The following is a 41,575-nucleotide window of genomic DNA, read 5'->3' as shown; positions in this document are numbered from 1 at the left end:
GCGGACGTAGCTCAATTGGTAGAGCGTCGCCTTGCCAAGGCGAAGGTCGCGGGTTCGAGACCCGTCGTCCGCTCCATTACAGTTCGTAAACACCACTTGCTCTGCGCCAGTGGTGTTTTCCTGCTTTTGCCTGCGACATACACTTTAAAAGACGAGTCAGCTTGTAGGCTGCCACCGCTTCTGGTACGATACTTGAAGTGCTGCTCCTATGATGTTGGAGGGTTTATGAAACATAACAAAAGTATTTTGAAGAAAACAACTGTTGTCGACTTCAAGCAAGATGCCGCTTTTTTTGTTGACCGTGGAATGCGCTTTTTGCATCGGTACGACTATGAAAAAGCGCTGCGGTCGTTTCGTCGTGCTGTTGAGATGGAGCCAGCCAATGCGGAATGCCATTGCCATCTGGCCAGTGCCCTCGCCGAAATCGGACAGTTTGAAGCATCGAATGAAGTCCTCTACGAGGTTATAGAAAAATGGGACCCGTCCATGGTGGAAGTATACTTCTACATGGCGAACAACTACGCCAATCTGGAAGATTATCAGATGGCAGAGGAAATGGCTGTCCGCTATCTGCAAGAGGCGGGCAACGGGCATTACCGGGAGGAAGCGGAGGAACTGCTGGATTACATTTATTTCGAGCTGGACTTGCCGCCGCGCCACTTTCTTCCGAGTGAAAACGAGGATGTGTACAGCAAGCACGAACGTGCCCGCCGCAGTTTGGAGGAAGGCCGCTTCCTGGAGGCTTTGGAGATTTTGAAAGAAATCGTGGAAGCCGATCCCGACTTTTTGCCGGCATGGAATAACTTGTCTCTTGCCTATTATTATGTGGGCGATTTTCAAAAAGCGATGGAGACGATCGAGAAGACGCTGGAGAAGGAGCACGGCAATTTGCATGCGCTGTGCAACCTGGCCGTTTTGCTCTCTCATCACAACCATACGACAGAACTGCTGGCTCTGATGGACATGCTAAAGAAGGTCGTTCCGTTTCACCCGGAAAATACGTACAAGCTGGCGACGACGATGGGCGTCCTGGGACAGCATGACGACGCGTACTTTCATTACCAACGCATGTTGCGTACGGGCCGTCCGTACGAAGCCTGCACCTACCACTATGCGGCGATCTCTGCGTACTTGAGCGGACGAAAAGAGCAGGCCTTGCGCTGGTGGCAAAAAGCCAAGCAGATGGACCCGGAATCCGGGATAGCCGACCAGTACATTCAGATGGTAAAAAACGAGCAAGAAGGGGACGCTATAAAGCAGATCCCTTACCAGTACAACCCGCCGCAGCGCGAGGTGTCTTGGGAAAAGGCGCCGTTTACCGGAGTGGAGGACTTCAAAAACGATCCGATGATTCGCGCATCGCTCTTGTGGGCCTTGCAGCATGGTCGCGACGAAGTCAAATTTGCCGTTTTGCAAACTCTTTCGTTAATCGGCGATGACGAGGCGGAGCACGCTGTGCGTCAATTTTACTACCAGACCGACAATCCCCAGCTGCAAAAGCTGGCATTGCTGGCACTGGCAGATATGGGAGCGACGATGCCCGAGGATGCGTCCGCATCGGCTGGCAAACGACACACCGACAGGGCCGCCCAGGGTGAGATGAGTGTCGAAGAAGGGATTCGCCGCTACTTGCTCGCGGAAGGACAGCAGGAAGCCGGAGAATGGTGCTTGCGCGTCTGGGAAAAGCATCAGAAATACGCGCAAAGTCAAGTACAAGTGCGGAAAGCAGTTGCATGGATCGCTGCATTAGAATATGTATACGGAACTATAGGAAACAATAAAAAATCGCAAGCTTATCTGGCCAAAAAATACGGGGTCTCGACGTCAACCGTAGCCAAATGCGTCAAAGTATTGTCGACACTTGATTTTAAATAGATTATTACATTATAATAACTTTAAATAAGGAAACGTGTCAGACGAGGAGGCAACAGATATGAGCGAGCAAAAAATTTATGATGTCATCATCGCCGGAGCCGGCCCTGCCGGTATGACGGCTGCCGTATACACTTCCCGCGCCAACATGAGCACTTTGATGCTGGAGAGAGGCATTCCTGGCGGCCAGATGGCCAACACGGAGGAGATCGAGAACTACCCAGGCTTCACCTCTATTCTCGGTCCTGATCTCTCGACCAAAATGTTCGAGCATGCACAGCAGTTTGGAGCAGAATACGCTTACGGCGAGATCAAGGAAATCCGCGATGAACAGCCGTACAAACGCGTGATTGCAGGCGACAAGGAATACTTGGCCAAATCGGTGATCGTCGCGACAGGTGCCGAGCATCGCTTGCTGGGAGTGCCGGGGGAAAAAGAGCTGTCCGGTCGAGGCGTTTCCTACTGCGCTGTGTGCGACGGCGCTTTCTTCCGCAACAAAGAGCTGGTTGTCGTGGGCGGCGGCGACTCCGCGGTCGAGGAAGCTGTTTTCCTTACCCGCTTTGCTTCCAAAGTGACGATTGTACACCGTCGCGATCAGTTCCGCGCACAAAAAATCTTGCAAAAACGCGCTTTTGAAAACGAAAAGATCGAAGTGATCTGGGATACCACTGTAAAAGAAATTCGCGGAGAAGGAAAAGTGCAGTCTGTCCTTCTGGAAAACCTCAAGACCGGCGAGCAAAGAGAATTTGCGACGGACGGGGTGTTCATCTACGTCGGCATGGACCCGTTGACGGAAAGCGTACGTTCGCTGGGGATTACCAATGAGGCAGGCTATATCCTCACGGACGAAAAAATGCAAACCACAGTAAAAGGCGTGTTTGCAGCCGGAGATGTGCGGGAAAAAATGCTGCGTCAGGTCGTGACAGCAACCGGAGACGGTTCCATTGCGGCACAATCGGCCCAGCACTATGTGGAAGAACTGAATGAAAAGCTAAAGGAACAAAATGTCACAATCTCTTAACGCGCTTGTAACATGAGTGAAATAATTCAAGGGTAAGCTAAAGACAATGAATTGACCCCCTTATCTATAGAACCATGATTGCGTGGCTGGCTTTTCAGTCGCGCATCTTTTTTTGCCCAAAAATAGATGGGCGAAGGGGAAGCGCCCAAAAAGGTGCGAACCGGGCCGTGAGTATGGTATGCTATTGTCAGAATCGTAGGAGGCGAGTTGCGTGACGGAATTGGGAAACGACAAGGCCATTAATCTCCTGATTATTACCGGAATGTCAGGTGCGGGAAAAACAGTTGCGGTACAAAGCTTGGAGGACCTGGGTTATTTTTGCGTAGACAACCTGCCCCCAGTGCTGATTCCCAAATTTGCCGAGTTGGTCAAACAGTCTGGCGGGAGTATTGAGCGTGTCGCTTTGGTGATCGACTTGCGTGGACGGGAGTTTTTCGAAAATCTATCCGTGACGATCGAGAGCCTGGAGCAGATGGAGGGATTGTCGTATCACATCCTCTACCTCGATGCGAACGACCAAACGCTGGTTTCCCGTTACAAGGAAACCCGTCGCAGACATCCGCTTTCGCCGAACGGTTCCCCTCTGGAAGGAATTCATGCTGAGCGCCGTCTGTTGCAGGAAATGAAGGGCTGGGCGCATCAGATTATCGATACGAGTCAAATGAAGCCAGCGCAGCTTCGGGAAAAAATTATCAACCAATACGCCCAACAAGGATCACCCCTCACGATCAATGTATTGTCGTTTGGCTTTAAATACGGTACGCCGATTGACGCGGACTTGATGTTCGATGTCCGGTTTTTGCCGAATCCGCATTATGTAGACGAATTGCGGCCCAAGACCGGATGCGATCCGGAGGTGGCCGATTATGTGATGAAGCACAAGGAAACCAAGGAGTTCATCGAGAAGCTGACGGACTTTTTGGCGTATACCTTGCCTCATTATCAACGCGAAGGAAAAAGCCAGCTCGTCATCGGGATCGGCTGTACGGGCGGAAAACACCGTTCTGTCGCGATTGCCGAGCATCTGGGCAAGACCTTCGGAAAAGATTTTACCATACGCGTCAGTCATCGAGACATGGAAAAGAACAAGTGAGCATAGGATGGCAGGAAGAAAAACGCAAGAAAATCCGCATGAAAAAGCCACCTGTTTATTTGTATCAGAAATAATGAGGTGACATATGCCTACGAAGGGAATGGGGAGGCTGCAGGCAAGGCCATTACGAATTGTCGTCATTGGCGGAGGAACGGGTCTGTCCGTCCTTTTGCGCGGCTTGAAGCATGAGCCGGTGCATATCACAGCGATTGTAACCGTAGCAGACGATGGGGGAAGCTCGGGACGTCTGCGCGAGGAAATGGATATGCTGCCGCCCGGAGACATTCGCAATGTGCTGACTGCTTTGGCCGATACGGAGCCGTTGATGGAAAAAGTCATGCAGTACCGTTTTTCCTCAGGCACGGGATTAGCAGGGCATAATTTGGGAAATCTATTGCTTGCAGCCATGAACGAAATCACGGGAGATTTTGTCACCGCGGTCAAAACATTGAGCGGCGTTTTGGCGGTGCGTGGAGATGTGCTGCCGGCTTCCACGCAATCCATTCGGTTGAAAGCTGAAATGGCGGATGGCTCTATCGTGATCGGAGAGTCCCAAATACCGCTAACAGGCAAGGAAATCAAACGGGTTTTCCTTGATCCGGCAGACGCTGTGCCGCTGAGCGAAGCACTTTTGGCCATAGCTGAGGCGGATGCCATTTTGATTGGCCCGGGCAGCTTGTATACGAGCATCCTGCCCAATTTGCTTGTCCGGGGGTTGTTCGCTGCGATCAAGCGTTCGACAGCTCCGAAGATTTATATTTGCAACGTGATGACGCAGCCGGGAGAGACGGATGGGTTCACCGCCTCGAAGCACGTGCAGGTCATGTACGATCATGTAAAAGAAGCATTTCTGGATACGATCATTGTCAATTCAGCGGAGCTGCCAAGCCACGTATTGGAAAAATACGCGGAGAAGGGAGCAGCTCCTGTCGCCTGTGACCTGAAAAAGCTGCGTCAGCTGGGCTTGCATATTGTGGCAAAGCCGTTGGTCACATTTGAAGATGGATACCTGCGTCACGACGCGCACGCAGTGAGCAAGCAAGTGGTCTCACTCGTCAAGCGCCGACGGAGGGTGCTGAAGATAGAGAAGGAGTAGTGAGGTTCGATGTCATTCGCCGCGCATACCAAAAAAGAACTGACCATGATGGAGAGCGCCGACTGCTGTAGCAAGGCCGAATTATCTGCCTTGATCCGCATGAACGGAAGCTTGCAGTTCGGGGCAGGACGCCTGGTGCTGGATGTGACGACAGAAAATGCGGCGATTGCCAGAAGGATTTACACCTTGATTAAAAAGCTGTTTCAGACGCATTGCGAGCTGCTCGTTCGCAAAAAAATGCGGCTGAAAAAGAACAACGTCTACATCGTGCGCATCCCCAACCAAGCCAACGAAATTTTGCAAGACCTGGCGATCATGGACGGCAGCTTGTCGTTTATCCCCGGGATCGCGCCCGAGATTGTGAAAAAGTCGTGCTGCCGGGCTGCCTACTTGCGTGGGGCTTTTCTGGCGGGCGGCTCGGTCAATCATCCGGAGGCATCCAGCTATCACCTGGAGATATTTACTTCCTACCAGGATTTTTGCGAAGCATTGACCAAGATCGCCAATCGGTATAAACTAAATGCCAAGTGCATCGAACGGAAAAAAGGGTATGTCCTCTACATTAAAGAAGGCGAGAAAATCACGGAGTTTTTAAGCCTGATCGGCGCACACCAGGCTCTGTTGTATTTTGAGGACGTCCGGATCGTAAAGGACATGCGCAACTCTGTGAACCGTTTGCATAATTGTGAGATTGCCAACATCAACAAAACGGTAAACGCTGCCACCAGGCAAATGGAAAACATTCAGCTCATCGATCAGGAAATCGGGCTGGAGAATTTGCCCAGACGTCTGCGCGAGGTAGCGGAACTTCGCGTCGCTCACCCCGATATCAACTTGAAGGAATTGGGGGAAATGGTCCCAAGCGGAGTCGTCAGCAAATCGGGAATTAATCACCGCTTGCGAAAAATTAACGAAATCGCTGACAAAATACGTGAAAAACAAAATCTTTCCATGTAGATGCATGATATACTAGAAGGATAAGAGTCTACAAGGTAAGGAGGTCCATTCATGGTTCAGCAGCAGGTTGTCGTTCAGTTGAAGACCGGTTTGCAAGCTCGTCCGGCTGCCTTTTTCGTGCAGGAGGCCAACCGTTTTGTATCGGAAGTATTTGTCGAAAAAGGCAACAAAAAGGTGAACGCGAAAAGTATCATGGGTATCATGAGCCTTGCCATCAGCTCGGGAACGGAGATTACCATCTCGGCAGAAGGCCCGGATGCCTCCCAGGCAGTTTCGAGCCTCTCGAATCTGGTAAGCAAGGAAGAATAGAAAAGCGATGGACGAAAGACACTGTCCCTTCATCGGGAGGTGTCTTTTTTTGCATGGATGCATCAATTTTCGGGGCTCAGGGTATTGCTAAACAATGTAGAGCGCTAAAAGGAGGAATGACTCATGAGCAATCGTGACACGTGTCGGGACAGCTGCAACGAGGGCCGGGATGCCTACGATATGGACATCGACCGGATGATCAATGAAGGACTTGGCGGCGGGATCGTTTCCGATCAGAACGGTCTGATCGAAGAAACAAGCGTGGATACGATGACAGGGGCAAGCTCCGCGCAGCAAGCCTTAGACGACGAGCGATAAGAGGGAAGAACCGATGGATCTGACAAGAGCGCAGGCGATTCTTTATTCTCCTGAGAAAATCAAGGTAGAATATCAAGGCGAGTCGGTATGGATCGACGCTGTCGACGAGAAGACGTCTACGGCGCGCATTCATCAGGAAAAAAATCCCGGCAACAGTTTGACTGTGTATGTCAGCCAGCTGGAAGAAGTCTGAGTTTTCCCTGGCCAAAGAAACAAAGGCACAGCTGGGCAAAACCGATGGACGGACGTCCTGACGTTTGCACGGCTGTTTTTGTCAGTGCAGGATCGGGGCGTGCCGCCCGGTACCGCCGAGGCCGCAACAAGCGCCCGTACCAAAACACTCGTGCCCGCAATTCCAGTGGCACGAGTGTTTTTTGACGCGGGCTTATTTTTTCGAAGAAGGCTCGGAAGTAATGACTTTGTCGATCAATCCGTACTCTACCGCTTCTTGGGCAGAGAGGAAGTTGTCGCGATCCGTATCCCGTTGGATGCGCTCCAGCGGCTGTCCTGTACGTTCAGCCAGAATGGTGTTCAGGTGGTCGCGCATTTTCAAAATGCGTTTGGCTGCGATCTCGATATCGCTTGCCTGACCTTGCGCACCGCCCAATGGCTGGTGGATCATCACTTCGCTGTTTGGCAGCGCATAGCGCTTGCCTTTGGTTCCGGCAGCCAGCAGGAAAGCCCCCATCGATGCGGCCATTCCGATACAAATGGTGGAAACGTCAGGCTTGATGAAGTGCATCGTATCGTAAATCGCCATTCCGGCCGTGATGGAGCCGCCAGGACTGTTTATGTACAGATGAATGTCTTTCTCCGGGTCCTCCGCCTGAAGGAACAACAGCTGTGCTACCACAATGTTGGCGACCGTGTCGTTGATCGGGGTTCCCAGAAAGATGATGCGGTCCTTGAGCAGACGCGAATAAATATCGTAAGCACGTTCACCGCGGTTGGTCTGTTCAATGACAGTTGGAATCAAATTCATGTGCATCTCGTCTTCCTCCTCTCTTTGGTAAGTTTATCATACACAAAAGGTCAATGAAGGTCAAACACATAAGTGCACGCCCTCCCTACCATGTTTGCCATTTCGTCTCTCCCTAAACCTATGGCAAAAGGAAAGCATTCATTCTTCTTCCGCTTCTTCCGCCTCCGTCAGGTCTACGGACAGCTTGAGTGTCGCCTTCATCTTTTTCCCCTTGATGATCGTATATTCCTCCACCTCCTTGGCCGACAAGTGATGGATGGCTTCTGCCAGCTCCTGCTGATTGTTGTATGGCTGGATGGTCAGCAGACATTCTTCATCGCTGGCTTCCTGGTAAATCAGAAAAAAGCGATCGCTTGCCATGAGAGCTCCCCCGTTCCGCTAAAGTTATCCACAATGTTATCAACAGGTTGTGCACAAAAACATTTGTTCGCGGGATAGAACGCCTGATTTCCATAGTTTTGGCATTATGAGCCTGTCTTTTGCACAGGAAAAGGCTGGAATGAAAAGAGGAGAAAGCAAACGAGTGTAGAAATTGATAAAAGATGGAAAGTGATCTCATAATCGTCGAGGGGGATTTTGTATGCTTCGCAAGTTTTCCGCATGGATGCTTACAGCTGCTTTGGTAACCGGAAGTATAGCAACGACCGCTGCTTTTGCCCAGCCGGCATCCGCACAGCAACAACTGAAAATCAAAGTGGAGCTGAACGGCAAAGAGCTTGCGTTTCCGCAGGACATCGTGACCGAAAACGGAGTCGCCTATGTCAACGCAAGTACATTGGCACTGGCACTCGGCGGGGCAGCAGCCTGGGATACCATGACCAAATCGCTGCTGGTTTCCAAAGATAACAAGTACGGTCTGCGCATGTATCAAAACAGCACGTTCGCTTACAAAAACGGCAAGGAAATCCGCGTGCCGAACCCGCCGCGCGCAACCACGGGAGCTGTCCTGGTGCCATTGGTATATATCGCCAAGGAACTGGGAGCCAACGTAACCTACGAGGCGAAAACCCGCACATACAAGCTGACAACCGCGGTCCAATCGTAAAACGCTTGGATGATTCCTCCGTTGTGATTGCCTTCGCGCTTCTCGTATAATGGAGAAAAAGCAGGCGCAAGCGAGAGGAGACTTCCCATCATGCAAGGAGCCACGTTTGCCAGTGTAGCGATGCTGGTTGGTTTTGTGGGAGTGGCCATATACGTTATGTGCAAAGCGTATTCCCATAAGTACAAAGAATAGCAAGTATTTTCCATGAAACAGCCACTCTTGCGGGAGATGGCTGTTTTTATTGGTTTATTCGAAAATATACTGAACAAACATATGGATGAAAGGTATAGGGAGAGAGAAATATAATCGTTTCTATTGCAAATTTTCTAAAATATCCTACAATATAAGAGTGACTCATAGTTTGTACGTAAATAAAGAGGGGGATGTTTTGCTATGAAAAAACAGAAATCACTGTCCATTTTGGCAGCGACGGTAGCTTTGGGAACATTGCTTGCCGGCTGCGGTGGCGGTCAATCTAGCGCGCCACAACCGAACAACGGTGGAGGAAGCACCGGTAGCGGAGCGGCGGAGAAATTGGTCATTGCCGTGGTAGGTCCCATGTCTGGCCAATACTCCGACTATGGAAGCACGGCCAAAGCGGGTGCCGAATACGCCCTGAAGGAAAAACAAGAGGCGTTCAAAGCGCTCGGCTTTGATGTACAGCTTTCCGCCCAAGATGACCAGGCTGATCCGAAGCAAGGGGTAGCCGTCGCCCAAATGCTGATTTCCAACCCTGATGTGGTAGGTGTCGTCGGCCACGCAACAACTGGCGCCTCGATTACTGCCGCTGCCCAATACGATCAAGAAAAACTCGTGATGGTATCTCCATCCGCCACAGGCTCTGACCTGACGGAGCAAGGCAAAAAGATCGTCCACCGCATCTGTGCGCGTGACGACCAGCAAGGCTCCAAGGCAGCGATTTTTGCGAAAAACCAGCTGGGGGTCAAATCGGCGTTCATCATGCACGACAAGGCGGCTTACGGCCAAGGTCTCGCGGAAGAAGTGAGAAAGCAGTTTGAAGCAGATGGCGTGCAAGTCGTCGGCTTTGAAGGCGTAACCGCAGGCGAAAAAGATTACAGTGCGGTCATCAACCAGATCGTGTCGAAAAATCCGGAGATGATCTACTTCGGCGGCTACTACTCCGATGCCGGCATCATCGTGAAGCAAGCGCGCGAAAAAGGCTTCAAGGGCATCTTCATGGGCGGGGATGGCTACGACTCTGCTGACCTGGTGAAAATCGCCGGAGCTGAAAATGCGAACAACGTCGTCTTCACCTCGACTGTCGGTGACGTAGGCGCTACAGAAGAAGGCAAGAAATGGATTGAAGACTTCGAAAAATCGACTGGCAACAAAGTGGGGATCTTCACGTCCTTTGGCTACGACTCCATGGGCGTCATGCTCAACGGTCTGGAGGAAGCGATCAAGGCGAACGGCGGCAAAAAGCCAACCCGTGAGCAAGTGCTGGAAGCTGTACACAAAACGAAAGACTACAAAGGCAAATTCGTCAACGTGACCTTCAATGACAAAGGCGACAACGAATTCGCGTCCGTCTACGTGTACAAATACGAAAACGGACAAAAAGTTTTCATCGGCGAAGTGAAGTAATCCGTCGGCAGGAGCGGATCGTTTGGAACCTGTTCCGTCCGGCGCCAGGCCCGGCCAAAGCGGCATTCGTTCGCCGACCGAAATCGCAGCCTGCGCATACAGGATCGGCGATCAGCACACATAAGCCCACCCAAGCGAGTTAGACGCTCCTGGGTGGGCTTTGTCTTGGCGGGCGCGACAGTTTCTTCGGGTGGTCGTGGTCTTGGCACGCTGGACGCCTGTCAGGACCGTTCTTTTGAGGCGCGAGCAATCGGGAGGGTAATGGAGACAGTCGTCCCTTCCATTGGTTTGCTGCTGATTTCCAGGTGGCCTTCGTGGTCCTTGATGATTTTGCGGCTAATCATCAGTCCCAGGCCCGTGCCATGCTCCTTGGTGGTGAAAAAGGGGTCGCCCAGCTTCGGAATCAGTTCCTCCGGTATGCCGCAACCGTTGTCCGTAATCGTAATCAGTACCTCGCGATCGTTTTTCGCGCTGGTGGCAAGCAAGATTTCCCCGTGACCGCTCATGGCTTCGATTGCATTTTTCACGATGTTGATGAACAGCTGCTTCAGTTGGTTTTCTTCGCCGGCAATGATCGGATCAGTGGCAAAGGATGTGTGGATCCGGATGTTTTTCAGGTTGGCTTCCGATGCGAGCAAGGTCAGAACGTTTTCCAGCAAGGCGACGAGCGACAGGGATTTGATCTGGACGTTGTGCGGTTTGGCCAGGACGAGCAGTTCGCTGACGATGAAGTTGATGCGGTCCAGCTCGGCGAGCATGATCTCCACGTACAGATGATGCTCGCGCAAGGCGGGCTTCAAAAGCTGGATGAACCCCTTCAGCGAAGTCAGCGGATTGCGAATCTCGTGAGCGATGCCCGCGGCCAGCTCGCCAATCACCGAGAGCTTCTCCGCCTGGCGTAGCAGCAGCTCGTTTTTTCGCCGCTCGGTAATGTCGCGGGACACGATGATAAAGCCGTCGCACTCACCGCAATCGGTCAAGATCGGCGCTCCCTTTGCCTCCAGTACAATCCAGTCGCCCTGCGCGCCCCGGTAGCGAAACTCGCAAGTGCGGGGCTCCAGCGTCTGAAGCAGATCGTAAAACTGCTCACGGACACGCTCGACGTCCTCCGGGTGAACGTATTGGAAGCACATCTGTCCGGAGTGCCGCATCCCCGTAACCCGCTCGTACGAAGGCGAGAGGTACAGAATGTCTCCGTGCTGGTCGGTAATCACAATCAAATCGTCGGTATGCTCGGCAATGATTTTGCTTTCCTTTTTGATGCGGGACAGGGCAGCCTCGGATACTTTTCGTTCCGTGACGTTGCGCGACACAAACATGATGTTTTTCACTGTCCCGTCTTCCAGGAGCATGGGAATCCCGCGGGTTTCAAACGAGATCCACCCGCCATTTTTATGCCGGGAACGAATTTCGAGAAAAACGGGTTGCTTGGTGTGGAAAACTTCTTGCTGTTTGGCCAAAAAAAGCGGAATATCTTCAGGATGAGTGATTTCCAGACTGCCCGGCGAGACGAGTTCGGCAGGCGAGTAGCCCAGCTGCTGCTCGACGGAGGGGGAGACGTATATGCGCTGCAACGTCTCGTTGAAAATCGTCACGATATCCTGGGTATGGTCAATCAGCAGCCGATACTTGGTTTCGGTTTGGCGCAGTGCTTTTTCCATCCGCTTACGGTCGGAAATATCGCGCGTGACGCAAGAGGCGGCAATAATCGTTCCGCTTTCGTCTCTGATCGGGGCTGCGGACAAGGTGACTTCTACGTGCGTTCCGTCCTTGCGCTTTCGCACCGTCTCGTAGTTGGTCAAATGAACCCCCATGCTTCGTACAGCGTCAAACAGCTGTCTTGTTTCGCCGATGAGCTCATCCGGGATAAAACAGTACGGAGATGCATCCAACTCCTCCAGCGACCAACCGTAAAACTGCTCAAACGCCTGGTTCACCAAAACGATGTGATTGTCCATGTTGCTGATGGAGATGGCATCGGTCGTATCGTGAAAAAAGGCTTTCAAAATCTGATCGGGACAGAGGAGACTCGTCAGGCGGCGCGGCGTTTGCTTTTTTTTCCACGTGAACGTGGGCTTCAGCTGATCTGTCATAGATATCCTGCCTTGCGGTTCAATTATTTGGAGATTCGCGTCGAGATAGACATAAGTATTCGTGTTGTTGCCGGTATTTTCCTATCGTCAAAATCAGAATAAAGTGGAATACGCTGGGAATGGCGAATGGGCAAACGGGTAAAGGTTCAAAACGGCCGAACAAATGGGCTATAATGGAGGGAGGAAAAACTGGCGGGGGTGTATGCATGAGCACGGGTTTTATCGCTGTTCTTGTCCTTACATTTATTTTGATTATCGGAGGCACGATTTTGGTTACCAATAAAGCGTATTCCCGAAAGCCGGACCAGATCGATCCGCTGCCGGAAAACGACGGGACGAACCAAAAGCCGAATCCGTAAGCGGGAAAAATCAAGCCTGCGGCGAGGCGGCTCGTGCAGGCGCGGCTCGTACAAGCTTTTTGGGGCCGAAAACTGAGCGGTAAACAGAAAAAAGACTGGAAGGCATCCAGTCTTTTTTCCTATGGTACGCCTGAAGGGAATCGAACCCCCGCACATGGTTCCGGAGACCATTGCTCTATCCACTGAGCTACAGGCGTGTAGTATAATAGCTGACACGTATTCATTATAAGACATCCAGAGGGAAAAATGCAAACGAAAAAGCGAGGTTTTGGCAGATTTTTTTTCATGAGTGTGAACAGAGAACAGCCTATATATTTTTTTGTACACGCTCTGCATAAATTGGCAGGAAAATTGCAAGGGAGAACGAATATAATGAAAATTAAAGAGACATTCGCGAGAAGCGAATAGCAGCGGGAAGGGGGCGAGCTTCATGAACATGGGATTGGGTCTGTACCAAGAACAGACGCTGAAACTCGTGATGACGCCGGAATTGCGGCAGGCCATTACGATCTTGCAATACTCAGCCGTTGATCTGATTTCCTATTTGCAGGATCAGGCCAATGAAAATCCTGTATTCGACCTGGAAGTAGCAGGGGAAGTGGCTACGGCAAAAGCCGAAAAGCCGACGCCGGAAATCGATTGGAAGGAAATTGTCGGAAATCGTGCGACAGGTGATTATTCTTCGCTCAAAAATGAAAGCACTTACAATCCGCTCGATTACGTGCAGCAAGGAAGCGAAACCCTGTATGAGCATCTGGAGCGGCAGCTGGGCTACGTGAAAGGCTTCTCGTCCAGCCAAAGGCAAATTGCCCTGTTTTTGATCGGAAACCTGGACGAAAAGGGCTACCTGGAAATCACGCTGGAGGAAGCGAGCAAAAATCTCGGAGTCGGGGTGCAGGAGATCGAGGACGTGCTGTCGGTCTTGCAGCATTTTGATCCGGTCGGCGTAGCGGCGCGCAGCCTGGAGGAATGTTTGCTGTTGCAGTTGGAGCATCTGGCGCTCGATGACGAAAAAATCGTCCAGGTCGTGCGCCATCATCTGCAAGACCTCGCTGACAATCGGTACCAGCGCATTGCCGACAAAGTGGGCTGTACGCCGCAGGACGTGCAGACGATGGCGGATTTGGTCCGCACGCTGAACCCGAGGCCAGGCGCCCAGTTCTCCCAGGCGGAGACGAGATACGTCATCCCGGACGTGACGGTGGAGAAAGTGGGCAGCGAGTACGTGGTTCTCGTCAACGATGTGGCAGCGCCGCGCCTGAAAATCAACAGCTTTTATGAGAAAATGCTCAGCCAGCCAAAAAGTCAGGAAGAGGCGAAGCAGTTTATCCACGACAAGCTCAACGCAGCGATGTGGCTGGCGAAAAGCCTGGAACAGCGACGACTGACGCTCATGCGCGTCACCCAGGCGATCGTGGACATGCAGCGCGACTTTTTTGACCGGGGCATCCACTATTTGAAGCCGATGACGCAAAAGGAAATCGCGGAACGGGTTGGCTTGCACGAGTCGACGATCAGCCGGGCGACCAGCAACAAATACGTGCAGACGCCACGCGGTATTTTTGAGCTGAAATACTTCTTTACCTCCGCGCTCACGACCTCCAGCGGCTCTGTGACGTCCTCCGAGAGCGTAAAGCGCAGAATCAAGGCGTTGATTGAGCAGGAGGATCGCAAGGCACCGCTGTCCGACCAGAAGCTGGGGGAACTGCTGCTGGCAGAAGGAATCGAAATCTCTCGCCGTACGGTCGCCAAGTACCGCGAAGAGATGCTGATCCCGTCCTCGGCAAAGCGAAAGAGGTTTTAAGCGACCATGAATAACAAGCAGCTTGAGGTCGTCCTGTACGGACGGAAAAAATGCCATTTGTGCGACGAGGTGGAGCTTGCGATCCGCTGTTTGGCAGAGGAGTTTCCCTTGCAGTTGCAGGTGATCGACATTGAGAGCGATGAACAGCTTCACGCCGAAATGATGCTGGTGATTCCGGTTGTCGCCATCCAAGGAGAAATTGTGTTTCGCTCGATTACCCATGTGGTGACCATCGAGGAGCTTCGCGCCGAGTTCAGCAAGCGCCAGTTGCGTTGAAAAAGCTCTCCCTGCCAAGAATGGGCGAGGGGGAGCTTGCATGTTTTTCCTCGATATGCTACATTCAAGGTGTAAGCAAGCGATCTTTTTTTTGCACCAATCGGGACAAAAAATGTATATACCGGGACGAAATTTGTCCCGATCAATTTTACAGCCAAGGATGTAAGTACATGCGACGATTACTGGAACTGCAGCAAAAGCTGCTGCCTGACCTGATTCCGGTCTTGCGCGAGAGGTACATGTTGCTCCGGTCGATCTACCACTTGCAGCCGATCGGGCGCAGAGGGCTGGCCCAAGCGATGAATACGACGGAACGTATTTTGCGGGCGGAGGTCGAACTGTTGAAGGAGACCGGGATGCTGACGGTTACCGCTGCCGGGATGCATCTGAGCGAGGAGGGGCAGCAGGTGCTGGACGACATGGAGCCGCTTGTGGGCGAGCTGTTTGGCCTTACCGACTTGGCAGAAGGTCTGCAAAAGAAGCTCGGCATCCCGGAAGTAATCGTGGTGCAGGGCGACGCAGACCAGTCGCCGTGGGTCAAGGCGGAGCTGGGCCGCGTCGGAGCGAGAGTCCTGAAGCAGGTCGTGCGGGAGGGAGACATCGTCGCCGTGACAGGCGGCACCTCCATCGCCAGCGTTGCCCATCATCTGACGCCTTCCGCTTCGTTCAGAAATGTGCAGTTTGTGCCCGCACGCGGCGGCCTGGGCGAGCGAGTGGAGCTGCAAGCCAACTCGCTTGCCGCTGCCATGGCTGCAAAAACCGGCGCCACCTACCGGCTGCTTCACGTGCCGGATCGCTTGCATCCGGATGCCTTGCAGACGCTGCTCAAAGAGCCGCAGGTGCAAGATGTGCTCTCGCTTTTGCGCGATACGCGTATCGTGCTGCACGGCATCGGCGACGCCCTCACAATGGCTCGCCGCCGCAATTACTCGGAGGAAGAGCTTGCGGAGCTGGCAAAAGCGGGAGCCGTATCGGAGTCCTTCGGCTACTACTTTAATGAAGCGGGCGAAATCGTCCACCGGATGCCGACGATCGGGCTGCAACTGGAGGAAGTGCACAAGGCGGAAACCGTGCTCTCCATAGCCGGGGGCGAAAGCAAGGCAAAAGCGATTCTTTCCTTTGCCAAACAATCGTGTCAGAATGTACTCATTACGGATGAAGGGGCTGCAAGAGCCTTGTTGTCCGCACGATTGTAACGGAAGGAAGCTGATCGTATGTCTATGGCGCAGGGGATGCCCATTCTGGCGATGATGGCAGGAATTGTACTCAGTTTGTCACTCGGTTTTCCGATTGCGCAGGGGATTGTTTTTGCGATCCTGGTCACACTGGTTAGTGTGACCAAACTGGGCTATTCCTTGAAGCAGCAGTTCAGGTTTGGCTGGGAAGGCGTCAAGAAGACGAAGCCGGTTCTCATGATCCTCTTTTTGGTGGGCGTGCTGATCCCGCTTCTGATGATGGGCGGAACCATACCCGCGATCATTTACTACGGATTGTCCATCGTCAATGTCGATTATTTGTTTGTTCTCTCCTTTTTGCTGACAGGAGCGGTCAGTTATCTGCTGGGGACCTCTGTCGGCACCTTGAGTACCATCGGCCTGTCGCTGATGGGGATTGCCCATGCGGCAGGCATTTCGCCAGCGATTGTCGGTGGAGCGTTGATCTCCGGAGCGATGGTGGGAGAGCGGTTTTCGCCGATTTCCAGCAGCCGGCTACTCGTCCTGGCCAATGTCGGAATGACGGAAGAACAGGACAGGCAAACAAGGCGTCCTGCCATGCTCGCGACAGGCATATGCGCCGTGCTGTTTCTCCTCATGGATCTGTTTCGCACACAGACAGGTTCCGGCGAGATGATTCAGATGTATCAAGGGCTGTTGACCAGTCACTTTTCGATTCATTGGCTGCTCATGCTGCCGCTGATTGTCCTGATCGGGTCTTTCGCCCTGCGAGTAAAGGCCGTGACCGCGCTTTTGTACGGAATCGTGGTCAGTGCCGTGATGGTCGGCATTCACGGACAGCTTGACGCCAAGACGTTTTTTTCCGCCATGCTGTACGGATACGAGCTGCACTCGGGCACTGCGCTGGATCAGCTTGTTCACGGCGGCGGGATGGTGGCCATATTGAACGTTCTGCTGCTGATTGTCCTGGCAGGCTTTTTGAACGGCATTTTGAACCAGGCCCACATCCTTGCGCCGATTGTCGACAAGTGGATGGGCCGTACGAAAAATCCGACGGTACTGGTCGCCAAAGCGGTAGCCTTGTCCCTGTTGGTCGTCATCATCAGCTGCAACCAGACGATTCCCATTCTGGTGCTAGGCTCGACGCTTCTCGAACGGTTCTCGCAATGGACGGGCGGACGCGAGCTGCTGGGCAAAACGATGCTGGACTCCACGGTTGTCATGCCTGTGCTGATCCCGTGGAACGGCCTGTCGATGGTGATGGCTTTGACGCTCGGCGTTCCGACTGTACAGACATTGCCTTTCGTGTTTTTCAGCGTGGTGTTGCCGATTGTTACGATTCTCTCCACCCGAGGCTTTTCGCCGGAAGGTGGGTTTATAGCCACAAAGAATAAAGCTAGCTAAACGAGCAGGAGGTTTTTGTTATGGTAAAAGTAGGGATTAACGGTTTTGGACGAATTGGTCGCAACGTGTTCCGCGCAGCACTCAACAATCCGCATGTAGAGATCGTAGCCGTAAATGATTTGACTGACGCGCAAACGCTCGCTCATCTGCTCAAATACGACTCCGTACACGGTGTGCTGGACCTGCCTGTAGAAGCGGGCGAAAACACGCTGATCGTGGGCGGAAAAGAAATCAAGGTTCTCGCTGAGCGCGATCCTGCCCAACTGAAATGGGCCGACTACGGTGTCGAGATCGTCGTGGAGTCTACAGGCCGATTCACCAAGCGCGAAGATGCGGCGAAGCACCTGGAGGGCGGAGCGAAAAAAGTCATCATTTCCGCTCCTGCTACCAACGAAGACATTACCATCGTCATGGGTGTCAACGAGGACAAATACGATCCGGCGAAGCACACGGTCATCTCGAACGCGTCCTGCACTACCAACTGCCTGGCGCCGTTTGCCAAAGTGCTGAACGACAAGTTCGGAATCGTACGCGGTCTGATGACTACCGTACACTCCTACACCAACGACCAGCAAATTCTCGATCTGCCGCACAAAGACTTGCGCCGTGCCCGCGCTGCTGCGGAGAACATCATTCCGACCTCCACTGGCGCAGCCAAAGCGGTGGCGCTCGTGCTGCCTGAGCTGAAAGGCAAGCTGAACGGCTTCGCGATGCGCGTCCCAACGCCAAACGTGTCGGTAGTCGACCTGGTAGCCGAGCTGAAAACCGATGTGACAGTCGAAGAGATCAACAACGCGCTGAAGGAAGCGGCCGAGGGTCCAATGAAGAACATCCTGGGCTATTCCGAAGCTCCGCTCGTCTCCTCCGACTACAACGGCAATCCGGCGTCCTCCACAATCGATGCGCTGTCCACGATGGTTCTGGAAGGAAACATGGTGAAAGTCGTTTCCTGGTACGATAACGAGTGGGGTTATTCCAATCGTGTCGTAGACTTGTGTCATTTTGTTGCACAGCGCGGCTTGTAACACGTAAAATAGAACTGTTGTGAAAAAGGGAGAGCAATCTCCCTTTTCCCATATGTTTTTTCCGAATAAAAAGCCAATGATTTGGGAGGATCGTTCATGAACAAGAAATCTATCCGCGATGTTGAGCTGGCAGGCAAGCGCGTATTTTGCCGTGTCGACTTTAACGTGCCGATGCAGGACGGGACCATCACCGATGATACGCGCATTCGCGCTGCCGTGCCAACTATCCGTTTCCTGATGGAAAAAGGAGCCAAAGTCATTCTGGCAAGCCATTTTGGCCGTCCGAAGGGGCAAGTAGTGGAAGAGATGCGTCTTACTCCTGTCGCTTCCCACCTCTCTACGCTCTTGGACAAGGAAGTGCGCAAGCTGGATGATTCCATAGGAGCAGACGTAGAAGCGGCCGTTGCGCGCATGGAAAACGGAGACGTGATCCTGCTCGAAAACGTGCGCTTCCATGCGGGAGAAGAAAAGAACGATCCGGAACTGGCAAAAAGCTTTGCGGCGCTGGCCGATCTGTTTGTCAATGACGCTTTTGGGGCCGCTCACCGGGCACACGCTTCCACAGCGGGAATCGCCCGCTACATTCCGGCTGTAGCCGGGCTGTTGATGGAAAAGGAAATTCGCTTCCTGGGCGGAGCCTTGTCCAATCCGGAGCGTCCGTTTACAGCCATCGTCGGCGGCGCAAAAGTAAAAGATAAAATTGCTGTGATTGAGAATCTGTTGACCAAGGTCGATCACCTGATTATCGGCGGCGGCATGGCCAATACCTTCCTCAAGGCGCAGGGCTACGGCGTCGGCGCTTCGCTGTGCGAGGATGACAAGCTCGATCTGGCCCGCACCTTGATGGAGCAGGCCAAAGAGCGCGGCGTCGAGCTTTTGATGCCAGTCGACGTCGTCGTGGCAGACCGTTTTGCGGCTGACGCGGAGAAAAAAGTCGTTTCCATTGATGCCATTCCGGACGGCTGGATGGCGCTCGATATCGGGCCGAAAACCGTGGAACAATACCGGAGCGTCATTGTCGCGTCCAAGACGGTTGTCTGGAACGGGCCGATGGGCGTGTTTGAAATGGATGCGTTTGCAGAAGGGACAATCGGTGTCGCCAAAGCGATGGCAGCGTGCGCGGGTACGACCATCATCGGCGGCGGAGACTCCGTGGCTGCCGTGGAAAAAGCGGGCGTAGCCGAGCAGATGACCCACATTTCTACAGGTGGCGGGGCGTCGCTGGAGTTTATGGAAGGCAAGGAGCTGCCGGGCGTAGCCGTGTTGGCCGATCACGAATAAGAGCAAAGCGGGGGAGTTTGCATGCGGACACCAATTATCGCGGGGAACTGGAAGATGTTCAAGACGATTGCCGAGGCGAAGGCGTTTGCGGAAGAAGCCAAGGCCGGCAACAGCACTTCCGGCGTTCAAAAAGTCATTTGCGCGCCATTTACAGCTTTGGCTGCCTTGAAAGAGGCGTTTGCCGGCACGGATATTGCCGTTGGCGCGCAAAACATGCATTTTGCCGAGCAGGGGGCATACACCGGGGAAATCAGTGCGGCGATGCTGAAGGAAATCGGCGTGGAGTACGTGATTCTCGGCCATTCCGAGCGTCGCCAATACTTCAACGAAACAGATGAGACCGTGAATCAAAAAGTCGTCGCTGCGCTTGCCGCAGGTCTGGTGCCGATCGTGTGTGTCGGCGAAAGCCTGGAGCAGCGGGAAGCAGGCGAGACCGCTCAAGTGGTGCGCACGCAGACAGAAGGGGCGTTTGCGGGCCTGACAGCCGAGCAGGTGGCGACAAGCATCATCGCCTACGAACCGATCTGGGCGATTGGCACAGGCAAGTCCTCGACTGCCGAGGATGCCAACGAGACGATTGCGTTGATCCGCAGCGTGGTCGCAGAGCGCTTCGGCCAGGCGACAGCGGAAGCCGTGCGCATTCAGTACGGCGGCAGCGTCAAGCCGGAAAACATCGCCAGCTACATGGCGCAGCCGGATATCGACGGTGCGCTGGTCGGCGGAGCGAGCCTGGCTGCGGACAGCTACTTGCAGCTCGTGGCAGGTGCGGCCAAGCGATAGGAGGAGGAGAAACAGATGGCACAACGACCAAAACCGGTAGCGCTGGTGATTCTGGATGGCTTTGCCTTGCGTAACGAAACGTATGGCAACGCGGTAGCGCAAGCGAACAAACCGAACTTCGACCGTTACTGGAATGAGTACCCCCACGCTACGCTGGAAGCGAGCGGACTGGCTGTCGGATTGCCGGAAGGGCAAATGGGGAATTCCGAGGTAGGACATCTGAACATCGGGGCAGGCCGTGTCGTCTATCAGGATTTGACCCGGATCACCAAGTCGATTCGCGAAGGCGCCTTTTTTGAAAACGAAACGCTGGTAGCTGCCTTCGAGCATGCGAAGCAAAACAACAAGCAGCTCCACCTGTTCGGCCTTTTGTCCGATGGAGGCGTACACAGCCATATCGAGCATCTGTATGCGATTTTGGAGCTGGCCAAGCGGCAAAACTTTGACCGCGTCTACATTCACGGCTTTCTCGATGGCCGCGACGTATCGCCGGACAGCGCGGTTGGCTACATTGAACAGCTGCAAGCAAAAATGGCGGAAATCGGCGTAGGCAAAATCGCAACCGTGCAGGGCCGCTACTATGCGATGGACCGGGACAAGCGCTGGGAGCGCATCGAAAAGGCGTACCGCGCCATGGTGTATGCGGATGCGCCCGCCTACCGTGATCCGATCCAGGCGGTCAAAGAATCCTATGAAAAGTCGATCATGGACGAGTTTGTCATGCCGACTGTGATTGTGGGCGAGGACGGCAAGCCGGTGGCGAAGATCGAAAACGGCGATGCCATTATCTTTTACAACTTCCGTCCAGACCGTGCGATCCAAATCTCGCAAGCCTTTACAAATGAGGACTTCCGCGGTTTTGATCGCGGCGAGGGACGTCCGCGCGATCTGCACTTCGTCTGCCTGACCCACTTTTCCGAGACGGTGAACGGGTATGTGGCCTACAAGCCGTCCAATCTGGACAATACCTTGGGAGAAGTGCTTTCGCAGCACGGATTGAAGCAACTGCGCATCGCCGAGACGGAGAAATATCCGCACGTGACCTTTTTCTTTAGCGGCGGGCGCGAGCAGGAGTTTCCCGGGGAGACGCGCATCCTGATTCCTTCGCCAAAAGTGGCAACCTATGACCTGCAGCCGGAGATGAGCGCTCCTGCGGTTACCGATGCGGTTGTCAAGGAGATTGAAGCGGAGAACTTCGATGCGATCATTCTCAACTTTGCCAACTGCGACATGGTCGGTCACTCCGGCAAAATGGAGCCGACGATCAAAGCGGTGGAAACCGTTGATGCGTGCCTGGGGCGCGTGGTCGATGCGGTTCTCGCCAAAGGCGGCGTAGCGATCATTACAGCCGACCACGGCAATGCCGATCTGATGCTGGATGAGGAGGGGCGTCCGATCACCTCGCACAGCACTTATCCCGTACCTGTGATCGTGACCAAAGCAGGCGAGAAGCTCAGGGAGGACGGCATTTTGGCCGATTTGGCCCCGACCTTGCTCGAACTGTTGGGAGTAGAACAGCCGATAGAGATGACAGGAAAATCGTTACTTGCAAAATAGCTCGCTCTAGGACACACTGTTAAGTGACTAGACGCCAGACGAATAGGGGCGGGGCAACTCGCATACGAAAAGGAGATGGATCGTGAAATGGCAATGATTACTGACATTTATGCACGCGAAATTATGGACTCCCGCGGTAATCCGACCGTGGAAGTGGAAGTCTATCTCGAAGACGGTTCGATGGGTCGGGCAGCGGTTCCATCCGGGGCGTCCACAGGCGCTTATGAAGCGGTAGAGCTTCGCGACGGGGACAAATCCCGCTACCTGGGCAAAGGCGTTCTGAAAGCCGTCGAAAACGTCAACGAAATCATTGCGCCTGAGTTGATCGGCATGGACGCTCTGGATCAAGTCGGCATCGACATGGCGATGATTCAGCTCGACGGTACGCCAAACAAAAGCAAGCTGGGCGCAAACGCGATCCTCGGCGTCTCCATGGCGGTCGCACGCGCGGCGGCTGACTCTCTCGGAGTGCCTCTCTACAACTACCTGGGCGGCTTCAACGCCAGAACGCTGCCAGTTCCGATGATGAACATCTTAAACGGCGGCAAGCACGCTGACAACACCGTAGACATTCAGGAGTTCATGGTGATGCCAGTAGGCGCAGAGTCCTTCAAGGAAGCGCTGCGCATGGGCGCGGAAATTTTCCACTCCCTGAAAAAAGTGCTGCATGACAAAGGACTGAGCACAGCTGTTGGCGATGAGGGCGGCTTTGCGCCAAACCTGAAATCCAACGAAGAAGCGATCACGACCATCCTGGATGCGATCAAGGCTGCTGGCTACGAGCCGGGCAAAGACGTGTTCCTCGCACTGGACGTAGCGGCGACCGAAATGTTCAAGGACGGCAAATACCACTTCGAAGGCGAAGGCGTGGTCAAAACAACCGAAGAAATGATCGCGTTCTACGAAGACCTGGTAAGCAAATACCCGATCATCTCCATCGAAGACGGCTTGTCCGAAGACGACTGGGATGGCTGGAAAGCGCTGACTGACAAGCTGGGCAGCAAAGTACAGCTCGTGGGCGACGACCTGTTCGTGACCAACACCGAGCGCCTGGCGCGCGGTATCGAGTCTTCCACAGGCAACTCCATCCTGGTCAAGGTAAACCAGATCGGTACCCTGACAGAGACGTTTGAAGCGATCGAAATGGCGAAGCGCGCCGGCTACACAGCGGTAATTTCCCACCGCTCCGGCGAAACCGAGGACTCCACCATCTCCGATATCGCGGTCGCTACCAATGCGGGACAAATCAAGACAGGGGCGCCTTCCCGTACCGACCGCGTAGCGAAGTACAACCAATTGCTGCGCATCGAGGACGAACTGGCGGACACCTCCCGTTTTGGCGGACGCGCTGCATTCTACAACCTGAAAAAATAAGGCCATCAGCCCGCTGGAAGAGCGGCACCTGCGCAGATGTAAAGAGGCGCAGGTGCCGCTTTGTTCGTTTGCATGGTTTTTTGGCTAGTGCAGTCTGCGACAATGGGGCGGCAAGCGAAAAGGGGAGCAGTCCAGCGGGAGCTTGCGAGCGGGGACAGGGATGGAATCCGGGCGCGGTGTACACATCCGGCCCATTACTTCCAGGACGACAGGGGCCTCGACGAGAATCTCCAGGCAGGCGAAGACATCAAGCTCCACGGCTCCCGTATGCGGCAACAGCGCGGGGTTCGGACGGCATTCGGCAGCGGCGATCCGGTAGGTAATGTTGGTGTGGTCCAAAGGCGGCGGCAGACTCAGCGCGACGTGTTCATCCAGAGCGAGCGGTACGGGAAGCTCGAACAGCAAATCACCCGTAGCGAAAAAGAGGACGCTGAGCGTTGCTTCGATGACGAAACGGGCAATCGAGAGGGGCATGGGCTGGCTGTCTGCCAGGTAGGTAGCCTGTCGCAGTTGAGGAAGCAGGCGGCAGGAGACAGGCTGGCAGGAGCAAGGGTGGTCGGGAGGCAGACATTGGACGGAAAGTGGCTGGCCGTTACGCAACGCGGCGTGCAGAGAAGGGCGAAAAGGCTCAGGGACAGGGAGCCGCAAGCGGGAGTAGCTGGTCACAAGTACCCAATCGTATACTTTGGGCAGGCGAACGTATTGTTCCCGTAGCAGTTTTGGCAAGACGGCTCCCTCCTTTTGCCTGGCACTGGATGTTGTTACTACATACTATGGGAGATGCGGGCAATAGGCATCTGCGGATCTTGTGCCTGTTGCCTAAAAAGGACGGAGCCTATGCGAGAGGCTCCGTCCTTGCAGCGTGGCTGCCGGTTACGACATCACGACTTCTTTGACTTTTGACTTCATGCGGCCCGTTCCGATCCGGCATTTGCTGTAAGGGATGCACATTGGCGTGCCGTACAGCGGGTCCAGTGTGATCTGGCAGTCCATATCAAATACGGTGCGGACAAGGTCGGTCGTCAGGACCTCTTCCGGCGCTCCTTCTGCCACGACTGTCTGGTTGTGTACAGCGACGATATGATGCGCGTACCGGCAAGCCAGATTCAAGTCGTGGAGGACCATGACGATGGTTCGTTGTTCCGTTTCATTCAGTTCATACAACAGGTCCAGAATCTCGATCTGATGCGACATATCCAGATACGTAGTCGGTTCATCGAGCAGAATCGTTTCGGTTCCTTGCGCCAGCGTCATGGCGATCCAGGCACGTTGGCGCTGGCCTCCGGAGAGACTGTCGACAGAATGGTTGGCCATATCCGTGAGCTGGGTGGCGGCCAGTGCTTTCATGACCATTTGTTCGTCTTCCTCTGACCATTGCTGCAGCCAGTTTTGATAAGGGTAGCGTCCCTGTTTGACCAACTGATGAACCGTCAAGCCTTCCGGTGCAGTCGGGCCTTGCGGGAGAATAGCCAGACGTCTTGCTACTTCCTTCGTAGACCGCTTGGCGATGGATTCCCCCTCAAGCAAAATGGCACCTTCTTTCGGTTTCAGCAGGCGAGCCAGGGAGCGCAGCAGCGTCGATTTGCCGCTGCCATTACTGCCGATGAAAACCGTGATTTTTCCACGCGGAATATTCAGGTTGAGCGCTTCGATGATGTTGCGTTCCCCGTAAGACAAGGTTAGACTGCGGGTCTCCAAAGCTTGCATGAGGCAGGACTCCTTTCGCTAGCGATTTCGATTTTTGTACAGCAGATAGATGAAAAACGGAGCGCCGATCAACGAGGTGAAGACTCCGACAGGCACTTCAATCGGAGAAAAGGCCATGCGCGCGATCAAATCAGCAGCCAGTACGATGATAGCCCCAAGGAACGCCGATAGCGGGAGGGCGCCGCCAAAAGACGGTCCGACCAGCTGTTTGGCAATATGCGGAGCGAGCAAGGCGACGAAGCTGATGTCGCCTCCGACGGACACGGCCGTCCCCGTCAAAGCGGCGCAAATCATGAGCAGGAGAAAACGATCCCATTGCAGCGCGCTTCCCAGGCTCGTCGCGACATCATCGCCGAGCTGCTGGATGTTGACTCTTCTGGCGAGAACGGCAGCGACTGCGATCAGGGTGACGACCCATGGCAGAATCATGAATACATCGTTCCAGTCGACACCGTAGATGCTCCCCGTCAGCCAGAGTAAAGCTTTATTTTGCAGCAAAAACGGGCTGAACAGAATCAGAATGGTGACAAGCGCACTTGCCGCGATTTTGATTCCGACGCCGATCATGACGAGACGCAGCGGGGTGACGCCTTTTTTCCACGCCAGGGCGTACAGCAGAAACGTGGCCGCAAGCGCCCCCAAAAACGCGGTCGGAGGCAGCCATTTGATGCTGGCTGTTTCAAATACGAGCAAAAAGCCAACCGCCGCAACGGAAGCGCCTCCGGCTACCCCGAGAACGTCCGGCGAAGCGAGCGGATTGCGAATAATTCCTTGCATGATGGCGCCCGCCGCAGCCAGGGCTGCTCCCACGAGAATGGCAACCAGAATGCGCGGAAGGCGGAATTGCTGAACAATCAGTGCATCTCCTTCCGAACCGGTACCGAGAAAGACTTTGACGACGTCCAGCGGCGCAATTTTCATTTCGCCCATCCCCAGACTGACGACAGTCACAGCCAGGGCAATCAGCAGAGCAATGGTCGAATACAGCAGCGTCTTTTTGTGTAGCTGAAAAGAAACACGTTTGCTAAAGCGCAGAGGCAGGTGTGGTTTCATTCCTTGTCCAGCCCCTTTCGTGCGACATAGATGAAGAACGGAACACCAATCAGGGCGGTCATGACGCCAATAGGCACTTCCGCAGGCATGGCGATGAATCGGGCGCCGATATCGGCCACAAGCAGAAGGATCGAGCCGAGCAGTCCGCTGTACAGAAGCACCCAATGCGTCTCGATTCCGACCAGATAGCGGGCTAGGTGAGGCGTAACCAGTCCGACGAAACCGATGGGACCAGCTACGGCTACGGAGCAGCCGGAAAGCAGCACAATCACGGCACCGGTAGAGAGCTTGACGAGCAAGGTGCGCTGCCCGAGACCTTTGGCTACATCGTCCCCCATGAGCAGGGTTTGGATGGGGCGGGCGAGGAGGAAAGCGGCGATCCAGGCAATGACCATATAAGGGAAGACAGTGGCCAAATACTCCAGCTTTCTTCCGCCGACAGAACCGGCCAGCCAGAACAGCACCTCATCAGCGGCTTTTTCGTTGAGCACCATCATGGCGTGGCGGATGGACGCAGCCAAGGCCGTAATCGCTGCACCGGCGAGCACCAGCTTGACGGGGGTAAGTCCATCCCTGCCGAACGAGCCGAGCAGGTAGACGATGAATCCGGCAACCGCTGCTCCGAAAAAGGAAATCCAGGTGAATTCCGTGAGCGAGCTGATCCCGACAAACGTAACGGCAAAAACGACAAAGAGAGAAGCACCTGCGTTCAGTCCAAACAGTTCTACATCTGCCACAGGGTTTCTCGTCAACGATTGAAGCAGGGTACCGGCGAGGCCGAGACAAAAACCGACCGTAAGCGCATTCAGGACACGGGGCACCCGAACTTCCTTAATGACAATATGCTCGTTTGTTCCGTTGAAGTTGGTATAGGCATCGAGGGCGGTTTGCCAGCTGGTGTCAATCACGCCAAAGACAAGGCTGGCATAGCTGAGGTAAATCAATAGCAGAATGGCGATAGCCACTCCAAGAATTTTACGAAAATGGCTGCCAAGTAAAGAATTCATGAGGGCTACATCCTTATCTATGCATGTTGTGCGACGTGCTTGTTGGCACGGCTATACAGTAATATTAGAGGCAGCTCTGGGCATGTGTCAATGATGTTGATAGTCATTATCAATTTGTGCTTGACTGTAGCCAGACATGAAGGTAGGATAATCATTGTCATTGATTGACATTCTCAATTACACAAATCGTTAAGGGGGTCCTCTTACCATGTTTTCTCGTACATATCGGACCGCAGGGTTTAAAGCGTTCTTTGCGGTTTTGATGGCGCTGTTGCTGGTGGTCACTGGTTGCGGCACTCCGCAGGCAACGGAACAAACTCCGGCAGAGCAAAAGCCTGCTGAACAGGCTACAGGCAATGCCAACGGTTCCGACCAATCCTATACAGTCAAACACGCTATGGGCGAAACCACAATTAAAGGTACACCACTGCGCGTTGTCATGCTGACCAACCAAGGGACAGAAACCTTGATGGCACTTGGCGTGAAGCCAGTAGGTGCTGTTGGTGCCGCGCATGATCCGACTCAATTCTACGATTTCACCAAGTCCTTCCTGGAAGGCACCAAGTCTGTTGGTACAGAAGGTCAGCCAAACCTGGAAGCAATCGCTGCCCTGAAGCCTGACCTGATTCTCGGTATGAAATTCCGTCATGAAAAAATTTATCAACAGCTGTCCGCAATCGCTCCGACCGTATTCGTAGAAGAGCCACGCGGCGACTGGAAAGCAAACTTCAGCCTGTACGCAGAAGCTGTCAACAAAAAGGCGGAAGGCGAGAAAATCATCGCTGACTGGAACAAGCGCGTAGCCGAGTTCAAGGAAAAAGCGGGCGACAAGCTGAAAACGAAAGTATCCGTCGTGCGTTTCATGCCTGGTAAAGTTCGTATCTACTATAAAGACACCTTCACTGGCGCAATCTTCAAAGACCTGGGTCTGGCTCGTCCAGCTTCCCAAGACAAAGAAGAGTTCGCAGCAGAAGTAACCAAAGAACGCATTCCAGAGATGGACGGCGACATCATGTTCTACTTCACGTATGAGACAGGAAAAGGCGAAGCGTCCAAGATCGAGCAAGAATGGACAAACGACCCTCTGTGGAAAAACCTGAACGTAGTCAAAGCAGGTAAAGCGTTCAAAGTGGATGACACCATCTGGAACACTTCCGGTGGCGTAATCGCAGCGAACAAAGTGCTGGATGAGCTGGAAGGCTACATCCTCGGCCAATAATCGAGCAACACAAAAAGACAGGAGCCATCGCCCCTGTCTTTTTTGTATGCTTGGCGAACGGTACATGAGATCAGCCCGCCATGTTGTTGATGGTGCCGCGCGGATAGAAAATGTTGACATGATCGATGTACAGGTTCTCCGCTGCACCCGCTGTTTGGGAGAAGATGATTTTCAACTCGTAATCGGGTGTAACCTGGTACGTGTAGATGGTTTGCCCGGCGACGGTAGCCGTGCTGCTCGGCTTGCCCAGCGCCTGCAAAACCTCCGCTTGCGTGATCGCTTGCAGGCGATAGTCGTAGGAACGAATATCGACGACCTGCATGCCCTTGTTGAAAGCGAAGACCAGTCCGCGATCCCGGTACGTATTGTACGTGAGTCCATTGACGTAGGAGACGACATCGGGTTTGCCGATTTGCTTTTCGATCTCATCGAACACGTCCTGTTCTACCCGATACTCGCTGCCAATCGTTTGCCCGTTTTTGGCCAGCTCGCGAAGGTCTTGCAGGATGGCGATATTGCTGCCGTACAGCATCAGGTTTTTGTTGCCCTGCGGGTAGTACACATTGTATTGGACGAGTACGAGATCCGTGTCACCCGCACTCTTTCCCCCCTGGAAGCTGAACTTGACCTGGTATTTGCTCGTCACGTCATAGGTGTAAAGGGTCTGATTGCCGAATTCGCTGACCCGGTTCGGTTTCCCCCACGCCTTTTCCACGTCGGACAGACGGATTTGCTGCAAGCGGGGATCGGTTGTGCGGATGTCTACCAACTGCATGCCTTTGTTGTAGCCGAACGCCACCCCGCGCTTGGCGTAGGACGAGTAGGTGAGTCCGTTGGCTTGCATGGTATGGTCAGGCTTGCCCCAGTCTTTTTCGACTTGATCGAAGACGGTGTTTTCCACGGTGTACGGTGCAAAAACCCCTTTTCCTTTTTCCGCTTCCGTGCGGATAAGCGGCAACAGTTGATCGGACTGTGGGCTGACAGGCACAGGGTTCACGGCAGTCCCTTTGCCGGCATCAGGTCCTGGAGAAGCCGAGGTCGAGCCGGGCGTCGGCGAGGCGGACACATCCGGCAGGGCGCTTGGCTGATGGTTGCTGACGAGGGTCGCTCCCATCCAGATCGTGGCCGCAAGTACGGAGCAAACCGCCAGGCCTTTTCCCAGCCCGGAGAAGCGGCGGCCAGAGGGAACAGGTGCGGATGAATTCCGTGCATGCGCGTCGGCGGAACGAATGGTCGACAAGATCGCTTGTTTTTTTCCTTCCCTCATTTTCATGTCCGGCAGTCCTTTCATTTCATCTAAAAGTTGTTCATCTGTTTTAAATGGCATCGCCAACCATCCCCTTTCTTTCCTGTAGGAGCTGCTCTTTTACGGCCTTCATGGCCCGGTGCAACGTGACGTTGACCTTGTTTTCGGACCACTCCAATACTTCGGCGGTCTCTTTGGCGGATAGCCCCTTGATTCCGCGAAGGATCAGCACCTCACGATAGGCCGGCTTCATGTGCCGCAGCGCATGGTACAGCGCTTGTTGTTCGGCGTGCGCATGCAAGATTTCCTCTGGCGTCTTTGCTTCGGATTGAACGGACGCGAGCCATTTGTCCGGCAGCCAGTTGCGAAAACGCTGTTTTCTCGCAAAGTCGATGGCCGTATGCCTGGCGATGGTGAGCAGCCAGGTCTTGGGTTGCGATCTGCCTTCAAACGATTCCAGTGACCGCAGCGCCTTGAGGAATACCTCCTGGACGAGATCTTCCACGTCTTTGTTTCCGGTATAGTAGACGAGAAATTTGTAGATGTCGTCGCTATAGCGCAGAAACCATTGCTCGATGATGCTGTTTTTGTCCATGGCGGAACCACCTTTTTTTGCTTTCTACTTGTAATTTGACGACTCAGGCGCGCTTTCATTACAAAAGACGAAAAAAACTGCCGGAATCATGACCGACAGTTTCTGGAATTCGTTCGGTTAGGGGCGAAGCATGGCGTCATGGGTAAACCAGAGCCGATAGGCCAGCATGCTAATCAGCACAGCCGAGATGGCGGCAGAGGAGCTGAAGCTGAGCATGATGAGAATTTGGTAGCGGACGGCTTCGACCGGGCTTGCGCCAGCGATAATCATGCCGGTCATCATCCCGGGAAGCTGAACGAGCCCGATGGTTTTCATCGTGTCAAAGGTAGGGATCATGCTCGCTTTGACAGCCCGTTTCAGCGCAGCTTGCACAGCTTGCCGGGGCGTCGCTCCCAGGCACAATAGCGTCTCGATCTCGCCACGGGAGGTTTCCACTTCGCGATTCATATGAGAGAGAAACAGGCTGCATACAATCATGGAACTGCCGATAATCATGCCGCTCATCGGAATCAGGTACTGGGGCGTAGGCGAAACCAGTTCGAGTGCCACCAAAAGCCCCATGGTAATCAGTTCGGTTACAGCCAGCGACATGACGATCCGCCAAAAAATGCCCCGCAGCCGCTTTCCTTTGCTGGCGGCGTTCCAGGACGCGACGCCAATCATCATGGCGATCATCAGCAACAGAAACGGCAGGCTGTCCGCATGGAAAACGATCTGCAAGACATAGCCGATGACCACCAGCTGCACGGTGGAACGAATGGTGCCGATGGCGATCTCTTTTTCCAGTCCAAGCTTTTGCCACAGGGAGAGGAAAAGAGCAATCAGGACGAAGGCAAAGGCAATCCAGATGGATGAATACGTCATGCGCGCACCTCGCTGCCTGTAGGGTGCGCAGGAGCGCTTTGCAAAAAGTCGCGGGCCTGCATCGTAGGGGGCGCCTGAAAAAAGGCGTGAGTGGGCACGTCGGCTTGCAGCTGATGCTCGGCCATGAACCAGATGCGCTGGCAGCTGCTGCGGGCTTCCGCCAGATCGTGCGTGACCCAGAGAATGGTCGTACCGGTCTGGGCATGCCAATCGACGAGCAATCGCTCCGTGGCCTGTTTGCTGGTGGTATCCAGCGAGGCCGTGACTTCGTCCAGCAACAGGACGTCCGGCTGCAATAACAGAGTGCGGATCAGAGCCAGCCGCTGCTTTTCGCCACCGGAAAGCTGCTCAGCCGGCTTTGACCACGCGACCTGTTCCAAATGAAGCTGTTCAAACAGCGTGCGGGCGAGCCGTTCGTCGAAGGGGCGCTGATGCAATACGCTTACGGTACGCAGATTGTCTTCCACTGTGCCTGGCAGCATGATCGCCTGCTGGGCGACATAGCTTACTTTCATTCGCCAGGCAGGGCTTTCCCACTGGGTCATCTCTTTTTGGTCCAGACGAATCGTTCCACTGTCTGGTGGCAAAAGCCGCCCGAGAATGCGCAGCAGGGTGCTTTTGCCCTGGCCTGATTTTCCGAGTATTCCAATAATGGTTGGTTCCGAAATGGTCGCGCTCAGATCGCGAAAAAGCCAGAGGCCGGGTGAAGAGAGGGCTTTTTTGCCCAAAGATTCTATCTCCATGACGGTATTCATGTAAAAATTCCCCCATCAACGGGAAAACACCGAAGAGGACGAGTCTCCGGTGTTTCTCCCTACAGGCTATCTTATGTACCTATTTGTGCTCCGACAGCCATTGAGCCACTGCTTGAATTTCCGGTTGTTTTTTCAGCAATCCTGGAGGCATGCCGCCTTTTCCTTCTTTGATGATTTTGGCGATCTCTTCAGCGCTGTATTTCCCGCCCACCTTTGTCAGGTTGGGTCCTGCAATTCCTTCCAGGTTTTGCCCGTGACAGGAAGAACAGTTTTGTTTAAAAATAGCTGCAGCATCAATATTGGCAGTAGGCGCACCGCCACCTTGCGCTTCTTCCCCATGTTTTGGCGGGAAAATAATCGATCCTACGAGTGCAATGAGGAAAACGAGGAACAAAATACCAAACGAAGTAAAAAAGGCCTTCGCGGAATCAATTACGTCGTTTTGATTCATGTCTTTTTTGTTGGACCCAGCCATTTGACAAAGACCTCCCGGCGCAATAATAAAGGTTCACCTGCAATTTTACGGCAAAATCTTGACAGTTGCAAGGCGACGGCCAAACAGACAAAGAAAGTACACAATTTGCCAATTTTGTGCAAACTCATCTTTTCCTGTATCGTCGCCTATATTGTGCGTAAAATGCCCGGATATTATTTTCAGGGAGGCGAGGGTGTATATATAATGGAAGGGATACTGGGTTGCTGACGTCAGACAAGTATGTTACAGTAAGTGTATTGGTTTTTACCGCCTTGGAAATCCGTTTTGAGGTGAATGAAGATGGCATTGGCTGCGAAAATTTTACTTGTGATCGCAAGTATTGGCTTAATTATCGTCGTGTTGCTGCAATCTGGAAAAAGTGCCGGCCTTTCGGGAGCGATTGGTGGCGGTGCAGAGCAACTGATGGGCAAGCAAAAAGCCCGTGGGATTGATGCGCTTTTAGGGAAACTGACCGTTGTATTTGCGGTTGCTTTCATGCTTTTTGCGATTTTGCTCGGATATTTCTTGAAAACAGGAGCGTAATAGACGACTAGCCGAAAGACAGCGGGTGCGACTTGCTGTCTTTTTCGCTATTCCGATTGCGATGTAGATGAAAGGTGAATACTACATAGTAATGGATAAAATGGAGGAGCGGGCAGAGCCACTCAAAAAAAGGAGGTCTGTGAATGACAGATCAAGAAAAGATACTCGCGTTCATGCGGGAGCAAGCCTATCACCCGATGACGGTGAGGGAGCTGGAGGAAGCGTTTGAAATCAAGGATTCGGCTTCCTTCAAGGAGCTGGTAAAGACGCTGAACGCACTGGAAGCAAGCGGCGAGGTGATTCGCACGCGTGCGAACCGATACGGGGTACCGGAAAAAATGAACCTGGTGCGCGGGCGTCTGCAAAGCCATCCAAAGGGCTTCGGATTCATTATCCCGGAAACGCCTGGCGCGGAAGACATCTACGTCCATGCCAACGACATGAATGGAGCGCTGCATGGAGATACGGTACTGGTTCGTGTCGAGAAGGAAGCGAACGGGAATCGCCTGGAAGGGCGGATTATTCGCGTCGTCGAACGGGGCATGACCCGGGTGGTGGGCACGTTCAAGGACGAGACGTATTACGCGTTTGTGATTCCCGACGAAAAGCGGATTGGCAAAGATATTTTTATCCCGAAAACGGCGTACAACGGAGCGGTGGACGGCCACAAGGTCGTCGCCAACATCGTTCGCTACCCGGAAGGACGGGTCAATCCCGAGGGAGAGATCGTCGAGATTCTGGGGCATAAAAACGATCCGGGCGTAGATATTCTGTCCATCATCCGCAAGTTTAACTTGCCGGAAGCGTTTCCGGAGGAAGTCCTGGCCGAGGCGGAAGCAGTGCCGGACGAGATTTCCGAAGAGGAGATCAGGGGACGCCGCGATCTGCGCGACCGGATGATGGTCACCATCGACGGGGCGGATGCCAAGGATCTGGATGACGCCGTATCGCTGGAAGTGCTGGAGAACGGCAATGTCAGGCTCGGTGTGCATATCGCCGACGTCAGCTATTACGTTCGCGAAAAATCCGCCCTGGATAACGAAGCGTATCGCCGGGGCACGAGCGTCTACCTGGTAGACCGCGTCATCCCGATGCTGCCGCATCGTCTGTCCAACGGAATATGCAGTCTGAATCCCAAGGTGGATCGCCTGACGATCTCCTGCGACATGGAGTTGGACCAGAACGCGCAGCTCGTGAAGTACGATATTTTTCTCAGCGTGATTCGCACTAACGAGCGCATGACCTACGCCGACGTGCGCAGCATCCTGGAAGACAAGGACGAAGCCTTGATCGAGAAGTACAGCGAGCTTGTCCCGATGTTTCAGGAGATGGAGAAGCTGGCCTTGAAGCTGCGTGCCAAACGGATGCAGCGCGGCGCAATCGACTTCGACTTCCGGGAAGCGAAAATTTATGTCAACGAAGAGGGAATCCCTACAGATATCGGGTTTCGCACACGCTCGATTGCGGAGCAAATCATTGAGGAATTCATGCTGGCCGCCAACGAAACCGTGGCCGAGCATTTTCACTGGATGAAACAGCCGTTTATGTATCGGGTGCACGAAGACCCGAATGCGGAAAAGCTGATGGCCTTCATGGAGTTCATCACGAACTTCGGTTACTCGATTCGCGGCAAGGGCAATTCCGTTCATCCGCGCGCCCTGCAACAGCTTTTGGAAGAAGTAAAGGGCACGCCGGAAGAGATCATCATTAGCACAGTTATGCTGCGATCCATGAAGCAGGCGCGCTACGATGCGGAAAGTCTCGGGCACTACGGTTTGTCCACCGAGTTTTACACGCACTTTACGTCGCCGATTCGCCGTTACCCCGATCTCATCGTTCACCGCCGCATCCGGGAATGGATCGAACAGGGCAACAACCTGTCGGAAAAGCGTCTGGCGTACTGGGCCGAGCACATGCCGATTATCGCCGAGCATGCCTCCCAGCGCGAGCGGCTGGCGGTCGATGCCGAGCGTGAGACAGACGATTTGAAAAAAGCAGAGTTCATGAAGGAGCGCGTCGGAGAGGAATTCGAGGGCGTCATTTCCAGCGTGACCTCGTTCGGGCTTTTCGTGGAGTTGCCCAATACGATCGAGGGCCTGGTACACATCAGCTTCCTGACCGACGACTACTACCATTACCACGAAAAGATGTACGCGCTGGTAGGGGAACGGACCGGCAAGCAGTACCGGATCGGGGATGTTGTGCAGGTTCGCGTGGCGAACGTCAACGTGGAGGAGCGCACGATCGACTTCGAGATCGTCGGCATGACCAAGGCAGCCGGATTCCGCGGCAGCCGCGAGCGTACGCCGCGCGTCATCGACGGCCGGGGCACAGGTCGCAAGCCGACTCGCGGCAAACAGGATCGCGCGCGTGGCGGTCGCCCTGAGCGAGCGGATCGCGAGAAAGACAAGAAACACCCGGCAGAAATCCGCCAAAAATACAAGGGTCGTCGCAAAGGCGAAGGAAACAAGGCTTCCCGCCCCGCATCCGCCGGACCGGCCGTTGGCAGCGAAGACGTCCTGCCGATCGGGACGGGCGGAGAAGAGTCCCAAGGGCAGCGTCAGAAGGGCTTCTGGGAGGATTTTGTCCGCTCCAAGAAAAAGAATCGCAAAAACGTGGTCAGTCAAGCGAAACGGAAGCGGCGTTAAACGGTTGCGGAAGGGCGCGGCTCCAGTTCTATACAGGAGGCACCGCAAGCAGGCGGGAACGGCCTTGAAGGGGGACGCGGCCTTCTTTTTTCGACCGCTTTGGCCTGGCAAGGCGGCGTTGTCCGGTGAATGACTTGCCACGGCGGGCGAAATTTGCTAGACTAACTGTTACGAAACGCAGTACGTACAAGCGAGGTGATCTCCATGTCCAAAGAGAAAGCCGGAACCAAGACAGTCGCTCAAAACCGCAAAGCGCGCCACGATTACCACATCGAGCAAGTCTTCGAAGCAGGGATTGCCCTGACCGGTACGGAGATCAAGTCGGTGCGTGCCGCGCGTGTCCAGCTCAAGGACAGCTTCGCCCGCGTGCAAAACGGCGAGTTGCTCCTGTACAACGTGCATATCAGCCCGTACGAGCAGGGCAACCGTTTCAACCACGAGCCGGAGCGGACCCGCAAGCTGTTGATGAGACGGCTGGAAATCCTCAAGCTGAACGGCCTGATTCGCGAAAGAGGCTACTCGCTGGTTCCGCTGAGCATTTATTTGAAGGGCGGCTGGGCCAAGGTCGAGCTTGCTCTGGTCAAAGGGAAAAAGAACTACGACAAGCGCGAAGACCTCAAGAAAAAGGACGCGGCCCGCGAAGTCGAGCGCGCCCTGCGCGAACGACAAAAGGTCTGATGGCAGGCCGTATGGGTTGCTTTGGCAGGCTTGGCAGCAATCCACGTTGAGTTATGGCTGTTGCTTGTGCTATAGTAAGTAGGCAGCAAGCATACACGACTTTGTAAGCGACAGTCTGGGTGCGGATCCATCGTTCTTCACCTGGACTTTTTCTCACCTTATACCATGGGGGCGTTCTGGATTCGACGGGAATGGTAGAGCATGAGAAGCGAGCCGGGGGGTTGCGGACCTCGTCATCAACGCAAACGCCATTAACTGGCAACAAACAACTTTCTCTCGCTGCTTAATAACCAGTGAGGCTCTCCCACTGCATCGGCCCGTGTGCCGTGGATAGGGCTCAACTTTAACGGGCTACGCCGGAGGCTTCCGCCTGGAGCCGAAGGAAGAAGACCAATCAGGCTAGGTGCCGGGTCAGCGCGTCACTCCGCGAATCCGTCACCGAAACACTAAATGAGTGACTGCGCTCGGAGATGCTCATGTATCGCTGTTTTCGGACGGGGGTTCGAATCCCCCCGCCTCCACCTACATATTTTGATTTCATCGGTCTGGGCGTTTCCTTTGACCGAAATTGTAGACGTCACGTAGACGAAAGCATTGAATGTATTCCTATTCGTAAATCTGTAGACGAGTTGTCTACAACTTAATCGTGATAAGTTTTTTTACATATGTAGTATCGTGTGCTGAAATCTATTCATGGATATGCGAAAACGGTGAAATAATCCAAGTGAAACGAGTAAAGATGACCAGTTATGGTCACCTTTTGTTTATGTATGGTATGTAGCATTATGAAGTATGGGATATGCTCGGTGAATAGAAAATTATAGTGTTTTTATACCCAAGTTCATTTCCATTGGGATAATGTATAATACCTAGACATTGTTATAGGATATTTTATGGAATATCTGATTTTTCATATAAATAAAAGCTGTATACTTTGTCTGTGAGTAAAGATATATTCGGAGACTTTTTCTCTTTCCTCCATATATTTCTTTAACGAAAAATATATAGAGCTTAAAATTCCTGAATATTTGAGGCGTATTTTCTCACCTAGTTAATAGGTACATGGTGAGAATTTTAATGGGCAGGTGTAATCAAATTTATAAGACAAGCTGTTCGAACGGTTTCCATGGGCGGAAGCAAAAGATTCGAATACAGGTGAGGGGTTAGGTTATTTAACTCTTTGTTGGTGCGGAGACGGTTGGTTTCTTACTGATTTGGAATATGTTCGAGGAAATTGAGAATGTCTACAAAGCCAAGGACATTCCTATTAGCGTAGTAATTTGGGCAATCAAAGAGAAATATGCATCCAAGCAGACCGTTTTCAACAAGGGCATTCATGAAATAAATGATATTTCTGAAAAGTATGAAAATTTGTCCGGAGAGGTGGGTGAATCATGTGGCGATTCAGGAAGCATTTACACACTGCAAAGGCGGCTACAGCCTAATTTGGGATATTAACAGAGCCCAAGCATCAATTAATTATGTATTTAAGCAGGGGCGTGGACAAATATTTGAACCTACTGCAGAAGAACTATATCCATATACTAAAAGAACAGATATACAAAAGAGTCGTTTGGAATATGCCTACAACAACGACATGCCAGTTATCGTTGTGGATTTTACTCCTACTAGAGAGCGGATTGTTATTGATGGGAACCACAGGGTAGTAGAAAGATATAGGAAAGATCCGAATATCAAAGTAAAAACAATCGGGGTAGTAGGTTTTTTTAGTTAAACTTTATGCCAAATGATTTGTTCTGTAAGCTGTACGCAATTCACCAAAATCTCCATTCAATCTCGAATTATATGCTTGGAGCTATTTCAAAGGTAGAGTTACATATGGATGCTTGGTTGCTTCAAGGAGCCACTGATTTAGAATGGATGAACAATTACTTTCATCAGCAAGACGGAATACAATTTTGAAGCTCCATCGCTGTTATACAGCGAATAGTCCCATCCATAATCAACAATCAGTCTAAAACAGAAATTATGGATCTCATGATGAAGGGAGACTATACTGGTGGCGAAAAAGAACCATTCGAATGATGAAACTACATCTTTGAAGCTATCTAATTTTTTTAAGGATTTATTTGGAGATGGCGATCCATTTACAGATCTCAAGAGAGAGTATAAACCAATCTCATTGAAGAAAAAGGGAGATCTGGAAAATGAGGTTCAGTGGCAGATTACTAACCTTGAGAAAGACGGGCATAAAGTACTTAATGTAGCTCAAAATCGGTATGGTGAGAGCATCGTTGTTTATCGACTATTTTATGGTGATGATCTGGACGATGAAGATATTACCTTAAAAGTGAAAGTTATATCCAAAAGGGGGGTAAAGGTTCCTGACTCAGCCGTCTTTTTAATAGTTGATACAGAAAATAAGCATATGCGAATTGCGGATATTCGTATTCAGGGAGAACGGGTTAACAGAGGTTATGGATCGATCATGATGGAAGGGCTTTTGAAGCTTGCTCATCAGCTGGAAATAAAGTACATTACCGGATGGATTTCAGGTGTAGACTGGGATCATATTGAAAGATTAGAGCATTTCTACAGAAAGTTTGGATTTGAATGTGAACTTAATCATGAAAGTAAGCATGGAACAATAACGTGGGTAAACGAGGAGCTTGGCGCTTCCCGTGAAGAGTTTGATATATTAATTGGTGATTTCAAAAAAGTTGATAAAGTTACAAACGATTAATTTTTGCTAATATAGTCATTTACTATTATTAATGATGGGTGAGAGTCTATGTTATCTGATCAAAATTATATTAAAATTCTAAATTACTTTGATCAGCATTTTTGGGAGGGGAAAATATCTGAAACCAACTGGAATTATTATGGGCTTGTTTTAGATTGGTACTTTGATAATTCTGTATTAAGTGTTGATTATTTAGACATTGTAGACTTTTTTGATCATAATGGTAGTTTTACTTTTGTTGATGATAAGTATTTATCTGAACAATATAAAAACTTGCCTCCCAAGAAGTGCCTACAGGTGTTGGGGAATATTTTGAATATTCTTAAACACTCAACCATAAACAAAGAGAAGAGTAATCATATGATTGAGTTAGTTACTAAAGTATTGAAGAGAGACAACATAAAGGTTATCAACCCTGATATTGGTTACATTGCTGTAATACCCGATGATATTCTTGACTCTGGATCTTACTGCAATATAGTTCGTGTAAGTGAAGGGGTCTTGAGGAAAGAATTAAAGCCCTTTTACCAGAACGATGAGAAGTTAAAAAAACGCTTGAAGTATGAATTTGAGAATATGCAAAAACTTAGTGGTTGTCCGCAAGTTTTAAATGTCTATGATTTTAATCCTGAAAATAATTCTTATTTGATGGAACAAGGTGATAAAAACCTTTTGAAGCACTTAAATGATGAGTTGGAGCTTTCTTTTGAAGATAAATTAAAAATCATCATGGACATACTTAAAGGGATGGCATTCGCTCATGAGCAGTCAATCATTCATAGAGATTTGCACTTGGGGAATATACTGAAAGTAGGAAAGGATTTTGTAATATGTGATTTCGGGTTAAGTAAGGATTTATCAATCGAACGGAGCATGAAGTCATCTTATACCGAGAAAAACAATCATTTATTTGTAGATCCCCTTGCTATCTCAGACTTTACAAAATTAGACCTTAAAAGTGATATCTACTCCATCGGCAAAATAATTGATTATGTATTTACATATAATGAAGTTGATCCAAACCATATGTTCAAAACTGTGGTCGAGCGCTGCATTTCCAGAGATAAAGCACTCCGATATGATTCTGTTAACCAAATAATCAATGATATTGAAGTTATTTTGAAAAGTCAAGATCAGAAGGAAAACAGAAAGTACGCAATTAACAAAATATTGAACAATCAATACGATACTCAGGTTCATGAGTTTATTATGAATTTGGTAGATTCAGATAGAATTAGCAAGTTCATAGTTACTCATAAACTATCATCATTTGGAAAAATCATAGTGAAATTTGAGAGCGTATATCAAAGTAAAATACTACAATCGATTTCATATGGGTATTCAGAGGCGACGGGGTATGGTGGATGGAGCAATTATGATATTTTTGCACAAATTTCATATTACCTGTGTATTAATTTGAAAGATTTAGAGGTGAAAAAGATTGCAAGAAGCATATTAGAAGAATGTGCAAAAATAAGATATTCTGCAAATGATCTATTAGAAAGCCTTCCGGACTAACTATTGGGTGTTGTAGGTCTCCTTTTACGCTTGCAAAAGCTTGGTAGACCAGTGCGGCATCTTTACTGGTTCCACAGCTATACCCAATTATCTCCCGATTGAATAAGTCCACGAGCAGGCAGATGTAGTGCCATTTGTTTGCGACTCGAACATACGTCAAATCACTCACAACCGCCTCTAGTGGTTCATCTTTTGTAAACTCGCGGTTCAGTTCATTCTGGATGGGTGAATCGTTACACGGTGACTTATGTGGTTTATACTGGGCAACCGTATACGCCGATACAAGGCCATTCTTTTTCATCAAGCGTCCCATGCGCCGTCTTGAAACGATTCGTCCTTCTTTTTGGATGGGTGCCTTGATCTTTCTGGTTCCATAAACGCGCTGATTCTCGTCAAAAATACGTATGACTGCTTGCTCCACCTCATCATCGCTAGATGACTGCTGGCTACTTTCGTAATAGTAGGTACTCCGATTTACCTTGAGTATGGAACACATGGCAGATACGGAGTACTTATGTGCATTTTATCGAATCACTATGATTTTCGTCCGAAGATCAGCGCTGCTTGCTTTAAAATATCGTTTTCCATCTTCAATCGTTGATTTTCCTTACGTAGCTCCATCAGTTCCGTTTGTTCCGCTGTTCGGTTGTCCTTTTCTTTGAAAGACCCTGTAGTTCTACTCTGTTTGACCCAACGGTCAAACGCAGATGCACCCAGATCATACTCTTTTAAAATATCTGCACGAGGTTTGCCATTCTCATAAAGCTGAACCATCTGCTGTTTGAACTCGTCTGTAAATGACCGACGCTCACGTTTCCTCATGACAATCTCTCCGTTCTATTTCGATTTGCTTACAATCTTCTATACCTTAAGAGAATTGTCCAATTCAGTGTAGCCGATCCAATAAGCGGTCCTACTGCAAGTAGATAAGGAGCATTTCTGATAAAAGTGGACATGCCAAATACCACTGCACCCAATACAGTGATGAAGTGGAGCTTCCAATCCAATGGAACTGTCACGTATAACACCAGTGCGGCCACTTCTCCCAAGAGAGCAAACACTCTAAAGCCCCAAAATTGGATTTGAGTTATCACCCCTTATCTTGTTAATCTGGTATCAGAAGAACAGAGGGGGATT

38 protein-coding genes, 2 tRNA genes, 1 other RNA gene and 3 pseudogenes are annotated in these 41,575 nt (G+C 52.0%); 29 read left to right on the top strand and 15 right to left on the bottom strand.

Going from position 1 to position 41,575, the window contains the following annotated elements; translation table 11 throughout:
* The 9 genes from ACTHO6_RS19335 (at nt 1) to ACTHO6_RS19295 (ending at nt 6,859) form a co-directional block, all read left to right on the top strand.
* Nucleotides 1-76 (top strand) — tRNA-Gly (locus ACTHO6_RS19335).
* 149 nt (nt 77-225) lie between these two features.
* The gene (locus ACTHO6_RS19330) at nt 226-1,875 is read left to right on the top strand and encodes a tetratricopeptide repeat protein (RefSeq protein ID WP_440243300.1); all 1,650 of its coding nucleotides are present in this window, start codon (nt 226-228) and stop codon (nt 1,873-1,875) included.
* 58 nt (nt 1,876-1,933) lie between these two features.
* A complete protein-coding gene (trxB, locus tag ACTHO6_RS19325; protein ID WP_440243299.1) occupies nt 1,934-2,893 on the top strand; it encodes a thioredoxin-disulfide reductase in 960 nt (319 codons plus the stop codon).
* A 211-nt stretch (nt 2,894-3,104) separates the two neighbouring features.
* Nucleotides 3,105-3,986 (top strand): RNase adapter RapZ, encoded by an 882-nt coding sequence (gene rapZ / locus ACTHO6_RS19320; RefSeq protein WP_440243298.1) that lies wholly within the window; start codon nt 3,105-3,107, stop codon nt 3,984-3,986.
* Between the two features lie 85 nt (nt 3,987-4,071).
* Nucleotides 4,072-5,082, top strand: coding sequence for a gluconeogenesis factor YvcK family protein (locus ACTHO6_RS19315; protein ID WP_440243297.1), 1,011 nt, complete (start codon nt 4,072-4,074; stop codon nt 5,080-5,082).
* A 9-nt stretch (nt 5,083-5,091) separates the two neighbouring features.
* On the top strand, nt 5,092-6,039 hold the full coding sequence (gene whiA, locus ACTHO6_RS19310; protein ID WP_440243296.1) for a DNA-binding protein WhiA: 948 nt from the start codon (nt 5,092-5,094) through the stop codon (nt 6,037-6,039).
* 51 nt (nt 6,040-6,090) lie between these two features.
* Nucleotides 6,091-6,348, top strand: a complete 258-nt coding sequence (locus ACTHO6_RS19305) for an HPr family phosphocarrier protein (RefSeq protein ID WP_440243295.1) — start codon at nt 6,091-6,093, stop codon at nt 6,346-6,348.
* Between the two features lie 123 nt (nt 6,349-6,471).
* The gene (locus ACTHO6_RS19300) at nt 6,472-6,666 is read left to right on the top strand and encodes a hypothetical protein (RefSeq protein WP_005826908.1); all 195 of its coding nucleotides are present in this window, start codon (nt 6,472-6,474) and stop codon (nt 6,664-6,666) included.
* Between the two features lie 13 nt (nt 6,667-6,679).
* Nucleotides 6,680-6,859, top strand: coding sequence for an H-type small acid-soluble spore protein (locus ACTHO6_RS19295; protein WP_440243294.1), 180 nt, complete (start codon nt 6,680-6,682; stop codon nt 6,857-6,859).
* Between the two features lie 192 nt (nt 6,860-7,051).
* Here the strand turns inward: ACTHO6_RS19295 and clpP are convergent.
* Both clpP and ACTHO6_RS19285 read right to left on the bottom strand, forming a co-directional pair.
* Nucleotides 7,052-7,657: pseudogene (gene clpP, locus ACTHO6_RS19290) on the bottom strand (ATP-dependent Clp endopeptidase proteolytic subunit ClpP); the annotation flags it as partial.
* Between the two features lie 129 nt (nt 7,658-7,786).
* On the bottom strand, nt 7,787-8,008 hold the full coding sequence (locus tag ACTHO6_RS19285; RefSeq protein ID WP_440243293.1) for a hypothetical protein: 222 nt from the start codon (nt 8,006-8,008) through the stop codon (nt 7,787-7,789).
* A gap of 220 nt (nt 8,009-8,228) precedes the next feature.
* Here ACTHO6_RS19285 and ACTHO6_RS19280 point away from each other — a divergent pair, with 220 nt between their 5' ends.
* Nucleotides 8,229-8,693, top strand: coding sequence for a copper amine oxidase N-terminal domain-containing protein (locus ACTHO6_RS19280; RefSeq protein ID WP_440243292.1), 465 nt, complete (start codon nt 8,229-8,231; stop codon nt 8,691-8,693).
* Between the two features lie 393 nt (nt 8,694-9,086).
* Entirely contained in the window at nt 9,087-10,298 is a 1,212-nt protein-coding gene (locus ACTHO6_RS19275) for a branched-chain amino acid ABC transporter substrate-binding protein (protein WP_440243290.1), read from the top strand.
* Nucleotides 10,299-10,519: 221 nt separating this feature from the next.
* Here the strand turns inward: ACTHO6_RS19275 and ACTHO6_RS19270 are convergent, their stop codons facing one another.
* Nucleotides 10,520-12,391, bottom strand: coding sequence for a PAS domain S-box protein (locus ACTHO6_RS19270; RefSeq protein WP_440243289.1), 1,872 nt, complete (start codon nt 12,389-12,391; stop codon nt 10,520-10,522).
* Between the two features lie 206 nt (nt 12,392-12,597).
* On the opposite strand from ACTHO6_RS19270, the gene ACTHO6_RS19265 reads away from it, so the two are divergent.
* A complete protein-coding gene (locus ACTHO6_RS19265) occupies nt 12,598-12,750 on the top strand; it encodes a hypothetical protein (RefSeq protein WP_440243287.1) in 153 nt (50 codons plus the stop codon).
* 122 nt (nt 12,751-12,872) lie between these two features.
* On the opposite strand, the gene ACTHO6_RS19260 is transcribed toward ACTHO6_RS19265, so the two are convergent.
* A tRNA-Arg gene (locus ACTHO6_RS19260) sits at nt 12,873-12,947 on the bottom strand.
* Between the two features lie 233 nt (nt 12,948-13,180).
* On the opposite strand from ACTHO6_RS19260, the gene rpoN reads away from it, so the two are divergent.
* The 9 genes from rpoN to eno all read left to right on the top strand — a co-directional run bounded on the left by rpoN (nt 13,181) and on the right by eno (nt 23,426).
* Nucleotides 13,181-14,554 (top strand): RNA polymerase factor sigma-54, encoded by a 1,374-nt coding sequence (gene rpoN, locus ACTHO6_RS19255; RefSeq protein WP_440243286.1) that lies wholly within the window; start codon nt 13,181-13,183, stop codon nt 14,552-14,554.
* Between the two features lie 6 nt (nt 14,555-14,560).
* On the top strand, nt 14,561-14,830 hold the full coding sequence (locus tag ACTHO6_RS19250; protein ID WP_440243284.1) for a glutaredoxin family protein: 270 nt from the start codon (nt 14,561-14,563) through the stop codon (nt 14,828-14,830).
* Nucleotides 14,831-15,000: 170 nt separating this feature from the next.
* A complete protein-coding gene (locus ACTHO6_RS19245; protein ID WP_440243283.1) occupies nt 15,001-16,026 on the top strand; it encodes a sugar-binding transcriptional regulator in 1,026 nt (341 codons plus the stop codon).
* A gap of 18 nt (nt 16,027-16,044) precedes the next feature.
* A complete protein-coding gene (locus tag ACTHO6_RS19240) occupies nt 16,045-17,409 on the top strand; it encodes a Na+/H+ antiporter NhaC family protein (RefSeq protein ID WP_440243282.1) in 1,365 nt (454 codons plus the stop codon).
* A 20-nt stretch (nt 17,410-17,429) separates the two neighbouring features.
* Nucleotides 17,430-18,434 (top strand): type I glyceraldehyde-3-phosphate dehydrogenase, encoded by a 1,005-nt coding sequence (gene gap / locus ACTHO6_RS19235; RefSeq protein WP_440243281.1) that lies wholly within the window; start codon nt 17,430-17,432, stop codon nt 18,432-18,434.
* Between the two features lie 96 nt (nt 18,435-18,530).
* Nucleotides 18,531-19,715: a phosphoglycerate kinase gene (locus ACTHO6_RS19230; protein WP_440243280.1), complete on the top strand. Its 1,185-nt coding sequence runs from the start codon at nt 18,531-18,533 to the stop codon at nt 19,713-19,715.
* Nucleotides 19,716-19,736: 21 nt separating this feature from the next.
* Nucleotides 19,737-20,495, top strand: a complete 759-nt coding sequence (gene tpiA / locus ACTHO6_RS19225; protein WP_440243279.1) for a triose-phosphate isomerase — start codon at nt 19,737-19,739, stop codon at nt 20,493-20,495.
* A gap of 15 nt (nt 20,496-20,510) precedes the next feature.
* Nucleotides 20,511-22,052, top strand: coding sequence for a 2,3-bisphosphoglycerate-independent phosphoglycerate mutase (gene gpmI / locus ACTHO6_RS19220; RefSeq protein ID WP_440243278.1), 1,542 nt, complete (start codon nt 20,511-20,513; stop codon nt 22,050-22,052).
* A gap of 87 nt (nt 22,053-22,139) precedes the next feature.
* Nucleotides 22,140-23,426: a phosphopyruvate hydratase gene (gene eno / locus ACTHO6_RS19215; RefSeq protein ID WP_440243277.1), complete on the top strand. Its 1,287-nt coding sequence runs from the start codon at nt 22,140-22,142 to the stop codon at nt 23,424-23,426.
* Nucleotides 23,427-23,510: 84 nt separating this feature from the next.
* Here the strand turns inward: eno and ACTHO6_RS19210 are convergent, their stop codons facing one another.
* The 4 genes from ACTHO6_RS19210 to ACTHO6_RS19195 form a co-directional block, all read right to left on the bottom strand.
* Nucleotides 23,511-24,152: a hypothetical protein gene (locus tag ACTHO6_RS19210; RefSeq protein WP_440243276.1), complete on the bottom strand. Its 642-nt coding sequence runs from the start codon at nt 24,150-24,152 to the stop codon at nt 23,511-23,513.
* A gap of 147 nt (nt 24,153-24,299) precedes the next feature.
* A complete protein-coding gene (locus tag ACTHO6_RS19205; protein ID WP_440243275.1) occupies nt 24,300-25,133 on the bottom strand; it encodes an ABC transporter ATP-binding protein in 834 nt (277 codons plus the stop codon).
* 18 nt (nt 25,134-25,151) lie between these two features.
* A complete protein-coding gene (locus ACTHO6_RS19200; RefSeq protein ID WP_440243274.1) occupies nt 25,152-26,186 on the bottom strand; it encodes a FecCD family ABC transporter permease in 1,035 nt (344 codons plus the stop codon).
* On the bottom strand, nt 26,183-27,193 hold the full coding sequence (locus ACTHO6_RS19195; protein ID WP_440243273.1) for a FecCD family ABC transporter permease: 1,011 nt from the start codon (nt 27,191-27,193) through the stop codon (nt 26,183-26,185). Before ACTHO6_RS19195 ends, ACTHO6_RS19200 begins: the two co-directional genes overlap by 4 nt.
* Before the next feature lie 208 nt (nt 27,194-27,401).
* Here ACTHO6_RS19195 and ACTHO6_RS19190 point away from each other — a divergent pair, with 208 nt between their 5' ends.
* On the top strand, nt 27,402-28,412 hold the full coding sequence (locus tag ACTHO6_RS19190) for an ABC transporter substrate-binding protein (protein ID WP_440243272.1): 1,011 nt from the start codon (nt 27,402-27,404) through the stop codon (nt 28,410-28,412).
* Between the two features lie 70 nt (nt 28,413-28,482).
* Here ACTHO6_RS19190 and ACTHO6_RS19185 read toward each other — a convergent pair whose 3' ends face one another.
* The 5 genes from ACTHO6_RS19185 to ACTHO6_RS19165 form a co-directional block, all read right to left on the bottom strand.
* Nucleotides 28,483-29,739 (bottom strand): YjgB family protein, encoded by a 1,257-nt coding sequence (locus ACTHO6_RS19185; protein WP_440243271.1) that lies wholly within the window; start codon nt 29,737-29,739, stop codon nt 28,483-28,485.
* Nucleotides 29,729-30,253 (bottom strand): RNA polymerase sigma factor, encoded by a 525-nt coding sequence (locus tag ACTHO6_RS19180; protein ID WP_440243270.1) that lies wholly within the window; start codon nt 30,251-30,253, stop codon nt 29,729-29,731. Before ACTHO6_RS19180 ends, ACTHO6_RS19185 begins: the two co-directional genes overlap by 11 nt.
* 117 nt (nt 30,254-30,370) lie before the next feature.
* On the bottom strand, nt 30,371-31,117 hold the full coding sequence (locus ACTHO6_RS19175; RefSeq protein ID WP_440243269.1) for an ABC transporter permease: 747 nt from the start codon (nt 31,115-31,117) through the stop codon (nt 30,371-30,373).
* On the bottom strand, nt 31,114-31,872 hold the full coding sequence (locus tag ACTHO6_RS19170; protein ID WP_440243268.1) for an ABC transporter ATP-binding protein: 759 nt from the start codon (nt 31,870-31,872) through the stop codon (nt 31,114-31,116). The genes ACTHO6_RS19175 and ACTHO6_RS19170 overlap by 4 nt, the downstream gene beginning before the upstream one ends.
* Nucleotides 31,873-31,951: 79 nt before the next feature.
* Nucleotides 31,952-32,347, bottom strand: coding sequence for a YqzM family protein (locus ACTHO6_RS19165; protein WP_440243266.1), 396 nt, complete (start codon nt 32,345-32,347; stop codon nt 31,952-31,954).
* A gap of 300 nt (nt 32,348-32,647) precedes the next feature.
* On the opposite strand from ACTHO6_RS19165, the gene secG reads away from it, so the two are divergent.
* The 7 genes from secG to ACTHO6_RS19130 all read left to right on the top strand — a co-directional run bounded on the left by secG (nt 32,648) and on the right by ACTHO6_RS19130 (nt 40,438).
* Nucleotides 32,648-32,890: a preprotein translocase subunit SecG gene (gene secG / locus ACTHO6_RS19160; RefSeq protein ID WP_376881105.1), complete on the top strand. Its 243-nt coding sequence runs from the start codon at nt 32,648-32,650 to the stop codon at nt 32,888-32,890.
* A 143-nt stretch (nt 32,891-33,033) separates the two neighbouring features.
* Nucleotides 33,034-35,538, top strand: coding sequence for a ribonuclease R (rnr, locus tag ACTHO6_RS19155; protein WP_440243265.1), 2,505 nt, complete (start codon nt 33,034-33,036; stop codon nt 35,536-35,538).
* A gap of 204 nt (nt 35,539-35,742) precedes the next feature.
* Entirely contained in the window at nt 35,743-36,216 is a 474-nt protein-coding gene (gene smpB / locus ACTHO6_RS19150; protein ID WP_440243264.1) for an SsrA-binding protein SmpB, read from the top strand.
* Nucleotides 36,217-36,383: 167 nt separating this feature from the next.
* Nucleotides 36,384-36,740, top strand: a transfer-messenger RNA (tmRNA) gene (gene ssrA / locus ACTHO6_RS19145).
* Nucleotides 36,741-37,612: 872 nt separating this feature from the next.
* Nucleotides 37,613-37,951, top strand: a complete 339-nt coding sequence (locus ACTHO6_RS19140) for a hypothetical protein (protein WP_440243263.1) — start codon at nt 37,613-37,615, stop codon at nt 37,949-37,951.
* Between the two features lie 285 nt (nt 37,952-38,236).
* Nucleotides 38,237-38,920 (top strand): hypothetical protein, encoded by a 684-nt coding sequence (locus ACTHO6_RS19135; protein ID WP_440243262.1) that lies wholly within the window; start codon nt 38,237-38,239, stop codon nt 38,918-38,920.
* Nucleotides 38,921-38,968: 48 nt separating this feature from the next.
* Nucleotides 38,969-40,438, top strand: a complete 1,470-nt coding sequence (locus ACTHO6_RS19130) for a protein kinase domain-containing protein (RefSeq protein ID WP_440243261.1) — start codon at nt 38,969-38,971, stop codon at nt 40,436-40,438.
* A gap of 10 nt (nt 40,439-40,448) precedes the next feature.
* On the opposite strand, the pseudogene ACTHO6_RS19125 reads toward ACTHO6_RS19130, so the two are convergent.
* Both ACTHO6_RS19125 and ACTHO6_RS19120 read right to left on the bottom strand, forming a co-directional pair.
* Nucleotides 40,449-40,859, bottom strand: a pseudogene (locus tag ACTHO6_RS19125) (IS3 family transposase); the annotation flags it as partial.
* A 26-nt stretch (nt 40,860-40,885) separates the two neighbouring features.
* Nucleotides 40,886-41,260: pseudogene (locus ACTHO6_RS19120) on the bottom strand (transposase); the annotation flags it as partial.
* Between the last annotated feature and the right edge of the window lie 315 nt (nt 41,261-41,575).

The organism is Brevibacillus sp. SAFN-007a, assembly GCF_051967035.1.
Lineage (GTDB): Bacteria > Bacillota > Bacilli > Brevibacillales > Brevibacillaceae > Brevibacillus.
This window is presented reverse-complemented; position numbering and strand designations above follow the sequence as displayed.

Bases quoted from the DNA above. Each gene is read 5' to 3' on its own strand.
- ACTHO6_RS19270 (WP_440243289.1), bottom strand. From the start codon at position 12,391: ATGACAGATCAGCTGAAGCCCACGTTCACGTGGAAAAAAAAGCAAACG.
- rnr (WP_440243265.1), top strand. From the start codon at position 33,034: ATGACAGATCAAGAAAAGATACTCGCGTTCATGCGGGAGCAAGCCTAT.
- ACTHO6_RS19175 (WP_440243269.1), bottom strand. From the start codon at position 31,117: ATGACGTATTCATCCATCTGGATTGCCTTTGCCTTCGTCCTGATTGCT.
- ACTHO6_RS19165 (WP_440243266.1), bottom strand. From the start codon at position 32,347: ATGGCTGGGTCCAACAAAAAAGACATGAATCAAAACGACGTAATTGAT.
- secG (WP_376881105.1), top strand. From the start codon at position 32,648: ATGGCATTGGCTGCGAAAATTTTACTTGTGATCGCAAGTATTGGCTTA.
- ACTHO6_RS19265 (WP_440243287.1), top strand. From the start codon at position 12,598: ATGAGCACGGGTTTTATCGCTGTTCTTGTCCTTACATTTATTTTGATT.
- ACTHO6_RS19300 (WP_005826908.1), top strand. From the start codon at position 6,472: ATGAGCAATCGTGACACGTGTCGGGACAGCTGCAACGAGGGCCGGGAT.
- ACTHO6_RS19185 (WP_440243271.1), bottom strand. From the start codon at position 29,739: ATGCCATTTAAAACAGATGAACAACTTTTAGATGAAATGAAAGGACTG.
- ACTHO6_RS19130 (WP_440243261.1), top strand. From the start codon at position 38,969: ATGTTATCTGATCAAAATTATATTAAAATTCTAAATTACTTTGATCAG.
- eno (WP_440243277.1), top strand. From the start codon at position 22,140: ATGGCAATGATTACTGACATTTATGCACGCGAAATTATGGACTCCCGC.
- ACTHO6_RS19280 (WP_440243292.1), top strand. From the start codon at position 8,229: ATGCTTCGCAAGTTTTCCGCATGGATGCTTACAGCTGCTTTGGTAACC.
- whiA (WP_440243296.1), top strand. From the start codon at position 5,092: ATGTCATTCGCCGCGCATACCAAAAAAGAACTGACCATGATGGAGAGC.
- ACTHO6_RS19315 (WP_440243297.1), top strand. From the start codon at position 4,072: ATGCCTACGAAGGGAATGGGGAGGCTGCAGGCAAGGCCATTACGAATT.
- rpoN (WP_440243286.1), top strand. From the start codon at position 13,181: ATGAACATGGGATTGGGTCTGTACCAAGAACAGACGCTGAAACTCGTG.
- ACTHO6_RS19200 (WP_440243274.1), bottom strand. From the start codon at position 26,186: ATGAAACCACACCTGCCTCTGCGCTTTAGCAAACGTGTTTCTTTTCAG.
- gap (WP_440243281.1), top strand. From the start codon at position 17,430: ATGGTAAAAGTAGGGATTAACGGTTTTGGACGAATTGGTCGCAACGTG.
- ACTHO6_RS19285 (WP_440243293.1), bottom strand. From the start codon at position 8,008: ATGGCAAGCGATCGCTTTTTTCTGATTTACCAGGAAGCCAGCGATGAA.
- ACTHO6_RS19240 (WP_440243282.1), top strand. From the start codon at position 16,045: ATGTCTATGGCGCAGGGGATGCCCATTCTGGCGATGATGGCAGGAATT.
- trxB (WP_440243299.1), top strand. From the start codon at position 1,934: ATGAGCGAGCAAAAAATTTATGATGTCATCATCGCCGGAGCCGGCCCT.
- ACTHO6_RS19180 (WP_440243270.1), bottom strand. From the start codon at position 30,253: ATGGACAAAAACAGCATCATCGAGCAATGGTTTCTGCGCTATAGCGAC.
- ACTHO6_RS19170 (WP_440243268.1), bottom strand. From the start codon at position 31,872: ATGAATACCGTCATGGAGATAGAATCTTTGGGCAAAAAAGCCCTCTCT.
- ACTHO6_RS19195 (WP_440243273.1), bottom strand. From the start codon at position 27,193: ATGAATTCTTTACTTGGCAGCCATTTTCGTAAAATTCTTGGAGTGGCT.
- ACTHO6_RS19275 (WP_440243290.1), top strand. From the start codon at position 9,087: ATGAAAAAACAGAAATCACTGTCCATTTTGGCAGCGACGGTAGCTTTG.
- smpB (WP_440243264.1), top strand. From the start codon at position 35,743: ATGTCCAAAGAGAAAGCCGGAACCAAGACAGTCGCTCAAAACCGCAAA.
- gpmI (WP_440243278.1), top strand. From the start codon at position 20,511: ATGGCACAACGACCAAAACCGGTAGCGCTGGTGATTCTGGATGGCTTT.
- ACTHO6_RS19205 (WP_440243275.1), bottom strand. From the start codon at position 25,133: ATGCAAGCTTTGGAGACCCGCAGTCTAACCTTGTCTTACGGGGAACGC.
- ACTHO6_RS19245 (WP_440243283.1), top strand. From the start codon at position 15,001: ATGCGACGATTACTGGAACTGCAGCAAAAGCTGCTGCCTGACCTGATT.
- ACTHO6_RS19230 (WP_440243280.1), top strand. From the start codon at position 18,531: ATGAACAAGAAATCTATCCGCGATGTTGAGCTGGCAGGCAAGCGCGTA.
- ACTHO6_RS19190 (WP_440243272.1), top strand. From the start codon at position 27,402: ATGTTTTCTCGTACATATCGGACCGCAGGGTTTAAAGCGTTCTTTGCG.
- tpiA (WP_440243279.1), top strand. From the start codon at position 19,737: ATGCGGACACCAATTATCGCGGGGAACTGGAAGATGTTCAAGACGATT.
- ACTHO6_RS19250 (WP_440243284.1), top strand. From the start codon at position 14,561: ATGAATAACAAGCAGCTTGAGGTCGTCCTGTACGGACGGAAAAAATGC.
- ACTHO6_RS19330 (WP_440243300.1), top strand. From the start codon at position 226: ATGAAACATAACAAAAGTATTTTGAAGAAAACAACTGTTGTCGACTTC.
- ACTHO6_RS19305 (WP_440243295.1), top strand. From the start codon at position 6,091: ATGGTTCAGCAGCAGGTTGTCGTTCAGTTGAAGACCGGTTTGCAAGCT.
- ACTHO6_RS19295 (WP_440243294.1), top strand. From the start codon at position 6,680: ATGGATCTGACAAGAGCGCAGGCGATTCTTTATTCTCCTGAGAAAATC.